Annotated in this window: 39 protein-coding genes, 2 tRNA genes and 3 rRNA genes (2 of these 44 only partly in view); 32 read left to right on the forward strand and 12 right to left on the reverse strand. The window is 60.0% G+C overall.

Annotation, left to right across the window (positions count from 1 at the left end):
• The 11 genes from QMK52_RS11805 to QMK52_RS11855 form a co-directional block, all read left to right on the forward strand.
• Positions 1–320, forward strand: a 16S ribosomal RNA gene (locus QMK52_RS11805); it begins 1,217 nt to the left of the window's first position.
• Positions 321–401: 81 nt separating this feature from the next.
• Positions 402–478: transfer RNA gene (locus tag QMK52_RS11810), tRNA-Ile, on the forward strand.
• A 30-nt stretch (positions 479–508) separates the two neighbouring features.
• Positions 509–584 (forward strand) — tRNA-Ala (locus QMK52_RS11815).
• 247 nt (positions 585–831) lie between these two features.
• Positions 832–3,723: ribosomal RNA gene (locus QMK52_RS11820) — 23S ribosomal RNA — on the forward strand.
• Positions 3,724–3,893: 170 nt separating this feature from the next.
• Positions 3,894–4,009: ribosomal RNA gene (gene rrf, locus QMK52_RS11825) — 5S ribosomal RNA — on the forward strand.
• The 16S, 23S and 5S rRNA genes sit together here with 2 tRNA genes alongside, the layout of an rRNA operon.
• A gap of 161 nt (positions 4,010–4,170) precedes the next feature.
• A complete protein-coding gene (gene recC / locus QMK52_RS11830; protein ID WP_320404118.1) occupies positions 4,171–7,623 on the forward strand; it encodes an exodeoxyribonuclease V subunit gamma in 3,453 nt (1,150 codons plus the stop codon).
• Positions 7,620–11,291: an exodeoxyribonuclease V subunit beta gene (recB, locus tag QMK52_RS11835; RefSeq protein WP_320404119.1), complete on the forward strand. Its 3,672-nt coding sequence runs from the start codon at positions 7,620–7,622 to the stop codon at positions 11,289–11,291. The genes recC and recB overlap by 4 nt, the downstream gene beginning before the upstream one ends.
• Entirely contained in the window at positions 11,288–13,366 is a 2,079-nt protein-coding gene (gene recD, locus QMK52_RS11840) for an exodeoxyribonuclease V subunit alpha (protein WP_320404120.1), read from the forward strand. The genes recB and recD overlap by 4 nt, the downstream gene beginning before the upstream one ends.
• A 132-nt stretch (positions 13,367–13,498) precedes the next feature.
• A complete protein-coding gene (locus tag QMK52_RS11845) occupies positions 13,499–14,065 on the forward strand; it encodes a YfiR family protein (protein WP_005791389.1) in 567 nt (188 codons plus the stop codon).
• On the forward strand, positions 14,062–15,324 hold the full coding sequence (locus QMK52_RS11850; protein ID WP_320404121.1) for a diguanylate cyclase domain-containing protein: 1,263 nt from the start codon (positions 14,062–14,064) through the stop codon (positions 15,322–15,324). Before QMK52_RS11845 ends, QMK52_RS11850 begins: the two co-directional genes overlap by 4 nt.
• A 5-nt stretch (positions 15,325–15,329) precedes the next feature.
• Complete coding sequence (locus QMK52_RS11855) at positions 15,330–15,821, forward strand: OmpA family protein (protein ID WP_005791386.1); 492 nt, start codon at positions 15,330–15,332, stop codon at positions 15,819–15,821.
• Positions 15,822–15,948: 127 nt separating this feature from the next.
• On the opposite strand, the gene QMK52_RS11860 is transcribed toward QMK52_RS11855, so the two are convergent.
• Positions 15,949–16,896, reverse strand: coding sequence for a LysR family transcriptional regulator (locus QMK52_RS11860; protein ID WP_005791385.1), 948 nt, complete (start codon positions 16,894–16,896; stop codon positions 15,949–15,951).
• Between the two features lie 133 nt (positions 16,897–17,029).
• Here QMK52_RS11860 and QMK52_RS11865 point away from each other — a divergent pair, with 133 nt between their 5' ends.
• From QMK52_RS11865 to QMK52_RS11895, 7 genes are all read left to right on the forward strand, one after another.
• Positions 17,030–18,547 carry a CoA-acylating methylmalonate-semialdehyde dehydrogenase gene (locus QMK52_RS11865; RefSeq protein WP_320404122.1) on the forward strand — a complete coding sequence of 506 codons (1,518 nt, stop codon included), beginning with the start codon at positions 17,030–17,032 and terminating at the stop codon, positions 18,545–18,547.
• 15 nt (positions 18,548–18,562) lie between these two features.
• Entirely contained in the window at positions 18,563–19,450 is an 888-nt protein-coding gene (mmsB, locus tag QMK52_RS11870; protein ID WP_005791381.1) for a 3-hydroxyisobutyrate dehydrogenase, read from the forward strand.
• 928 nt (positions 19,451–20,378) lie between these two features.
• The gene (locus QMK52_RS11875; RefSeq protein ID WP_199803503.1) at positions 20,379–24,929 is read left to right on the forward strand and encodes a BapA/Bap/LapF family large adhesin; all 4,551 of its coding nucleotides are present in this window, start codon (positions 20,379–20,381) and stop codon (positions 24,927–24,929) included.
• 187 nt (positions 24,930–25,116) lie between these two features.
• Positions 25,117–26,514: a TolC family outer membrane protein gene (locus QMK52_RS11880; protein WP_050549390.1), complete on the forward strand. Its 1,398-nt coding sequence runs from the start codon at positions 25,117–25,119 to the stop codon at positions 26,512–26,514.
• Positions 26,511–28,694 (forward strand): type I secretion system permease/ATPase, encoded by a 2,184-nt coding sequence (locus QMK52_RS11885; protein ID WP_320404123.1) that lies wholly within the window; start codon positions 26,511–26,513, stop codon positions 28,692–28,694. Before QMK52_RS11880 ends, QMK52_RS11885 begins: the two co-directional genes overlap by 4 nt.
• A 50-nt stretch (positions 28,695–28,744) precedes the next feature.
• Positions 28,745–29,911: an HlyD family efflux transporter periplasmic adaptor subunit gene (locus QMK52_RS11890; protein ID WP_032803970.1), complete on the forward strand. Its 1,167-nt coding sequence runs from the start codon at positions 28,745–28,747 to the stop codon at positions 29,909–29,911.
• Between the two features lie 9 nt (positions 29,912–29,920).
• Positions 29,921–30,817 carry an alpha/beta hydrolase family protein gene (locus QMK52_RS11895; RefSeq protein WP_320404124.1) on the forward strand — a complete coding sequence of 299 codons (897 nt, stop codon included), beginning with the start codon at positions 29,921–29,923 and terminating at the stop codon, positions 30,815–30,817.
• Here the strand turns inward: QMK52_RS11895 and QMK52_RS11900 are convergent.
• The 3 genes from QMK52_RS11900 to QMK52_RS11910 form a co-directional block, all read right to left on the reverse strand.
• On the reverse strand, positions 30,814–33,696 hold the full coding sequence (locus QMK52_RS11900; RefSeq protein WP_320404125.1) for a Mur ligase family protein: 2,883 nt from the start codon (positions 33,694–33,696) through the stop codon (positions 30,814–30,816). The genes QMK52_RS11895 and QMK52_RS11900 overlap by 4 nt on opposite strands.
• Before the next feature lie 400 nt (positions 33,697–34,096).
• Positions 34,097–34,297, reverse strand: coding sequence for a hypothetical protein (locus QMK52_RS11905; RefSeq protein WP_005791371.1), 201 nt, complete (start codon positions 34,295–34,297; stop codon positions 34,097–34,099).
• Between the two features lie 493 nt (positions 34,298–34,790).
• Complete coding sequence (locus QMK52_RS11910) at positions 34,791–35,135, reverse strand: cupin domain-containing protein (RefSeq protein WP_003194115.1); 345 nt, start codon at positions 35,133–35,135, stop codon at positions 34,791–34,793.
• 369 nt (positions 35,136–35,504) lie between these two features.
• On the opposite strand from QMK52_RS11910, the gene kynB reads away from it, so the two are divergent.
• A complete protein-coding gene (gene kynB, locus QMK52_RS11915; protein ID WP_005791369.1) occupies positions 35,505–36,155 on the forward strand; it encodes an arylformamidase in 651 nt (216 codons plus the stop codon).
• On the forward strand, positions 36,152–37,009 hold the full coding sequence (kynA, locus tag QMK52_RS11920) for a tryptophan 2,3-dioxygenase (protein ID WP_005791367.1): 858 nt from the start codon (positions 36,152–36,154) through the stop codon (positions 37,007–37,009). Before kynB ends, kynA begins: the two co-directional genes overlap by 4 nt.
• Before the next feature lie 79 nt (positions 37,010–37,088).
• Here the strand turns inward: kynA and QMK52_RS11925 are convergent, their stop codons facing one another.
• The 4 genes from QMK52_RS11925 to antA form a co-directional block, all read right to left on the reverse strand.
• Positions 37,089–38,489 (reverse strand): amino acid permease, encoded by a 1,401-nt coding sequence (locus tag QMK52_RS11925; RefSeq protein ID WP_005791366.1) that lies wholly within the window; start codon positions 38,487–38,489, stop codon positions 37,089–37,091.
• A gap of 71 nt (positions 38,490–38,560) precedes the next feature.
• Positions 38,561–39,568 carry an anthranilate 1,2-dioxygenase electron transfer component AntC gene (gene antC / locus QMK52_RS11930; RefSeq protein WP_005791364.1) on the reverse strand — a complete coding sequence of 336 codons (1,008 nt, stop codon included), beginning with the start codon at positions 39,566–39,568 and terminating at the stop codon, positions 38,561–38,563.
• 18 nt (positions 39,569–39,586) lie between these two features.
• The gene (antB, locus tag QMK52_RS11935) at positions 39,587–40,078 is read right to left on the reverse strand and encodes an anthranilate 1,2-dioxygenase small subunit (RefSeq protein ID WP_005791362.1); all 492 of its coding nucleotides are present in this window, start codon (positions 40,076–40,078) and stop codon (positions 39,587–39,589) included.
• A complete protein-coding gene (gene antA / locus QMK52_RS11940) occupies positions 40,078–41,469 on the reverse strand; it encodes an anthranilate 1,2-dioxygenase large subunit (RefSeq protein ID WP_005791361.1) in 1,392 nt (463 codons plus the stop codon). Before antA ends, antB begins: the two co-directional genes overlap by 1 nt.
• A gap of 313 nt (positions 41,470–41,782) precedes the next feature.
• On the opposite strand from antA, the gene QMK52_RS11945 reads away from it, so the two are divergent.
• On the forward strand, positions 41,783–42,775 hold the full coding sequence (locus QMK52_RS11945; protein WP_320404126.1) for an AraC family transcriptional regulator: 993 nt from the start codon (positions 41,783–41,785) through the stop codon (positions 42,773–42,775).
• Between the two features lie 71 nt (positions 42,776–42,846).
• Here the strand turns inward: QMK52_RS11945 and QMK52_RS11950 are convergent, their stop codons facing one another.
• Entirely contained in the window at positions 42,847–43,722 is an 876-nt protein-coding gene (locus QMK52_RS11950) for a LysR family transcriptional regulator (RefSeq protein ID WP_032879497.1), read from the reverse strand.
• 114 nt (positions 43,723–43,836) lie between these two features.
• On the opposite strand from QMK52_RS11950, the gene QMK52_RS11955 reads away from it, so the two are divergent.
• From QMK52_RS11955 to catA, 3 genes are read left to right on the forward strand one after another with little or no spacing between them, the layout of a single operon-like run.
• Positions 43,837–44,964 (forward strand): muconate cycloisomerase family protein, encoded by a 1,128-nt coding sequence (locus QMK52_RS11955; RefSeq protein ID WP_320404127.1) that lies wholly within the window; start codon positions 43,837–43,839, stop codon positions 44,962–44,964.
• 12 nt (positions 44,965–44,976) lie between these two features.
• On the forward strand, positions 44,977–45,267 hold the full coding sequence (gene catC / locus QMK52_RS11960; RefSeq protein ID WP_320404128.1) for a muconolactone Delta-isomerase: 291 nt from the start codon (positions 44,977–44,979) through the stop codon (positions 45,265–45,267).
• A 40-nt stretch (positions 45,268–45,307) separates the two neighbouring features.
• Positions 45,308–46,237, forward strand: a complete 930-nt coding sequence (gene catA / locus QMK52_RS11965; RefSeq protein WP_320404129.1) for a catechol 1,2-dioxygenase — start codon at positions 45,308–45,310, stop codon at positions 46,235–46,237.
• Positions 46,238–46,331: 94 nt separating this feature from the next.
• Here catA and QMK52_RS11970 read toward each other — a convergent pair whose 3' ends face one another.
• Positions 46,332–46,805: an Lrp/AsnC family transcriptional regulator gene (locus QMK52_RS11970; protein ID WP_005791350.1), complete on the reverse strand. Its 474-nt coding sequence runs from the start codon at positions 46,803–46,805 to the stop codon at positions 46,332–46,334.
• A gap of 144 nt (positions 46,806–46,949) precedes the next feature.
• On the opposite strand from QMK52_RS11970, the gene kynU reads away from it, so the two are divergent.
• Both kynU and QMK52_RS11980 read left to right on the forward strand, forming a co-directional pair.
• The gene (gene kynU / locus QMK52_RS11975; RefSeq protein ID WP_194439191.1) at positions 46,950–48,200 is read left to right on the forward strand and encodes a kynureninase; all 1,251 of its coding nucleotides are present in this window, start codon (positions 46,950–46,952) and stop codon (positions 48,198–48,200) included.
• A 132-nt stretch (positions 48,201–48,332) separates the two neighbouring features.
• Positions 48,333–49,739 carry an amino acid permease gene (locus QMK52_RS11980; protein WP_194439189.1) on the forward strand — a complete coding sequence of 469 codons (1,407 nt, stop codon included), beginning with the start codon at positions 48,333–48,335 and terminating at the stop codon, positions 49,737–49,739.
• Here the strand turns inward: QMK52_RS11980 and QMK52_RS11985 are convergent.
• A complete protein-coding gene (locus QMK52_RS11985) occupies positions 49,685–50,575 on the reverse strand; it encodes a LysR substrate-binding domain-containing protein (protein WP_320404130.1) in 891 nt (296 codons plus the stop codon). The genes QMK52_RS11980 and QMK52_RS11985 overlap by 55 nt on opposite strands.
• A gap of 189 nt (positions 50,576–50,764) precedes the next feature.
• Between QMK52_RS11985 and QMK52_RS11990 the strand changes: the two genes are divergently transcribed.
• The 4 genes from QMK52_RS11990 to QMK52_RS12005 all read left to right on the forward strand — a co-directional run bounded on the left by QMK52_RS11990 (position 50,765) and on the right by QMK52_RS12005 (position 55,104).
• The gene (locus QMK52_RS11990) at positions 50,765–51,529 is read left to right on the forward strand and encodes a sulfite exporter TauE/SafE family protein (protein ID WP_005791342.1); all 765 of its coding nucleotides are present in this window, start codon (positions 50,765–50,767) and stop codon (positions 51,527–51,529) included.
• 42 nt (positions 51,530–51,571) lie between these two features.
• Positions 51,572–52,468, forward strand: coding sequence for a LysR family transcriptional regulator (locus tag QMK52_RS11995; protein ID WP_005791340.1), 897 nt, complete (start codon positions 51,572–51,574; stop codon positions 52,466–52,468).
• A gap of 103 nt (positions 52,469–52,571) precedes the next feature.
• Complete coding sequence (locus QMK52_RS12000; protein ID WP_320404131.1) at positions 52,572–53,465, forward strand: NAD-dependent epimerase/dehydratase family protein; 894 nt, start codon at positions 52,572–52,574, stop codon at positions 53,463–53,465.
• Between the two features lie 193 nt (positions 53,466–53,658).
• Complete coding sequence (locus tag QMK52_RS12005; protein ID WP_320404132.1) at positions 53,659–55,104, forward strand: SulP family inorganic anion transporter; 1,446 nt, start codon at positions 53,659–53,661, stop codon at positions 55,102–55,104.
• Positions 55,105–55,161: 57 nt separating this feature from the next.
• On the opposite strand, the gene QMK52_RS12010 is transcribed toward QMK52_RS12005, so the two are convergent.
• Positions 55,162–55,542, reverse strand: coding sequence for a lysozyme inhibitor LprI family protein (locus QMK52_RS12010; protein WP_194439179.1), 381 nt, complete (start codon positions 55,540–55,542; stop codon positions 55,162–55,164).
• Positions 55,543–55,788: 246 nt separating this feature from the next.
• Here QMK52_RS12010 and QMK52_RS12015 point away from each other — a divergent pair, with 246 nt between their 5' ends.
• Together QMK52_RS12015 and QMK52_RS12020 are read left to right on the forward strand one after the other, a co-directional pair.
• Complete coding sequence (locus QMK52_RS12015; RefSeq protein WP_320404133.1) at positions 55,789–57,138, forward strand: gluconate:H+ symporter; 1,350 nt, start codon at positions 55,789–55,791, stop codon at positions 57,136–57,138.
• 25 nt (positions 57,139–57,163) lie between these two features.
• Positions 57,164–57,671 carry the 5' portion of a MurR/RpiR family transcriptional regulator gene (locus tag QMK52_RS12020; RefSeq protein WP_005791330.1) on the forward strand. It continues 353 nt past the right edge of the window, so 508 of the gene's 861 nt are visible here — the first part of the coding sequence; its start codon is at positions 57,164–57,166; its stop codon lies beyond the right edge, outside the window.

Here is a 57,671-nt window from a genome sequence, read left to right on the forward strand (position 1 = left end):
CTACACACGTGCTACAATGGTCGGTACAGAGGGTTGCCAAGCCGCGAGGTGGAGCTAATCCCACAAAACCGATCGTAGTCCGGATCGCAGTCTGCAACTCGACTGCGTGAAGTCGGAATCGCTAGTAATCGCGAATCAGAATGTCGCGGTGAATACGTTCCCGGGCCTTGTACACACCGCCCGTCACACCATGGGAGTGGGTTGCACCAGAAGTAGCTAGTCTAACCTTCGGGAGGACGGTTACCACGGTGTGATTCATGACTGGGGTGAAGTCGTAACAAGGTAGCCGTAGGGGAACCTGCGGCTGGATCACCTCCTTAATCGACGACATCAGCTGCTCCATAAGTTCCCACACGAATTGCTTGATTCATTGAAGAAGACGAAAGAAGCAGCCCGAAATTGGGTCTGTAGCTCAGTTGGTTAGAGCGCACCCCTGATAAGGGTGAGGTCGGCAGTTCGAATCTGCCCAGACCCACCAATTTTGTGTGGGAAACGCCTGTAGAAATACGGGGCCATAGCTCAGCTGGGAGAGCGCCTGCCTTGCACGCAGGAGGTCAACGGTTCGATCCCGTTTGGCTCCACCACTACTGCTTCTGTTTGTATAAAGCTTAGAAATGAGCATTCCATCGTTGTGATGGTGAATGTTGATTTCTAGTCTTTGACTAGTTCGTTCTTTAAAAATTTGGGTATGTGATAGAAAGATAGACTGAACGTTACTTTCACTGGTAACGGATCAGGCTAAGGTAAAATTTGTGAGTTCTCTTAACTGAGAAATTCGAATTTTCGGCGAATGTTGTCTTCACAGTATAACCAGATTGCTTGGGGTTATATGGTCAAGTGAAGAAGCGCATACGGTGGATGCCTTGGCAGTCAGAGGCGATGAAAGACGTGGTAGCCTGCGAAAAGCTTCGGGGAGTCGGCAAACAGACTTTGATCCGGAGATGTCTGAATGGGGGAACCCAGCCATCATAAGATGGTTATCTTGTACTGAATACATAGGTGCAAGAAGCGAACCAGGGGAACTGAAACATCTAAGTACCCTGAGGAAAAGAAATCAACCGAGATTCCCTTAGTAGTGGCGAGCGAACGGGGACTAGCCCTTAAGTGGCTTTGAGATTAGCGGAACGCTCTGGAAAGTGCGGCCATAGTGGGTGATAGCCCTGTACGCGAAAATCTCTTAGTCATGAAATCGAGTAGGACGGAGCACGAGAAACTTTGTCTGAATATGGGGGGACCATCCTCCAAGGCTAAATACTACTGACTGACCGATAGTGAACTAGTACCGTGAGGGAAAGGCGAAAAGAACCCCGGAGAGGGGAGTGAAATAGATCCTGAAACCGTATGCGTACAAGCAGTGGGAGCCCACTTTGTTGGGTGACTGCGTACCTTTTGTATAATGGGTCAGCGACTTATTTTCAGTGGCGAGCTTAACCGAATAGGGGAGGCGTAGCGAAAGCGAGTCTTAATAGGGCGTCTAGTCGCTGGGAATAGACCCGAAACCGGGCGATCTATCCATGGGCAGGTTGAAGGTTGGGTAACACTAACTGGAGGACCGAACCGACTACCGTTGAAAAGTTAGCGGATGACCTGTGGATCGGAGTGAAAGGCTAATCAAGCTCGGAGATAGCTGGTTCTCCTCGAAAGCTATTTAGGTAGCGCCTCATGTATCACTGTAGGGGGTAGAGCACTGTTTCGGCTAGGGGGTCATCCCGACTTACCAAACCGATGCAAACTCCGAATACCTACAAGTGCCGAGCATGGGAGACACACGGCGGGTGCTAACGTCCGTCGTGAAAAGGGAAACAACCCAGACCGTCAGCTAAGGTCCCAAAGTTATGGTTAAGTGGGAAACGATGTGGGAAGGCTTAGACAGCTAGGAGGTTGGCTTAGAAGCAGCCACCCTTTAAAGAAAGCGTAATAGCTCACTAGTCGAGTCGGCCTGCGCGGAAGATGTAACGGGGCTCAAACCATACACCGAAGCTACGGGTATCACGTAAGTGATGCGGTAGAGGAGCGTTCTGTAAGCCTGTGAAGGTGAGTTGAGAAGCTTGCTGGAGGTATCAGAAGTGCGAATGCTGACATGAGTAACGACAATGGGTGTGAAAAACACCCACGCCGAAAGACCAAGGTTTCCTGCGCAACGTTAATCGACGCAGGGTTAGTCGGTCCCTAAGGCGAGGCTGAAAAGCGTAGTCGATGGAAAACAGGTTAATATTCCTGTACTTCTGGTTATTGCGATGGAGGGACGGAGAAGGCTAGGCCAGCTTGGCGTTGGTTGTCCAAGTTTAAGGTGGTAGGCTGAGATCTTAGGTAAATCCGGGATCTTAAGGCCGAGAGCTGATGACGAGTTAACTTTTAGTTAACGAAGTGGTTGATGCCATGCTTCCAAGAAAAGCTTCTAAGCTTCAGGTAACCAGGAACCGTACCCCAAACCGACACAGGTGGTTGGGTAGAGAATACCAAGGCGCTTGAGAGAACTCGGGTGAAGGAACTAGGCAAAATGGCACCGTAACTTCGGGAGAAGGTGCGCCGGTGAGGGTGAAGGACTTGCTCCGTAAGCTCATGCCGGTCGAAGATACCAGGCCGCTGCGACTGTTTATTAAAAACACAGCACTCTGCAAACACGAAAGTGGACGTATAGGGTGTGACGCCTGCCCGGTGCCGGAAGGTTAATTGATGGGGTTAGCTAACGCGAAGCTCTTGATCGAAGCCCCGGTAAACGGCGGCCGTAACTATAACGGTCCTAAGGTAGCGAAATTCCTTGTCGGGTAAGTTCCGACCTGCACGAATGGCGTAACGATGGCGGCGCTGTCTCCACCCGAGACTCAGTGAAATTGAAATCGCTGTGAAGATGCAGTGTATCCGCGGCTAGACGGAAAGACCCCGTGAACCTTTACTATAGCTTTGCACTGGACTTTGAATTTGCTTGTGTAGGATAGGTGGGAGGCTTTGAAGCGTGGACGCCAGTCTGCGTGGAGCCAACCTTGAAATACCACCCTGGCAACTTTGAGGTTCTAACTCAGGTCCGTTATCCGGATCGAGGACAGTGTATGGTGGGTAGTTTGACTGGGGCGGTCTCCTCCTAAAGAGTAACGGAGGAGTACGAAGGTGCGCTCAGACCGGTCGGAAATCGGTCGTAGAGTATAAAGGCAAAAGCGCGCTTGACTGCGAGACAGACACGTCGAGCAGGTACGAAAGTAGGTCTTAGTGATCCGGTGGTTCTGTATGGAAGGGCCATCGCTCAACGGATAAAAGGTACTCCGGGGATAACAGGCTGATACCGCCCAAGAGTTCATATCGACGGCGGTGTTTGGCACCTCGATGTCGGCTCATCACATCCTGGGGCTGAAGCCGGTCCCAAGGGTATGGCTGTTCGCCATTTAAAGTGGTACGCGAGCTGGGTTTAGAACGTCGTGAGACAGTTCGGTCCCTATCTGCCGTGGACGTTTGAGATTTGAGAGGGGCTGCTCCTAGTACGAGAGGACCGGAGTGGACGAACCTCTGGTGTTCCGGTTGTCACGCCAGTGGCATTGCCGGGTAGCTATGTTCGGAATAGATAACCGCTGAAAGCATCTAAGCGGGAAACTAGCCTCAAGATGAGATCTCACTGGAACCTTGAGTTCCCTGAAGGGCCGTCGAAGACTACGACGTTGATAGGTTGGGTGTGTAAGCGCTGTGAGGCGTTGAGCTAACCAATACTAATTGCCCGTGAGGCTTGACCATATAACACCCAAGCAATTTGCATGCTCTGAGCTGAAAAGCGAAAGAGACCAGATTGCGGTGTGTGAAGACGAAGATGAACCGAAAGTTCGACACTCACAAAACACCGAAAGCTGTCACATACCCAATTTGCTGAAGCGAGGCCAACTGGTCACGACTCAGTACCCGAATTTCTTGACGACCATAGAGCATTGGAACCACCTGATCCCATCCCGAACTCAGCAGTGAAACGATGCATCGCCGATGGTAGTGTGGGGTTTCCCCATGTGAGAGTAGGTCATCGTCAAGATTAAATTCCGAAACCCCTGTTTGCTAACGCAAACAGGGGTTTTGTTTTGGGCGGTCGAAAAGCGTCCACCCTGTGTGCGCACGCCTGTCAGGCTGTGTCCGCCCCATGCACCACAGTGCTAAAGTCCACCCCTCGATTTTGCTTTTCCCAAGGAAGCCGTTATGCCGGACGCGACGTCCCTCAGCCCTGGATTCATGGTGGTTCACGGCAACCGCCTGGACGAACTGCGCAGCCTGGTGGTCAGCTGGATGCGCCGTTATCCACTGGCGCCTTTGGAAAATGAAATCGCGTTGGTACAAAGCAACGGCATCGCCCAATGGCTCAAGCTGGCCTTGGCTGAAGATCCGCAAGAAGATGATATGGGCGGCTGCGGCATTGCCGCAGCAATCGACGTGCAACTGCCTGGCAGCTTTATGTGGCAGCTCTACCGCATGGTCCTGGGCCGTGATGAAATTCCACCCAAGTCCCTGCTCGATAAAGCCCCGCTGACCTGGCGTCTTATGCGCCTGTTACCCGAACTGATTGGCCAGCCGCATTTTGAGCCCCTACAGCGCTTCCTGACTCAAGACACCGACCTGCGCAAACGTTACCAACTTGCCGAGCGCCTGGCCGATTTGTTCGACCAATACCAGGTCTACCGCGCTGATTGGCTGGAAGACTGGGCCGCAGGTCGGCACCAACTGCGCAATGGTCGAGGCGAATCCAAGCCCCTCAACCCTGCCAACTGCTGGCAAGCCGAGTTATGGCGTGCACTGCTGCTGGATGTAGGAGAGGAGGGCATGGCTGAAAGCCGAGCTGGCGTTCACCAGCGCTTCATCGAGCGCATCAACAGTCTTGAGCAAGCGCCGCCCGGCTTGCCTTCCCGGGTGATTGTATTCGGCATTTCATCACTGCCGGCCCAAGCACTGGAAGCCCTCGCTGGCCTAGCCCGTTTCAGTCAGGTCCTGCTCTGTGTACATAACCCTTGCCGCCATCATTGGTCCGACATCGTCGCCGACAAGGATTTACTGCGTAATGAATACAAGCGCCAGGCGCGCAAAGCCGGTATGCCGGTCACTATCGATCCCCAAACCTTGCACCAGCACGCCCATCCGCTACTGGCAGCCTGGGGCAAGCAGGGCCGTGATTACATCAGTTTGTTGGACAGCTACGATGACCCCAACAGCTACCGCGCCGCATTTCGCGATGGGCGCATCGATCTGTTCAGTGACAGCGAACCCACCACGCTGCTCAACCAGCTCCAGGACGATATCTTCGAACTGCGCCCGCTGAATGAAACCCGCGAACTGTGGCCCGCTGTTGATCTGGAGCATGATACGTCCATCCGGTTCCACATCGCCCACAGCGCCCAGCGCGAAGTGGAAATCCTCCACGACCAATTGCTCCAACGCTTCAGCGCCGATCCAACGTTGCGCCCTCGGGACATCATCGTCATGGTTCCCGACGTCGACAGCTACGCGCCGCACATCCGCGCGGTCTTCGGCCAGCTTGAGCGAAATGACCCACGCTTCATCCCCTTTACCCTGACAGACCAAGGCCAACGCGGCCGCGACCCTCTACTGATTGCCGTCGAACATCTGCTCAAGCTTCCCGACAGTCGTTTCCCCGTCAGTGAAATCCTCGACCTGCTCGACGTTCCCGCCCTGCGTGAGCGTTTTGCTATCAAAGAGCGCGACCTGCCCACCCTGCATCGCTGGATCGAAGGTGCCGGTATCCGCTGGGGGCTGAACGCCGAACAACGTGTCGGTTTGGGTCTACCCACAGATCTGGAACAAAACAGCTGGCGATTCGGCCTGCGCCGTATGTTGCTGGGCTATGCAGTCGGCACTGGCATGGCCTGTGAAGGTATTGAGCCCTACGACGAAATTGGCGGCCTCGATGCGGCATTGATCGGCCCGCTGGTCGCCCTGCTCGATGCCTTGAATGATGCCCATCAGGCGTTATCACAACCGGCTGCTCCCAGGGTGTGGGGCGAGCGATTGCAACGCTTGATGCAGCTGTTCTTCCTGCCCAGCAGCGAGCACGATGACTACCTCTTGGGCCAGCTTGAGCAACTGAGAGAGACCTGGCTGGAAACCTGCGAATCCGTTGGCTTGCAGGACGAGTTACCGCTTACGGTCGTCCGTGAGGCATGGCTGGCCGGATTGGATCAGGGTCGCTTGTCCCAGCGCTTTCTCGCCGGAGCTGTCAATTTTTGTACCCTGATGCCCATGCGTGCGATCCCGTTCAAGCTGGTCTGCCTGCTCGGCATGAACGACGGCGACTACCCACGAGCACAACCGCCGCTGGACTTCGACCTGATGGGCAGCGACTACCGTCCCGGTGACCGTTCGCGCCGCGAAGACGACCGCTACTTACTGCTCGAAGCGCTGCTCTCGGCCCGCGACCAGCTCTATATCAGTTGGGTTGGCCGCAGCATCCGCGATAACAGCGATCGCCCTGCCTCGGTATTGATCGGCCAGTTGCGCGACCACCTCGCCAGCGGCTGGCAGCACGCCGGCAGCGATAAGCCGCTGATCGACGCAATGACCCAGGAACACCCGCTCCAACCCTTCAGCGCCCGCTACTTCCATGAAGGCGATCCACTGTTCAGCTACGCCCGCGAATGGCAATTGCTGCATGAAGCGCGGGATGTCATGCCCCCAGCGAATGTATTGCTGCAGCATCAACAGGAAGAACCCCTGAGCCTCGGTCAGTTGCAGGACTTCTTGCGCAACCCAGTCAAACATTTCTTCAGCCAGCGTCTGAAAGTATTCTTCGAAGCGGCAGAAGTGCCTCTGGCTGACGAAGAACCCTTCGTCCTCGACGCACTGCAGCGCTATAGCCTCAGCGACAGTCTGCTAAATGCTGCACTGACCCACCCCGATCACCTCGACCAGGCCCTCAACGCCCAAGCCCTGCGTTTGCAGGGCAGTGGCCTGTTGCCGATGGTCGGTTTCGGTGAGTGCCTGCGTAAGGAGTTGATCGAGCCGTTGCCGGATCTGGTGCAGCGCTATCAACAGCTTCTGGCGCTGTGGCCGACCCCACATACCGGCGCTGAACCTATCACTTTTGAGTATCGAGGCATTCAGTTGGAAGGTTGGATCAGCGGCTTGCATCGCCGCAGCGATGGCGGCCTGTTAAGCGTTACCACCATCCCCAACAGCATTGGCTCGATCAAGACACGCAAGTGGCATCGCTTGATCCGCCCTTGGGTCAACCATGTGGTGGCCTGCGCCTGTGGCCTGCCATTGAGTACCGGCCTGGTAGCAAGTGACGACACCTTGCTGCTCGAGCCGTTGGATAAACCTACTGCCCAGGAAATCCTCGGCAACCTGCTGCTGGCTTGGCACACCGGTATGAGCACACCGCTGCCCGTTGCAGTAAAAACCGCTTTCGCCTGGCTCGGCCAAACTGACCCCGCCAAGGCCCAAGCCGCGGCCAGCAAAGCTTACGAAGGCGATGGCATCACCACTGACGGCGAACGCCGCGAAACGCCTGCTCTCACGCGGCAATTTCCCGACTACGCGGCGTTGGTCGCCAGTGAGGAATTCGAAGGCTGGTGCGAAACCCTGTATCGCCCGCTCATCAACGCACCATGGCGATCGCTTTCCAGCGCGGAGGCCAGCGCATGATCGGCAAACCCTTGGCCCTGGCATTCCCGCTTAAAGGCAGCCAGTTGATTGAAGCCAGTGCCGGCACTGGCAAGACCTTCACCATCTCCGCGTTATACCTGCGTCTGGTGCTCGGCCATGGTGGTGATGAGTCCGGCTTCGGCCGCGAACTGCTGCCGCCGCAAATTCTTGTCGTCACGTTCACCGATGCGGCGACCAAGGAGTTGCGTGAACGCATCCGCATCCGCCTGGCCGAAGCTGCGCGCTTCTTTCGCGACGAAATCGAACAGCCCGATGCGTTGATCGCCGACCTGCGCGAGCAATACGCCCCGCAGCAATGGCCGGCCTGCGCCAACCGCCTGGACATCGCCGCGCAATGGATGGATGAAGCGGCGGTCTCGACTATCCACAGCTGGTGCCAGCGTATGTTGCGTGAACATGCGTTCGACAGTGGCAGCCTGTTCACCCAGACCCTGGAAACTGACCATAGCGACCTGCTGGGCGAAGTGCTGCGCGATTACTGGCGATTGTTCTGCTACCCGATGCACGACGATGCGCTCAACTGGGTGCGCAACAATTGGGGCGGCCCCGCGGCGCTGATGCCAAGGGTGCGTGCGCTGTTCGGCAGCGAGCGGCCCACCGACGAAAGTCGCGAGCCGGCCGAACTGATCAACGCTTGTTTGCAAGAGCGTCGCGCCGCGCTGACGACCCTCAAGGCACCCTGGCAACAATGGGCCGCCGAGCTGCGCGATATCTGCCTGCAAGCCGTCGCCGCCAAAACGGTCGATGGGCGCAAAATGCAAGCGCGCTACTTCGAACCCTGGTTCGAAAAGATCAGCGCCTGGGCCGCCGATGAAACCCTGGAGCAATTGGACATCGGTACCGGCTTCACGCGCCTGACGCCCGAGGGCATGGCCGAAGCCTGGAAGGGCGAACCGCCGCAGCACCCGGGGATCGAGGCGATGGCCGGCCTCAAAGCCAGCCTTGACGCCTTGCCAACGCCAGACGCAGCGGTATTGCAACATGCTGCCGGCTGGGTGGGTAAACGCTTCGAAGAAGAGAAGCGTCGCCGCGCTGAAATGGGCTTCGACGACATGCTGATCCGCCTCAACGCGGCCCTTCAGGCAGACGGTGGCGAGCGCCTGGCCAGTGTGATCCGTGAGCAATTCCCGGTGGCACTGATTGATGAATTTCAAGACACCGACCCGGTGCAATACAGCATCTTCGACAGCATCTACCGCATCGACGAAAACCACCTGGACAGTGGCCTGTTCTTGATCGGCGACCCCAAGCAGGCGATCTACGCCTTTCGCGGTGCCGACATCTACACCTACCTGCGCGCCCGGCAGTCCACCACCGGCCGCCATCACACCCTGGGCACCAACTTCCGTTCCAGCCATGCGATGGTCGAGGCGGTGAACCACGTGTTCCAGCGTGCGGAAACCGGCCGTGGTGCGTTCCTGTTCCGCGAGCCGAACGGCGAGAACCCGGTGCCGTTTCACCCGGTGCTGTCCCAGGGCCGCAGCGAGCACCTGCAGGTTGACGGCCAACCGTTGCCGGCCATGAACCTGTGGCACCTGCCTACCGACCAGCCGATTTCCACCGCGGTTTACCGTCAGCACTTGGCTGCGGCCTGCGCCACACAGATCGTCGCGTTGCTCAATGGTGGGCAGCAAGGCACAGCAGGTTTTGTAAAAGAGGGCAGTCTCAAGGGCGTATTGCCGTCAGACATCGCCATCCTCGTACGTGACGGCAAGGAAGCCCAGGCCGTGCGCGCTGAGTTGGCCAGCCGTGGCGTGCGCAGTGTGTACCTGTCGGATAAGGACTCGGTTTTCGCCGCCCAGGAAGCTCACGACCTGCTGGCCTGGCTCAAGGCCTGCGCCGAGCCGGATGTCGAGCGCCCGCTGCGCGCCGCCCTGGCCTGCGTCACCTTGAACCTGTCCCTGGCGGAGCTGGAGCGTCTGAACCAGGACGAATTGGCGTGGGAATCACGCGTGATGCAGTTCCGTGGCTACCGCGCAATCTGGCGCACCCAAGGCGTGCTGCCGATGCTGCGTCGCCTGCTCCACGACTTCAAGCTGCCGCAAACCCTTATCGCCCGCAGTGATGGCGAGCGCGTGCTGACCAACCTGTTGCACCTCAGTGAGTTGCTGCAACAAGCCGCGTCGGAACTCGATGGTGAACAGGCGTTGATCCGCCACCTGGCCGAACACCTGGCACTGTCGGGCCAGGCCGGTGAAGAACAGATCCTGCGTCTGGAAAGCGATGAGCAACTGGTCAAGGTGGTGACCATCCACAAATCCAAGGGCCTGGAATACGACCTGGTGTTCTTGCCCTTCATCTGCTCGGCCAAACCGGTGGATGGCAGTCGCTTGCCGCTGCATTACCACGATGAACACGGCAAGTCCCAGGTGAGCCTGCGGCCAACGGCCGAGCTGATCGCCCTAGCCGATGACGAGCGCCTGGCCGAAGACCTGCGTTTGTTCTACGTGGCCTTGACCCGCGCCAAACACGCGTGCTGGTTGGGTATTGCCGACCTCAAGCGCGGCAATAACAGCAGCTCGGTCTTGCACCTGTCGGCATTGGGGTATTTGCTGGGGGGCGGGACGTCGTTGGGCGAGTCCACCGGCCTGGCGCGCTGGTTGCTGGATTTACAGGAAGGTTGCCCGGCCATCCGTTATGGCCTTGTGCCGGATATCCACGACATCCTGTTTCACCCGCCGCGCAATGAAGCGATGTTGCTTGCTCCGTTGCTGCCCAAACGCAAGGCTGCGGAAAACTGGTGGATTGCCTCCTACAGCGCCTTGCGTATTGGCGACAGCATGAGCGCCGCGAACCTCGAAGCGCCAGAAAGCCCGCAGGCCCAGAAGCTGTTCGATGACGAACGCCTCGACCCCGATGCACCACGGGAAGTGGTGGCGTCCGGCGGTGATATTCACCGTTTCCCACGCGGGCCTAATCCAGGCACCTTCCTCCATGGCTTGTTGGAGTGGGCCGGTGAGGAGGGTTTCAATGTGACACCCGAGGCCATCGAAAAAGCCGTGGGCGCACGCTGTAACCGCCGCAATTGGGAAGGCTGGATCGTCACTCTCAGCGGCTGGCTGGGGCATCTGTTGCAAACGCCGTTGCCGCTGTACAACGACCACGTGACCCTCAGCGGTCTTGATCAGTACCAGATTGAAATGGAGTTCTGGTTCGCCAGTCACACAGTCGATGTGCTCGCCCTCGACAAGCTGGTGTGTAGGCACACCCACGGCGGCGTTTCCCGTGTGGCCGCGGAGCCGGTGCTGCTCAACGGCATGTTCAAGGGCTTTATCGACCTGACGTTCGAACACGAGGGTCGCTACTACGTGGCGGACTACAAGTCCAACTGGCTCGGCCCCGACGATTCGGCCTACACCCAGCAAGCCATGGAGCAGTCGATCCTTGAGCATCGGTACGACCTGCAATATGTACTTTACCTGCTGGCCCTGCATCGCCAGCTCAAGGCACGCCTCCCCGATTATGACTACGACCAGCATGTCGGCGGCGCCTTGTACCTGTTCCTGCGTGGCACCCAGTCGGTGAGCCAGGGGGCGTATTTCACCCGGCCGCCCCGTGAGCTGATCGAAAGCCTGGACCTGTTGTTCCAGGGCAAGCCAATTGCGCCCAAGGTCGAGCCCGTCTGGGAACAAGGAGTGTTGCTATGAGCCTGTCGCCGTTACCGCTGGAGGAGCTGGCACCGCTGAGTCGCGCCGCTGACCTGGTGCAGTTGCTTGAGCGTTGGGTCGAGCGTGGCTGGTTGCGGGCCCTGGACAAAGCCTTCGTCGGCTTCCTGCACGAGCTTGATGCCCAGGCCGATCCCTTGGTGCTGCTGGCGGCCGCGTTGACCAGCCATCAACTGGGCCATGGCCACGTCTGCCTGGACCTGTTCGAAACCCTCAAGGCGCCGGACTTCGCCCTGTCTTTGCCGCCCGAAGGCGACCTGCACACCGGCGCCATGCTGCTGCCGTCGCAGTTGCTGCACGGCCTGGACGGTGCCCATTGGTGTCATGCCCTGGCGGGCAGCCCACTGGTCGCGCTGGCGGTCGATGGCAGCGACGCGGCCCAGAGCCGGCCATTGGTGTTGTCCGGCAAACGCCTGTACCTGCGCCGCTACTGGACCTACGAACGACGTATCGACCGTGCCCTGCGCCTGCGCCTTGCGAGCGTGGAGCCCGCAGCTGCCGATTTGCCACAACGCCTCAACCGCCTGTTCGACCAACCGGCGCCGGATGGGGTGATTGATTGGCAAAAACTTGCCTGTGCGCTGGCCACCCGCGGCGCATTCAGTATCGTCACCGGCGGCCCGGGCACCGGCAAGACCACCACCGTAGTGCGCCTGCTTGCGTTGCTGCAGGCGCCCGCCGTGGAGTCCGGCAGCCCGTTGCGCATTCGCCTGGCCGCGCCCACCGGTAAAGCCGCCGCGCGCCTGACCGAATCCATCAGCCAGCAAGTGCTGTCGCTGACAGTGCCCGACAGCGTGCGGGAAAAAATCCCGACGCAGGTCACCACTGTTCACCGCCTGCTGGGCAGTCGTCCCGGTACTCGCCACTTCCGGCATCACCTCGGTAATCCATTGCCGTTGGACGTGCTGGTGGTGGATGAAGCCTCGATGATCGATCTGGAAATGATGGCCAACCTGCTCGACGCCTTGCCACCCCATGCGCGTCTGGTATTGCTGGGCGACAAGGACCAGTTGGCGTCGGTGGAAGCGGGTGCGGTACTCGGTGATTTGTGCCGCGATGCCGAAGACGGCTGGTACAGCCCGCACACTCGGCAATGGCTGCAAGCCGTCAGCGGCGAAGACCTCAGTGCCAGCGGCCTGCAAGAAGACCTCGACGGCAGCCATCCCCTGGCCCAGCAGGTGGTGATGCTGCGCTATTCACGTCGTTTCGGCGAAGGCAGCGGCATTGGCCAGCTGGCGCGCTGGGTCAACCAGCAAAATGCCGAACAGGCACGTCAGCTGTTGGCCGCAGGTCGTCATGACGACCTGTTTTGCGTCAGCCTCAAGGGCGAGCATGACTATGCCCTTGAGCGCCTGGTGCTGGACGGCCAGGGCGACGGCGCCCAAGGCTATCGCTACTACCTGAATCTGTTGCAATCGGCACGTCCACCCTTGGATACACCACGTGATGACCCGGCCTGGACGCATTGGGCGCAACAGTTGCTGCAAGCCTTCGATGCGTTCCAACTGCTCTGCGCCGTGCGCAAAGGCCCTTGGGGCGTTGAAGGGTTGAATCAGCGCATCACCGCGGCCCTGCGCAAAGTACGCCTGATCGAAGGCGACGAGCAGTGGTACGAAGGCCGTCCGGTACTGATGACCCGTAACGACTACGGCCTGGGCCTGATGAACGGCGACATCGGTATCGCGCTGAAATTGCCCGAAACCGAGGGCGGCTCCCACGTGCTGCGGGTGGCCTTCCCACGTAACGATGGTCAGGGCGGCGTACGTTTTGTGCTGCCCAGCCGCTTGAATGATGTTGAAACCGTGTATGCGATGACCGTGCACAAATCCCAGGGCTCGGAGTTCACCCATACGGCGCTGATCCTTCCGGACGCTTTGAACCCGGTGCTAACCAAAGAGTTGATCTATACCGGTATTACCCGCGCCAAGCGCTGGTTCAGCTTGATCGAGCCCCGCAGTGGGGTGTTTGAGGAGGCGGTACGGCGCAAGGTCAAGCGTTTGAGCGGGCTGATGCTGGAGTTGGACGCCATGCCTGAAAAACTGACTGATAGGTCATGAAATATTTCTGATTCAGATGTCTGATTTTTCTGAAAAAATAGTAGGCCCCATGCTTGGCGTGCGGCGTGGGGTTTCCCGCCGCTGTGCTATCGTTGCGGCATCACCCTGGAAAATACCTGAGAGAAGTGCTGCATGAACGTGGCTGTCTCGCCCACAGAGCGCAGTTTGAGCTGGAGACGGATGTTGCTGGTGGCGGTTCTGTGCCTGCTCGCACCGCGCGTCTGGGCGCAGACGCCGAGCCTTGCCGAGCAGCGCGCCCAGGCGGTCACCCAGGTCGTTCTGGGCATTCTCAGCTATGCGCGATGGCCGGTGGAGCCTGCGCAATTACGGCTGTGCATCGTCGGGCCGACTCAGTACACCGATGACCTGGTCAAAGGCACCACCCAGGCCACCGGTCGTCCAGTGCTGGTACGGCGCCTGCTGGTCGATCATCCGGATATCGTCAATGCCTGCGATGCCGTCTACATCGGCAAAATCACCCCCGACGAACGCAACCGCCTGTTTACCTCATTGATTGGCCACCCTGTACTCAGCATTAGCGAAGGGGGCGACCAATGCACGGTGGGCAGCCTGTTCTGCCTGCGCGTCAGCGATGAGCAGGTGTCGTTCGAGGTCAACCTGGATTCCGTCGCCCGCAGCGGCGTGCGTATCCATCCCAGTGTGTTGCAGTTGTCTCGCCGTCGAGCGCCTGGCTCATGAGCCGCGATAAAGTGCGGCCGACCCTGCGCTCGGTGATTGCCCGCGGGCATATGATTCTGGCGCTGGTGGCGGTCACCCTGGCCAGTGTGTCCCTGACCCTGCTCGGCGTACTTGCCCTGCGGGTTTACGCCGAGCACAACCTGCACCTGATCGCCCGTTCCATTAACTACACCGTGGAAGCGGCCGTGGTGTTCAACGACAGCGCGGCGGCCACCGAAGCCCTGAGCCTGATCGCCTCCACCGAAGAAGTGGCCCAGGCAGAGGTATTCGATATCAACGGCAAGCTGCTGGCGCGCTGGGTTCGCCCGGAAACCGGCATGTTGTCACGGGTCGAGTTGCAAATAGCGCACGCGCTGCTCGAACAGCCCATCAGCCAGCCGATTCTGCGCCAAGGGCAAACCGTCGGCAGCATCCATCTGGTCGGCCACGGTGGCAGCCTGTTGCGCTTCTTGCTCAGCGGCCTGATCGGGATTCTGATCTGCACCGCCCTCAGCGCCTGGGTGGCATTGCACTTGTCGCGGCGTCTGTTAAATGGCATCACTGTGCCACTGCAACGCTTGGCCGCCGTCGCTCACGCCGCGCGCAGCGAGCGAGATTTTGACCGCCGCGTACCCTCGGCGCAGATCGCCGAACTCGACAGCCTGGGCAGCGACTTCAATGCCCTGCTCGGCGAGATGGAGGCTTGGCAGAGCCACCTGCAAAGCGAAAACGAAACCCTGGCCCACCAGGCCAGCCACGACAGCCTCACTGGCCTGCCCAACCGCGCGTTCTTCGAAGGCCGGCTGATCCGCGCCTTGCGTAGCGCCGCCAAGGTCAACGAGCGGGTGGCGGTGCTGTTTCTCGACAGCGACCGCTTCAAAGACATCAACGACAGCTTCGGTCACGCTGCTGGCGATGCCGTGCTGGTGGCTGTTGCCGATCGCGTGCGTGCGCAACTGCGCGAGGATGACCTGGTGGCACGCCTGGGCGGCGATGAATTTGCGGTATTGCTGGCGCCGCTGCACAAGGCCGAAGACGCCCACCGCATCGCCGATAAAATCATCGCCAGCATGGACGTACCGATTCCGCTGCCAGGCGGTATCCAGGTGTTGACCTCCCTCAGTATCGGCATTGCCATTTATCCCGATCATGGCGCCACTCCCGGCACCTTGCTCAACGCCGCCGATGCGGCGATGTACCAGGCCAAACGCCTGTCTTCAGGCGGCCAGCAAACGGCGGAGTCGGAGCATCCCGTCGTCAACGTTCAACACAGGAGTTGATTCCCTTGTTCGCTAACACACGCGTTTTATTTATTTCCTTACTCGTTGCCTTTCTGGCCCTCAGCGGCTGCCAGACGCCCCCGCCCAAGGGGCTCACCCCGGCGCAAGTCGCCGTACTCAAGCAGCAAGGCTTCGAGCTGACCGACGAGGGCTGGGCCTTCGGCCTGTCCGGCAAGGTCCTGTTTGGCAGCGACGTCGAAACCCTCAATAAACCCAGCACCGACATCGTCGAACGCATCGGCCAGGCCCTGGTAGGCGCAGGCATCGAGCGCGTACGTGTCGACGGCCACACCGACGCCTCCGGCAAAGAACCCTACAACGTGGCGCTGTCCCTGCGCCGTGCAAAAAGCGTGGGCAAGGTGCTGACCCGCGTGGGTATGAAAGAAGAAAACATCCAACTGCGCGGTCTGGGCAGCAGCGAGCCGGTGGCGCCGAATACGACCCCGGCAGGCCGCACCGAGAATCGCCGGGTGTCGATTGTTGTGATCGCAGACTAAGCGGGTTCACCTTCCCCCAGCTGAAATGCATTCAATATGTGGGAGCTGGCTTGCCTGCGATGGCGGTTGATCGGTAGATATAGCTTTTGCTGATACACCGCTATCGCAGGCAAGCCAGCTCCCACATTCAGTCTGCAAACCGCATTTCCCGCGTCTGCCCCATCAACAACCCCTGATTCTGCTCCGTCACCTCCCGGATGTAATCCCACAACAACGTAATTCGCTTCAACTTCCTCAAATCCTCCCGGCAATACATCCAGAACTGCCGCGTAATCGCAATCTGCTCTCCCAGCACCGGCAACAAGCGCGGATCCTGCGCCGCCAGAAAGCACGGCAATATCGCCATCGACCGGCCCTGCTGCGCCGCCACGTACTGCGCGATCACGCTGGTACTGCGCAGGCTGGCGCTGGCGCCGGGCACGACGTTGGCCAGGTACAGCAGCTCCGAGCTGAAGGCCAGGTCATCCACGTAGCTGATAAACGGATGCTCGGCCAAATCCGCAGGTTTGCGGATTGGCGGGTGTTGGTCGAGGTAGTCCTGGGTGGCGTACAACTGCAATTTGTAGTCGCACAGTTTGCAGCACACATACGGCCCGTGTTCCGGGCGCTCCAGGGCGATGACGATGTCGGCTTCGCGCTTGGACAGGCTGATGAAGTGGGGCAGGGGCAGGATGTCTACCGAGATCGCGGGATAAGTGTCGACGAAATGGCTCAACTGCGGGGTGACGAAGAAGCTGCCGAACCCTTCGGTGCAGCCCATGCGCACATGGCCGGACAGCGCCACGCCGGAGCCGGATACCTGTTCGCAGGCCATGTGCAGCGTGCTTTCGATGGATTCGGCATAACCCAGCAACCGCTGGCCCTCGGTGGTGAGCACGAAGCCGCTGGTCCGGGATTTCTCGAACAGCAACGTACCGAGCGACACTTCCAGTGAACTGATGCGCCGCGACACGGTGGTGTAGTCCACCGCCAGGCGCTTGGCGGCCACGCTGGCCTTGCGGGTGCGCGCCACTTCGAGGAAAAACTTCAGGTCATCCCAGTTCAGGGCGCCCAGGGAGGTGATGTTTTTTTGCATATTGGACCGGCTTTTATGTGCGTTCTTATTAGAAGTTTGCACATCTATACTCCAAAAACAGTCCGAACGCCTCATTCTTCAAGGCGATTCAACGCCTTGGTTCTCTGCATAACTACAAGATTCTGGAGACCACATGAACGCATCTGCCGATATTTCCGTGCAACAGGTCAAGTTGCTGATCAACGGCGAGTGGGTCGAATCCAAGACCACCCAGTGCCAAGACATCGTCAACCCGGCCACCCAACAAGTGCTGGCCAAAGTCCCGTTCGCCACTGCCGATGAAGTCAACGCTGCCATCGACGCCGCCCATCGCGCCTTCCAGACCTGGAAGCTGACGCCGATCGGTGCGCGGATGCGCATCATGCTCAAGCTGCAAGCCCTGATCCGTGAACATTCCAAGCGTATCGCCGTGGTCCTCAGCGCCGAGCAGGGCAAGACCATTGCCGATGCCGAGGGCGATATTTTCCGTGGCCTGGAAGTGGTCGAACACGCCTGTTCCATCGGCACCCTGCAAATGGGCGAATTCGCCGAAAACGTGGCCGGTGGCGTGGACACCTACACCCTGCGCCAACCTATCGGTGTGTGCGCCGGCATCACTCCGTTCAACTTCCCGGCGATGATTCCGCTGTGGATGTTCCCGATGGCGATTGCCTGCGGTAACACCTTCGTCCTCAAGCCTTCCGAGCAAGACCCGTTGTCGACCATGCTGCTGGTAGAACTGGCGCTGGAAGCCGGCGTACCGGCCGGTGTGCTCAACGTGGTGCACGGCGGTAAGGATGTGGTGGATGCACTCTGTACTCATAAAGATATCAAGGCCGTGTCCTTCGTCGGTTCCACCGCCGTCGGCACCCATGTCTACGACCTGGCCGGCAAACACGGCAAGCGCGTTCAGTCGATGATGGGCGCCAAGAACCACGCTGTGGTGCTGCCGGATGCCAACCGTGAACACACCCTCAATGCCTTGGTCGGCGCCGGTTTCGGCGCGGCGGGCCAGCGTTGCATGGCCACCTCGGTGGTGGTGCTGGTGGGCGCATCCAGGCAGTGGCTGCCGGATCTCAAGGCCCTGGCACAAAAGCTCAAGGTCAATGCTGGCAGCGAAGCCGGCACGGATGTCGGCCCGGTGATCTCCAGGCGCGCCAAGGCACGCATCCTTGAACTGATCGAAAGCGGCGTGAAAGAAGGCGCCAAGCTGGAGCTGGATGGCCGCGATATCAAGGTGCCGGGCTTCGAACAAGGTAACTTTGTCGGCCCGACTCTGTTCTCGGGCGTGACCACCGACATGCGCATCTACACCGAGGAAATCTTCGGCCCGGTGCTGGTAGTGCTGGAAGTCGACACCCTCGACCAAGCCATCGCCCTGGTTAACGCCAACCCGTTCGGCAATGGCACGGGCCTGTTCACCCAAAGTGGTGCGGCGGCGCGTAAATTCCAGAGCGAAATCGATGTGGGCCAGGTCGGCATCAACATCCCGATTCCGGTGCCAGTGCCGTTCTTCAGCTTCACCGGCTCGCGCGGTTCCAAGCTCGGCGACCTGGGCCCGTACGGCAAGCAAGTGGTGCAGTTCTACACCCAGACCAAAACCGTCACCAGCCGCTGGTTCGATGACGACACGGTCAACGATGGCGTCAACACCACCATCAACCTGCGCTAAACCAGGGAGACGACCATGAAGATTGCATTTATCGGCCTGGGCAACATGGGCGCGCCCATGGCCCGCAACCTGATCAAGGCTGGGCACGCGCTTAACCTGTTCGACCTGAACCAGGCGGTACTCAAGGAACTCGCCGAACTGGGCGGCACCATCAGCAGCTCACCGCGTGATGCGGCTCAGGGCGCCGAACTGGTGATTACCATGCTGCCGGCCGCTGCTCACGTGCGCAGCGTATGGCTCAATGACGACGGTGTGCTCGCGGGCATCGGCAAAGGCGTCCCAGCGGTGGATTGCAGCACCATCGATCCGCAAACCATCCGTGATGTAGCGGCAGCGGCAGCGAAACAAGGCGTGGCCGTGGCCGATGCACCGGTCTCCGGTGGCACCGGCGGTGCCCAGGCCGGGACGCTGACCTTTATGGTCGGCGCCAACCCGGAATTATTCGCTACCCTGCAACCGGTGCTGGCGCAGATGGGCCGCAACATCGTGCACTGCGGCGATGTCGGCACCGGGCAAATCGCCAAGATCTGTAACAACCTGCTGCTGGGTATCAGCATGGTCGGCGTCAGTGAGGCCATGGCCCTGGGCGATGCGCTCGGCATTGATACGCAAGTGCTGGCCGGCATCATCAACAGCTCCACCGGGCGCTGCTGGAGTTCCGATACCTATAATCCCTGGCCGGGCGTGATCGAAACCGCGCCATCATCGCGTGGCTATACCGGTGGCTTTGGTGCCGACCTGATGCTCAAGGATTTGGGCCTGGCCACAGAAGCCGCACGCCAGGCGCATCAGCCGGTGATCCTCGGTGCAGTGGCCCAGCAGTTGTACCAGTCGATGAGCCAGCGCGGGGAGGGGGGTAAAGACTTCTCTGCCATCATCAATAGCTATCGCAAACCTCAATAAAGGCAAGTTCCGAGAGCCCCCTTTTGGTGGGTTCTCGGAGGTTGGCTTGTCTATGCGTTCGCAGCATTTCAGGCGCCTTGTGCACCTGCCCCCTCGATATATCCCCTAATACCTGTCCCCATCGTGATTAACAACTTTTGCTGCCTCGCATTACGCGAGCTTCGCAGCTATATGCGTTTTTATTACTAATCAACTAACTGGTTCGCATGAGCCTGTTTGAGGTGTGTACCGCCTTGAAATAAATTATTACAACTTGGAAAAGTTTGATGGTTTTTCTCGGTTTTTGATCATTGATTCATCATGTAGAGCGCATATGTGGAGTGATTAATTATCATGGTGTGATGATGAAAAAATAATTGATGGGCGTCATATATGTGATGGGCATGATCGTTAATTAGGCGTGCTTAATACCTGTTTAGTTTTCCCTTTGATGTCGGCTATTGCCTCGCTAGTATCTGGCTGGCGGGCGTTTTCAGTTGGGTATGCCTCCACAGTTTTCACTGCAGTGTTTTACTCTTTCCAGGTTGTGCAGGTGCCTTAGAAATGGCTAGCGAAAGGAAGCGGACAGCGAGTGTTGCCGAGCGATCAGCTGCTTTGGCCCACACCGGTCAGGGACTCGACAAGGCCAGTCTCATGGCTCTCCATCTCTCCCGATTGCTTGATTTATGGGCTTGCGGGCGTACCCACTCATTGCCGGTGGCGGCGCCTTCCAGGCTTACCTGCCTGTCACATCAATTGCCGTCTGTGAGTCGCGAGTCCGAGCCCATCAACGCGCGACTGCGTGAAGAAACGGGCGTTGGGTGATCGCCACTTAGTCCGAACAGTTCACCAATACCGCAAAAACAAATTTAGCGCTCGACGGTAATCACTGTCGTGGGCATTCGCTCGCGCTGAGCTTTGTGTGTCCATAAATTGAAACGGGTGAGAGATGAAAAATATAACAATTGTCGACAAGGCGACGGGGACGGCGACGGAACATGCCTTGGGAACTACCAGCCTCAAAGGCACCAGCATTGTAAAGTTGCCCTTCGGGCCGGAAAGCGTTCAGTCGTTTCAACAGTCCGGGCAGAATCTGGTAGTCACGCTGAAGTCAGGTGAGACCGTCACGGTTCAGAACTTTTTTGTGGTGGGCGCCGACGGTGCGAAAAACCAACTGGTGCTGGAAGGTGCAGACGGCACTTTGTTGCTCGGCAACTATTCCACGCCTTATTCGGGCTTCACCTTCACTGAGATTTCGACCCTCGACGACCTGGGTGTGGCCGCCATCGCCGCAGACAGTTCTGTTCCGAACTGGGTGCTGTGGGGGCTGGGGCTCCTCGCCGTGGGCGGCGCCGCCGCAGCAATGAGTGGCGGCGGCGGAGGCGGTGGTAACGATTCGCCACCCGCCGCTCCAGGAGCCGCAAGCGGTCTGGCCGTCAACAGTGCGGGCACGCTCCTCACCGGTAAAGGCCAGGGCGGTACGACGGTAACGGTCAAAGATGCCGCGGGTAATGTGCTCGGCACCAGCACTGTTGGCACAGACGGTAATTTCCAGGTCAGCCTGGGCACACCGCAAACCAATGGTGAAACGCTGCAAGTCACCCTCAAGGATGCCTTGGGCCAAGTCTCGCCGCCTGCAACTGTTGTCGCCGGTGACACCACGGCACCTGCCGCCGCTTCAGAGTTGGAGGTCAGCCCTGACGGTTTGACCGTCAGCGGCAAGGGCGAACCCAATTCCACTGTCACCATCAGCGACGCCGAAGGGAATGTGATTGGTACCGGCAAAGTGGGGGCCGACGGCAGCTTCCAGATCGACCTGAACACGCCGCAGACCAATGGTGAAACACTGCAGGTCACCCTTACAGATCCAGCGGGCCAAGTCTCGCCGCCTGCAACCGTTGTCGCCGGCGACACCACGGCACCTGCCGCCGCTTCAGCGTTGGAGGTCAGCGCTGACGGCTCGACCGTTAGCGGTAAAGGCGAACCCAATGCCACGGTGACCATAAAGGATGCCGATGGCAATGTAATCGGCACCGGCACGGTGGGGGATGACGGCAGCTTCCAGGTCACCTTGAACACGCCGCAGACTAACGGCGAAACGCTGAGCGTCATTCTCAAAGACGCTGCCGGCAATGAATCCCCTGCCAGCCCTGTGGTGGCGGGTGATACCACCGCACCTTCCGCACCGACCGACCTGGCGTTGAGCACCGACGGCGCAACGCTCAGCGGTAAAGGCGAACCCAATGCCACGGTGACCATAAAGGATACCGATGGCAATGTAATTGGCACCGGGACAGTGGGGGATGACGGGACCTTCCAGGTTACCTTGAACACGCCTCAGGTTAACGGTGAAACGCTTGCCGTCACCTTGACGGACCTTGCAGGGAATGAGTCTGTCCCGACTAACGTGGTCGCCGTTGATATTGATGACACCGACGCGGACGCGGACGCCGATGCCGATGCTGACGCCGATGCCGATGCCGATGCTGATGCCGATGCTGATGCTGATGCTGATGCTGATGCCGATGCCGATGCCGATGCCGATGCCGATGCCGACGCTGATGCTGATGCCGATGCGGACGCCGATGCCGACGCCGACGCCGATGCCGATGCCGATGCTGACGCCGATGCCGATGCCGATGCCGATGCTGATGCCGATGCCGATGCCGATGCCGATGCCGATGCCGACGCTGACGCTGACGCTGACGCTGATGCCGACGCCGATGCTGACGCTGACGCTGATGCTGACGCTGATGCTGACGCTGATGCCGACGCCGACGCCGACGCCGATGCCGATGCGGATGCGGATGCGGATGCTGACGCCGATGCCGATGCCGATGCTGATGCCGACGCTGATGCGGATGCGGATGCGGATGCGGACGCCGATGCCGACGCTGATGCGGACGCCGACGCGGACGCCGACGCCGACGCCGACGCTGATGCCGACGCTGATGCCGATGCGGATGCGGATGCGGATGCGGATGCGGATGCGGATGCGGATGCCGATGCGGATGCCGACGCCGATGCGGACGCCGACGCCGATGCTGACGCCGACGCCGACGCCGACGCCGACGCCGACGCTGATGCCGATGCCGACGCTGATGCGGACGCCGATGCTGATGCGGATGCTGACGCCGATGCCGATGCCGATGCCGATGCTGACGCTGACGCTGACGCTGACGCTGATGCCGACGCCGATGCGGACGCCGATGCCGATGCCGATGCCGATGCGGATGCGGATGCGGATGCCGATGCCGATGCCGATGCGGATGCCGATGCGGATGCCGACGCGGACGCCGACGCTGATGCCGATGCCGATGCCGATGCCGACGCGGACGCCGACGCCGATGCTGATGCTGATGCTGATGCTGATGCTGATGCTGATGCTGATGCTGATGCTGATGCGGATGCGGATGCGGATGCTGATGCCGATGCCGATGCCGACGCCGACCTAGAAGCCTTCGACGACCTCGCCACAAGCGAAGTGACCATCAAACCCGTTACATCCAACACCAACCTGGCTGATATGCGTGTCTTCACCCTGCTGGGTGTTGGCGGGATCATCCTGGGCGATCACACCAAGGCGCAGGAGTTCACGGTTGCCGAAGGTTCCAGCGGCACGCTGAATCTGCAGTTTGCCCAGGCGGATCTGGTTTCGCTGCTGGGAGGCGGTTTCACCGCGGTCCTGGAGGTGAGCGACGGCGCGGGTGGCTGGTTGCCGGTTCAGCAGGGCAGTAACGGTTCGGGCTTGCTGGATCTGTTGGGCCTGTTCGGTCAAAGCACCACTGCCGAGATCGAAGGGCTGCAGGCCGGGCAATACCGCTTCACCCTCCAGCTGGACCCAAACCTGGTCAGCATCGGTGCGGGGGCGACGGCGGTATTGAGCGTCACCAACAACAGCCTGACTGATTTCACTGGCGAAGCCGGTCCCGAAGTCTCCGGCAACGTCATCACCGACCCGGGTGTGGGAGGCACTCCGGATGTGCCGGGCAACGGCGGGCCCGTCAAGGTGCAGGTCGAGGTCGGCGGTGAATTCGTCGATGCGGACGCCACTACCGGCACGGTGCTGCAAGGCCAATATGGTCAACTGACTATTTTTGCCAATGGTGACTACAAGTACACCCCGAACGGCGATGTCGCCAACATCGGCAAAGTGGATGCGTTCGAATACCACTTGGTCAATGGTGCGGGTGGTTCTGCCGCCGCCACCTTGTATGTGCGCATCGACAGCCCAAGTGTCGACGTGACCTGGAACGCAACAGACCCATCGGCTCCAGGCACGGTCAGCCCGGTAGCGAACGATGACCTGGGCTCGGCGCAGATAGCGATCGTCAACCTGGTGACAGAGAGCGACGCGCCGGCCTTGACCTACAACCTGCCGGCGATCGGCACGGGCTCGGGTACGGGCCAAGTCATAGTCGTCGCGGCCGACTCTACGGCTGTGTTGAAGGTCGATGTCAGCGCTTCCGGCTTGACCCTATTGCCGTCCACCACCGTCAATCTGCAAAAACTGATTGCAGGCCAATGGGAAACGCAACAGACCACCACCCAGTCGTCGCATACGTTCACCGGGCTGGACGCTGGTTCGTATCGGGTCACCGCATCCACAGGCTCGGTGCTGTCATTGTCGACCATCACGGTGGCTCAGACCTTGACCACCACCTTCACCACGCAATTTGTGGCCGGTGAAATGACCAACGCCACCGGCGACTTGTTGGCTGGCAGCCTGGCCGGGCCGGATGTGCTCGGCTCGCCATTGACGGTGTTGAGCGTGCTGGTAGCCGGGGCTTATGTGGTGCCTGGGCAGACGGGGGCGCAAGTCGTCGGTGACCACGGCACGTTGACCGTCTTTGCCGATGGCAAATACGTCTACACGCCGAATGCCGGCCTGACGCTGGATGAGATTGGCCAGGTGGATAAATTCACCTACAAACTCACCACGCCGACGGGTCAGGAAGAGACCGCAGACGTGTACATCCGCATCGACTCGCCAGACCGTGACCTGGTCTGGGACGACGCCAACCCGGGTGCGCCTGCCACAGAGGGTGTCGGCTTTGCCGCAGCCCTGGGGGCGGTGGATCAGACCACGGATGACGCCGCCAGCGTTGATGCTCAGCACCACGATGCGGTGGTGGTTGATGACACCGACTTCACCCACGTCGATGCGGGTGCGGGTGCAAACGGGTTGCTGTGGGAAGGGGGGGATGCTGCCATCAACCTCACCGACCTGATCGGCAAAGTCAGCGATGTACAGAGTATCGACCTGAACGATATCAGCGCCGTTGACCTGACGTTGAGCCTGGAAGACCTGGTGTCCATCACCGGGCCTGAGTCGGATCGCTTGATGATTCAGGGCGACGATCAGGACAGTGTGCACCTGACTGGCGACTGGACTGGCGGTGTGACGCAAGTAGAGAACGGTCTGGAGTACGTGATCTACACCAGTGCGGAAGATCAGGCCCATCAGCTTTGGGTACAAAGCGGCATCAACGTGGTGTAACGCCACTTCCCGATAACCGGGCCGCAATGCCCGGTTTTCCTTACCAACAAGCTTGCAGCGATGGGCCGTGACTGATGCCAGTCACGGTTCGTTGTTGTCCCCCTCCGGTTTGACAACAGTCAGGTGACTTGCAGTGAGGCATAAGAGTTTGGCCAACCAACTGTCTGCCACGGTTCTGGCAGTCGCAATGATCGCGCCAGGGATTGAGCCGGTCATGGCCACGTCGCTTTTCGACGATGAAGAACCCGTCAACATCATCAGCCCCAGCAACCTGGGCACGAATTTACCGGGAGGGCCAGCGGGTGTCAGCGCACCGGTGGCACCCCAGCGCAACATACCGAGCAACCTCGACCTCATGCGCGCCATTCAGTTGGCCGTAGAGTGGCACCCGGCGATTGCCGAGGCGATCGGCCAGCTGTACCAACAAAACGAGAACGTGAACATCGCCCGGTCCGGGTATTACCCGCAAGTCAGCGGTGGCTTCAATTCGGGCTATGACAGCGGCTTGAGTGGCAATGGCCAAAGCCGAGCGTTTTCGTTGTCGGCGTCGCAGATGCTTTATGACTTCGGCAAGGTTTCCAGCTCAGTGGACAGCGCACTGGCGCGGGTCAGCGGCAGCCAGGCGGCGATCCTGTTGTCGATTGACCAAGTGGCCCGCGACACCTCGTTTGCAATGATCGAACTGCAACGCTCGCAACGTTTGGTGACTGTGGCCCGCGAGCAGATCGAGGGAATTTCGGCGATTGCCGAACTGGCCAAAAAACGCAGCGACATGGGCGCCAGCACCCGTTCCGATTTGATCCAGGCCCGTTCGCGGGTCGAGGCGTCAATGGCCACCCAAATGCAGTTCACCGCGCAATTCAACCGCTGGCGCAGCGCCTTGAGCAGTTTGCTGGGGGCCCAGTCGCCGGTGAACGTGGCCAGCGGCTTTCCTGCCAGCCTGGAACAGTCCTGCGTGGGCGTGGTGCCCGATGCCGCCGTCACCCCCACGTTGCTGATCGCCCAGGCCCAGCGGGTCGATGCCTTGGCACTGATTGCACAGGCGCGTGCCGAAGCCTTGCCCACGGTGTCGCTGGACCCGTCCATCACGCACTACCTGGATAACAACGATGAAAGCAACCTGCCCGGCGGCCGCGATCGCACCCGCTATGGCGTGTTTCTCAACGTGAAGATGCCGCTGTACCAGGGCGGCGCAATCACCGCGCGCAAAACCGCCGCGCAGCAGGCGCTGCGCTCGGCCGAGGCGGCCAACGACGCCGCGCGGCTTGCCGTTCGCCAGGGCTTGCTCGAAGCCCGCGACCAGATATCAAGCTTGTCGCAACGTCTGTCGACCCTGGATTTTCGTGAGCGCAGCATCTCCGAAACCCGTGACCTTTATCGCCAGCAATACCTTGAACTGGGCACGCGGCCGTTGCTCGACTTGCTCAATGCCGAGCAGGAAATCCACCAGGCGCGCATGGATCGGGAAAACACGGCGGCAGACCTGCGTCGCCTGAATATCGATTGCCTCTACAACACGGGCGGGCTTCGCACGGCGTTCCATTTGGACAACAGCACCCTGCAGGGTGTGGAGATTCGGCCATGAATGAAGCCGTGAAACTGGATGACGACTTGAGTGCAGCGCCCCCACACCACACACCGCCGCCGACCTTTGATTACGAGGTATGGCTGGAGGCAATTCTTGGGGTGGCCCGCCATTACCGCCTGGAGTGTTCAGCGCAAAGCGTGCGCCTGGCAGCCCAATGGACCGACAGCGCGTCAGTGGAAGACGTGGTGCGGCGTATGGCGCGTCAGGCCGGGTTGAATTGCGTGATCGGCGACTTTAGCGCCGCAACCCTGATGCAACGCCAGTTGCCGCTGGTGGTGCAGTTTGCAGATGGGCAGGTCGGTGTGCTGGAGCTCATCGGTGAGGATGACAGCATCGGCATCGCCTACAGCGGTGATGGCGGTTTGCAAAGCCGTCTGGGCCGCCGCGAATTGCTTGAGCAGGCACGCAAGACGGTGATTCTGCGGCCAATGCGCGCGGTGCGCGACACTCGCGTCGATGATTACATCAAGCCGTACCAAAAGAACTGGTTCAGTGCCATCGTGCTGCGCGACCTGCGGCCGTATGGCTACGTGATGCTGGCGTCCCTGGTCACCAGCGTACTTGGCCTCGCCGGCGTGCTCTTTTCGATGCAGGTGTACGACCGCGTTATTCCCGCCGAATCCATGCCCACCCTGTATGTGCTGTTCGGCGGCGTGATGTTGGCGCTGGTCTTTGATTTCATCATGCGCATCACCCGCGTGCGCATCACTGACATGCTCGGCAAACGCGCCGACCTGCGCGTCTCGGACCTGGTGTTCGGGCACGCCATCCGCCTGCGCAACAGCGCCCGACCCAAGTCCACCGGTTCGTTCATTTCCCAACTCAAGGAATTGGAACAATTGCGTGAACTGATCACCTCAAGCACGGCGACCGCGCTGGCAGACCTGCCGTTTTTCCTGCTGTTTCTGGTGATCTATTGGTTGATCGCCGGTCCGTTGGTCGCTGTGCCCCTGGTGGCCGTGCTGTTTCTGGTGGTGCCGGGCCTGCTGGCGCAGAAAAAACTCGCGGCGCTGGCCACTGAGTCGATGCGCGAAGGCGCGTTGCGCAGCGCGATGCTGGTTGAAACCGTACAAGGCCTCGACGACATCAAGGCCCTGCAAGCCGAGCAGCGTTTTTCGCAGCAATGGAACCATTACAACGCCACGTGTGGCGATGCCAGCCTGCGCCTGCGCCTGCTCACCAATAAGTTGGTGGCATGGAGCAACAACGTCCAGGGCTCGGTGTTTGCCGTGGTCGTCGTATTCGGGGCGCCCATGGTCATGGCCAGCGATATGACCACCGGCAGCCTGGTGGCCGCCTCGATCCTGGCCTCGCGCATGATGGCGCCGATGTCGCAGATCACTCAGGTACTCACGCGCTGGCAGCAGGCCAAGGTGGCATTGCAGAGTTTGAACCGCATCATGGAATTGCCGGTGGACCACGCTGAAGGCAGCAAGCGCGTGCATTTACCGGTGGTGCGCGGTCACTACGTGCTCAAACAGGCGGCCTTCCAGTATTGCGATGAAGCGCCGGTGCCGGCGTTGTTGGTGGCGGATCTGCAGATCCAGCCGGGCGAGCGCATCGCCATTCTCGGCCGTAACGGCGCGGGCAAATCGACCTTGCTGCAGGCCCTGGCCGGGATGCTCGACCTCAAGAGCGGCAACATCAGCCTCGACGGGGTTGCCCTGGGCCATCTCGACCCGGCGGACGTGCGCCGGGATGTGGGGTTGATGACGCAAAACTCGCGTCTGTTCCACGGCACCCTGCGTGACAACCTGATCATGGGGGCGCCGCATGCATCGGATGAGGAAATCCTCCAGGCCCTGGCGGTAACCGGCGCCGCCGACTTCATCGGCAAATTCGCCGACGGCATGGACCACCTGATCCTCGAAGGCGGGCTCGGCCTCTCTGGCGGCCAGCGCCAATCGTTGCTGTTGTCACGCTTGATCATTCGCCAACCGCATATTGTCTTGCTCGACGAGCCCACCGCGTCCCTGGATGAAGCCACCGAGCGCCAATTGATTCAGAACCTGGATCGCTGGGCGGCCCATCGCACGCTGATCATCGCCACCCACCGCATGAGTGTATTGAGCCTGGTCAACCGCATCATTGTGGTCGACAACGGCCAGGTCATCGTCGATGACAGCAAGGACAACGCCATTGCACGGCTATCCAGACCCAAGGGGAAAAACCAGTGAAAACCCATGCGCTGAAAACAATCCCCCTGCTTGCCAGTGAAGACGAACACATCGGCCGCCCCCACGCGGGCGTGGATGACAGTACGGTGCTGCGCGCTACACGGGTGGTGGCGTGGGTGGCCGTCATGCTTGTCGCGTTTGGCGCCTGGGCCTACGTGTTTGAAGTGGACGAGGTGTCCACCGGCAGCGGCAAGGTCATTCCCACCTCCCGCGAGCAGATCATTCAGTCCCTGGAAGGCGGGATCGTCACGGAGCTGAATGTGGGGGAGGGCGATATCGTCAAACAGGGGCAGGTCCTGGCCAGGCTTGATCCGACCAAGACCGAATCCAACTTCGATGAAAGCGCTTCCAAGTACCGTGCGTCCCTGGCCAGCGTGGCGCGGTTGCAGGCGGAAGTGAACGGCAAGCCGTTGGCATTCCCAGCGGAGCTGTCACGTTACCCGGCGCTGATCAGCGCTGAGACCGATCTGTTCAACACCCGACGCAAAGGCCTTGAGGAATCCCTGGCCGGTGTGCGCTCTTCCCTGGGGCTTGTGCGCAGTGAGCTGGAGATTACCGAGAACCTGGCCAAGGTCGGGGCTGCCAGCAATGTCGAGGTGCTGCGCCTCAAGCGCCAGAAGGCCGAGCTGGAATTGAAACTCAGCCAGGCGCGCTCCGATTACCTGGTGCGCGCCGGTGAGGACCTGGCCAAGGTCAACGCGGATGTGCAGACGCTGTCGTCGGTGATGCGCGGGCGTTCGGATTCGGTAACCCGCCTGACCTTGCGCTCGCCGGTGCGCGGTATCGTCAAGGATATCGAGGTCACGACCATCGGCGGCGTCATCCCTCCCAATGGGCGGCTGATGCAGATTGTGCCGCTGGATGAACAGTTGCTGATCGAGGCGCGAGTCTCGCCCAGGGACATTGCCTTCATCCATCCCGACCAGATGGCCAAGGTCAAGATCACGGCCTATGACTATGCCATTTACGGCGGCATGGACGGCAAGGTAGTGACCATTTCGCCGGACACCATTCAGGACGAAGTCAAACCGGAAGTTTTTTACTATCGGGTGTTTATCCGTACCGATGCCGACACCTTGAAAAACAAGGCCGGCAAGACGTTCTCGATTGTGCCCGGTATGATCGCCTCGGTAGACATCAAGACCGGTCAGAAAACCGTGCTCGACTACCTGATCAAACCGATGAATCGGGCACGCGAAGCGTTGCGAGAACGCTAGGGAGGCAGAATGGGTAGAACGTTCGGCATCGGTGTGCTGTTGGGCCTGACGATGGCCTGTACGTCCTGGGTGCAGGCGTTCGATGAGGCGACGACCCCGCTGCGCTGGAATGCGCCCGCCGACCGCGCCACCTGCACTGAGCCGGGTTCGGCGCTGTGGGTCGAGATTGCCCGAGGCGATGCGTGCATTCGTTACTTCGCTGGCGGCGCCCTGGAGCGTGCGCCCGTGGTGATTGTGATGTTCCACGGTGATCGCACGAGCGAGATGCATCGTGCGCCGCAGGCGATTGCCGGCAACACCCTGGCCGCCAAAGTCAGCCAGGCCACGATGCTGACCAAGCGCGCGGGTGTGCCCCTGGTGATCGTAGCGCGCCCCGGCACCTACGGTTCCAGCGGCAACCACGGGCAACGGCGTCAGGCGCAGGAGTTCATTGCGCTCAATGGGGCGCTGGATCAGTTGCGCGAGCGCTATGGCATTGGGCAGTTTGTGTTGCTCGGGCACAGTGGCGGCGCTACGGTCGCTGCTGCACTGTTGACGCTGGGCCGTACCGACGTGAAATGCGCGGTGATGACCTCCGGTGCTTTCTCGCTGGTGCAGCGGGCGCAGATGATCCGCCAGAGCAAGGGCCTGCCTTCAAGGCCTGGGCGTGACACCAATGGGTTGCTGCACCCTTATGACCCGGCCCGGCACATCGATGGTATCGCCGTCGCACCCGCACGGCAGTTGTATGTGATTGGCAGCCCGGACGATCAAGTCGCACCGTTCGCCCTGCAGGAAGCTTTCTTCCAAGCCCTGAAGCGGGCCGGGCACCAGGCGCATTTGATCAAGGCCCAAGGCGTGCCCACGGCCTTTCACCAGTTGCGCCATGACATCGGGCTGAAGACGGCGTCGCAGTGCGCGGGCTAGACCGGCACCGCCTGTTCGCGTGAGGTCAACCAATCACACAGCTGCGACAGCCCCGTCCCGCCCGAGCTCTTGACCATGACCCAATCGCCAGGCTGAAACCACGGTTGCGAGGCGCTCGCCAGTGCCTGGTTCAGCGCCTTGGCATTCTCGAACCATTGCACTGGCAGCTCGTCACGCAACGACAGGTACAGCGCGTGCATCAACGGGCCGCACAGCACCACATGCCGTGGTGCCACCGCCCGCAAAGGCTCGGCCATCTCCAGGTGATAACGTTGGGCGTCGGCCCCGAGTTCGAGCATATCCCCCAGCACCAGCACACGGTGCTGCGGTGGGGCAGGCAGATCGGTCATTGAGCGCAGCGCGGCACTCATCGAGCCTGGGTTGGCGTTGTAGGCATCGTTGATCAGTTGGAAATGGCCGCCTGTGCAGGTAATTGACAGGGTATTGCCGCGGCCTTCGACGGGCATGAAAGTGCCCAGGGTTTCCAGCGCCTGCTCGACCGCAAGCCCGCGTGCAGACAGGGCCGCCAGTACTCCCAGCGCGTTGATTACCATATGCCTGCCGCGCGCCTTCAGACTGAAGTTCAACGGTTGCCCGGCAAGGAGTGCGTTGACGTTCACTTTATGGTCCTCACTGTTCCAATCCAGCAAACGCAGGTCCGCTTCGGGGTGTTCGCCGAAGCTGATCACTTGTAAGCGGGCCCCCTCGGCGGCTTCGGCGAACAGCTCGTAGTAAGGCATGTCGCGACAGAGTACCGCGTGACCACCCGGGGCCATGGAAGCGAAGATCGCGCTTTTTTTGCGCGCCAGGTTTTCCAGGGTTCCGTGATACTCCAAGTGCGCCGGTGCGATGCCGGTGACGACGGCGATCTGCGGGCGAACCAGCGCCGAGTTGATCGGCATACGCCCAACGGCCATTTCCAGCACCCAGAATTCTGCCGGTTCAGTCATGCTCGCCAGGTTCCAGGCAATGCCGTGGGGCAGGTTGGCGTTGGCTTCGGTCTGGCCCACGTTGCCCCAGGGTTTCAACGCCTGGGCAAGCATCGCCACCACAGTGGTCTTGCCGAAACTGCCGGTCACGCCAAACACTGTTCCACTGAAGTGCTGCCGGGCGTGGCGGCCCATCTGCAACATGGCCTCGCTGGTGTCGGCAACCTGCAATACCGGCAGCCCACTGCCCAGGTAGGGGGTGGGGTCTACACACAGGAAGGCTGACGGTCGACGTTCGGGTTTGGCCTGGGCCCAGCGTTGCGCCGATTGCGCTTCATTGGGGCCGACCCGGCTGGGATGGCGACTGAGGATCCGCTGCGGCTTGAAGAACTGCATGGAGGGCGTCAGCCCCGTTGCGCGCCAGCCGGGCGGCGGTGGGGTTGCCCACGTGCCCTGGGTGACTTGCGCCAGGGTATCTGCGTTCCAGGCTTGATCCACGCCGGTTTCGGCCTGGACCCAACTGACCTGAGGGGCACCATCAAGCAGATAACGGTGGTAAGCGATCAGCCCGGAAAGATAGTGTTCTACATCGTCGATCCGTACCCGGAACGCGTGATGACGAATAAAGAAGGCCCCGGCGATGCGCGCCGGGTTGGCAAAATACATCGCCAGTTCCGGCCAGAAATAGCCATTGAGCAGATAGCGGGCGCGATGATGCAGCGCGCGGTAGAACGCGTGCAGATCAATCTCTTCAAGCAGGTGGCGCAGTGATGGTTGCCGGGCGATGCGTGTCAGCATCTGCTGCGCTGCCATCATCAACTCCAGCAACGTCGGAAAGGTGGTGATGCGTTGCTGGACGAACCCCAGATAGCCGGCGACGTTGTTCAGGCCAAAGCGAAAATATTTTTCGTCAGGTCGGTAGCGGGTCAGTTCGTTCACGCAGTAGCTGAGCCAATGGTCATGCTCGCGCCAGTGCTCTTTCTCGATGAAATAATCGAAGGCTTTTTCCACCACGGCCAGCCAGCGCTCGTTGTGGGTCAGCCCATAGAGGCGGATCAACCCGAAAGCGGCCTCGCCATCGTAGTAGATAATCCTGAAGGGCTCTTTGACACTCAGGTCATGGGCATGCAAAACGTGCACAAACGCCCCGCTGACAGGATCCTGCATCCAGGCCATGCCGTTGGCGAGGGCTTCAAGAAGCGGTAGGTAACGGCGAGTGCCGGTGACTTCGCTGTACTTGACCAGTGCCAGCAGGCACACCGCATTGCCGCCCAGCTTGATCTCGTTATCGGTGTCGATGAGAAACGCCGCCACGCTGCCATTGGGCAGCAACGAGGGTCTGATCAGTACCTCGGCGAGGTGATTCAGCGAGCGCTCGATCGCTGCCTTGAGCTGTTCATCGCCGGTCAGTGCCCAGGCCTCGATCATCGAGTATGTGGTGCTTGCGTGGCGCAGCGTGTTGTAGTTTTTGATGGTTCGGTCAAAGCAGGGGAAGTAGCCGTAGATAAATTGCCCGCTGTCTTGCACCTGTGTGCTCAGGTAGCTGGATGCGCTGCTTATACACGCCCGAACATCATCAGGTGCGAGCACTCCCAGGGCACGCCAGCCGGTTTGCGGCCCGCTGCTGTTAAGGGGGTGGGCGATGCCATCTTCGGCGCAGAACACACCGATGGTGTTGAAGGTGAACACGCGGGTTTCGGGGGCAAGCGCTGCCACGATGGCTGCGGCCTGTGAGCCGCTGAACCGCCGCTTGGCATAGGTGACGAAGTTATTGGTGTTGAAGGTCGCGTGGGCAATGTCGCTGCCGCCGTACAGGATGGCATTGGCATTCAATTCCTGTTCGGTGATTGCCAGCTGCATATCGGCATCGAATGCAAGGCCGTGCCTGAAGTAGTTGCGCTTGTGGCGCTTGAGGTGCTCACTGAACTGTTCCCAGGTTATTGGCGCCACGTTGAACGCACGTTCGACGCGGATCCATGAACGATCGGTTTTATCAGACCCTTGGCGTGGAGCGTGGGAGCAGAGACGTTCGAGTTCAAGCTCACCCAATCGCCAGGCAGTTTCGAAGTTGTCAGCGGTAATATGAAAAACCACCGCACGGTAGGTACTATCACTTATTGAAAAAAATAAAGTGCAGGTGTGCGGGGCGTCTGCTGAGACAGCCAGCTCGTTAGCGTGTTTGCTCAAAAGAGTGTGGCAAGCGAGCAGTTGCTGTTTCACAGGCAAAACTCTCCATGCATCATAACTTGGCGACGGCTATTATTAATTGACGCTGGGTACGTCAAGAAATGCAAACTTTCTCGCGGCAGAAGTTATTGTCCGTACGTAGGCTGATGTTCGAATTTATATATCAGGAATACATCGAAGAGTCTTCCTTTGCAGGCTCTCTGACAGGTGAAGCCACGAGGTTTTCGTGCTGTTGGAGGTGATCGCGAATCAGTTTGCGAATGACCTGAGAGATAGTAAGGTCAACGTCGTTGGACAAGGATTCCAGCCGTTGTTTGGTCGGCGCGTCGATGAGGATGGTCAGGCGCGTAGTTTTATCAGGCATTTTTCTAGTCCTTTTACATACAAAAGCGCGGTCTCAACTGCCGCGGGCAGCAAGTGATACGAGAAGTATTGAAGCCTTGAACCGTGCAGTCAGTACAGCGGGATTCTAATTCAACTCTCCTGGTGTTTTCTACAGAGGGTGATTGAAAGTTGAGATAATGTGAGCTCCTGCACCTTTTACCAATATCCCTATTATCATGCGATTGTAATCCAATGAGCCTGAATACTAACAAGGCTCCAATGAAATTATACGAAGTAGTGGGGGCTGTCAAAATTAATACTGTCTATAACTAAAGTAGTGTATAGGCGCGCTGATAAATGTGGTCAGGCGATTCTTGCGCATTATGCCGGGTTTTTTTTCAGCGTTTCGCCGAAAAATACAGATCGAAAAAAAAGCTGTTGTTTGCTTTTGATTTTTGTGGTTGGGACGTAGGGGCGAGGTCGAGGGGGTTAAAGCAAAAAGGGCCAGGATGACCCTTTTTCAGGTGGCGGGATCAAGCAAAAACGAAGTACTTGCGCACGGTCTCCACTACTTCCCAGGTACCTTTCATGCCTGGCTCCACCACGAAGATATCCCCAGCGCGCAGATGGATCGGCGCCATGCCTTCAGGCGTGATCACGCAGTAGCCTTCCTGGAAATGGCAGTATTCCCACTTCACGTACTCCACGTACCACTTACCCGGCGTGCAGATCCAGGTGCCCATGATCTTGCTGCCGTCTTCGCTGGTATAGGCGTTGAGGTTGACGGTGTGCGGGTCGCCTTCAAGCTTTTCCCATTTGCAGGCATCCAGGACCGGCAGTGGGTGGGTGTCGCGCAGTACGGTGATGGGCTTGGACATGATGACTCCGAGGCAGGGAAGGGAAAGCTCAACCCTAAGGCCTTGGGCGCTGCGCCAGTGGTCTGAACTCGACATCGGGATGTCCAGAAGCGCAGGCCATGTGATGAGCTGGAAATCACCCCCATCCCTGTGGGAGCCGGGCTTGCCCGCGATAGCGGAGTGTCAGGCAATGAAGAGGCTGGCTGCGCCATCGTCATCGCGGGCAAGCCCGGCTCCCACAAGGGGCATGTCTAAACGAAAGATTTGTGCAGTAACTGACCATTTCCTCGCAGTAAGTGCGAAATATTTCCCATCTCACGCCAGAATTCGCAAGAAAATTCAGAGCTGGCCCTCGTATCATTCACCCCAGTACCCAGTGAGAGCCTTGCAATGAACCCAATAAAAACGTGGTGGGATATCAGCCCGCCCTTGAGCACGGCGACCCCGACCTGGCCGGGCGATACGCCGTTCCAGGAAGAGCGCGTGTGGCAGTTCGGCCCGGAGTGTCCGGTAAATGTGGGGCGCGTAACCCTGTCGCCGCACACCGGTGCCCATGTGGATGCACCGCTGCATTACAGCGCCGATGGCGCGCCGATTGGCGAGGTTTCGCTGGATGTATATATGGGGCCGTGCCGGGTATTGCATTGCCTGGGCAGCGGCGCGTTGGTGCAGCCGCATCAGTTGCAAGGGCGTGTGGATAACCTGCCGGAGCGCGTGTTGTTGCGTACTTATCCACAAGCGCCACTGACTGAATGGGATTCGAATTTCACTGCCATCGCCCCGCAAACCATTGAGCTGCTCGCCGGCCTGGGTGTGCGCCTGATCGGTATCGATACGCCGTCCCTGGACCCGCAACAATCCAAGACCATGGATTCCCACAACGCCGTGGCGCGCCATGGCATGGCGATCCTCGAAGGCATCGTGCTCGATGAAGTGCCGGAGGGCGACTATGAACTGATCGCGCTGCCGCTACGTTTTGCCCATCTCGATGCCAGCCCGGTCCGCGCCATTCTCCGCCCGCTCAAGGAGCCCACGCGATGAGCCAATGTCCTTTCTCAGCTGATTACCAACCGCCGGAAGAATGGCATAACGCCGAACTGAATTTTTCCGAGTCCATGAGCTATGGCGATTACCTGGACCTGGGCAAAGTCCTCAGCGCCCAGCACCCGCTTTCTCCAGACCACAACGAAATGCTCTTCATCATCCAGCACCAGACCTCGGAGCTGTGGATGAAGCTGATGCTTCACGAACTCAAGGCTGCCCGCGAACATGTGCGCCTGGGTGAGCTGCCACCAGCGTTCAAGATGCTGGCGCGGGTGTCGCGGATCTTCGATCAACTGGTGCACGCCTGGGCCGTGCTGGCGACCATGACGCCGTCGGAGTACAAGGCGATTCGCCCGTTCCTGGGGCAGTCGTCGGGGTTTCAGTCGTTCCAGTACCGCGAGATCGAATTTATCCTGGGCAACAAAAGCCCGGCGCTGCTGCGGCCCCATGCTCATCGCCCGGATTTGCTGCAGCAATTGCAGGTGGCGATTGCCACGCCGTCGCTGTATGACGAAGCGGTCAACCTGATGGTCAAGGCCGGACTGGCGATTGACCCTCAGCGCGCCGAGCGCGACCCGACGGCGGCCACAGTGCATGACGACTCCGTGGAGGCGGCGTGGCGCGAGGTGTATCGCGACCCGAATCGGTATTGGGACTTGTATCAATTGGCCGAGAAGTTTATCGACCTGGAAGATTCGTTCCGCCAATGGCGCTTCCGACATGTCACCACAGTGGAGCGCATCATCGGCTTTCAGCCGGGTACCGGCGGCACCGAAGGCGTGGGGTATTTGCGCAAGATGCTCGACACGGTGCTGTTCCCTGAACTCTGGCGAGTACGTTCCACGCTCTAAACAAAAAAGCCCCGCATCTGCGGGGCTTTTCATTTGGAATGCAGCTAAAAATGTGGGAGCAAGCCCCCTCCCACAGAGTTTACTGGGTGACTGCAACTTTCCCGTTTCTGATCCGAAACCGATAGGCGATGTAGATAATTCCCACCCACACCGGCATCGCATACACCGACTCGCGAATCCCCGGAATCGCCAGCATCACGCCAATGATCATCACCATGAACGCCAGGCACAGGTAGTTGCTGAACGGGAACCAGAAGGTCTTGAACGACGGCGTCACGCCTTGCTCGCCCATGGCCTTGCGGAACTTGATGTGGGTCAGGCTGATCAGCGCCCAGTTGATCATCAACGAAGCAACCACCAGCGCGAACAGCAACTCCAACGCACTGTGCGGCGCGACGTAGTTGACCACCACGCACAGCATCGTCACCAACGCCGAAATCGCCAGGGCCCGCAGCGGAACGCCTTGTTTGTTCAGCTTCATCAGCGCCTTGGGCGCGTCACCCTGCTCGGCCAGGCCGAACAACATGCGGCTGTTGCAGTACACGCCGCTGTTGTACACCGACAACGCCGCGGTCAGCACCACGAAGTTGAGGATGTGGGCGGCGGTGTCGTTGCCGATCAGCGAGAAGATCTGCACAAACGGGCTGCCGCTGTAGGCATCGCCCGACGCGCCGAGGGTTTGCAGCAATTGATCCCACGGGTACAGCGACAACAGCACGGTCAGCGCGCCGACGTAGAAAATCAGGATGCGGTACACCACCTGATTGATCGCTTTGGGGATCACCTTGCGCGGTTCGCTGGCTTCGGCGGCGGTGATGCCGACCAGTTCCAGGCCGCCGAACGAGAACATGATGAAGGCCATGGACATCAGCAGCCCCATGCCGCCGTTGGGGAAGAAACCGCCGTGGCTCCACAGGTTGCTGACCGACGCTTGCGGGCCGCCAGTGCCGCTGAACAGCAGGTAGCAGCCGAGCACGATCATGCCGACAATCGCCACCACCTTGATGATCGCAAACCAGAACTCGGCTTCACCGAAGAACTTCACGTTCAGGGTGTTGATCAGGTTCACCGCAACAAAGAACACCAGCGCGCTGACCCAGGTTGGAATCTCCGGCCACCAGAACTGGATGTACTTGCCTACCGCCGTCAACTCGGCCATGCCCACCAGCACGTAGAGCACCCAGTAGTTCCAACCCGCCAGAAAACCCGCGTAGCCGCCCCAGTATTTGTGCGCGAAGTGGCTGAAGGAGCCGGCCACCGGCTCTTCGACGATCATCTCGCCGAGCTGGCGCATGATCAGGAACGCGATAAAGCCGGCCACTGCATAGCCCAGGATCATCGACGGCCCCGCCGACTTGAGTACCCCGGCCGAGCCGAGGAACAAGCCTGTACCAATCGCGCCTCCCAAGGCGATCAGCTGAATGTGCCGGTTCTTCAGGCCACGCTTGAGGCCCACCGGGTTAACCATGTCATCCGCCATTAACATTCCCTTCTACTTGTTTTTCTCAAGGGTGATTGCACGCCGCATCGGCCCCTCAGAACTGCTGAGGGTCAGATATTACTCTGCGTAAACTTTTCGTAATACAGCTGAACGCCATCAAGTGCCTGATCCACCAGCCATTGTTGAATGGATTCGACCATTGGAGGGGGGCCGCACACGTACATATCCGCCGATCTGTCCCGCAATTCGGCCAGGTCAAAATGTTCGGTGAGGTAGCCGCGCTTGCCGGGCCATTCGGATGAAGCATCGCTGAGTACTTCGGTGTAGCGAAATCCCGGGATTTTCCTCGCGTAGTCCTGGATACGCGCCGCTTCGCATAAATCCTCGGCACTGCGCACGCCGTAGTAGAGGTGCACCGGTTGCGAGCAACCGTTGGCCGCCAGTTCATCGAGCATACCCAGCAACGCCGACAACCCGGTACCGCCCGCCACTAGCACCAGCGGCCGGGTGACATGCCGGAGGTAGAACGCCCCCAATGGCGCCTCCAGCAGCATCGCGTCGCCCGCCTGGCAGCGTTCGCGCAGGTAGTTGCTCATCACCCCATCCGGCAGCAGGCGCACCAGGAACTGCAGTTGGTTACCCGGCCGATTGGCGAAGGAGTAGGAGCGCCAACTGTCGGTGCCGGGCACCGCGACACGAGCGTACTGGCCGGGCAGGAAATCCAGTGGCTGGTCCAGTTGCACCTGCAAGATCGCCGTACTGGTGGAGACCTGCTGCACGTCGCTCACCGTACCGCGTACCTGCACTGGCCCGGATGCATTGCACAGGCTTGAATCGAAGTCGAAGTAGAAGGTGGCGTCGGACTGCACCCGAGTCTGGCAACTGAGCATCTTGCGTTGCTGCAGGTCGAGGCTCGAGAGCGCTTCTTCGTCGACATAGTCCTGGGTGTACTCGCCGGATTCGCAACGCCCCTGGCAGGTTCCGCACACGCCTTCGCGGCAATCGAGCGGGATCTTGATACCGTTGCGCAGGGCTGCATCCAACAGGATTTCATTGGCGCCCACCGGGAAGAACAGGGTTTTGCCATCGGCAAAGCTGAAGGCCACTTTGTGATTCATTGGAAAAACTCCCGGTGCCTATAGGTGATAGAAATCCAGCACCGAGTTGATGGTGTCGTTGAGCAGCAAGGCGTGCTTGCGCATGATCAGCCAGCTGTCGCCCGCAGGCTTCAGGTGGTACGTGGCATGCCCGTAGAACTGCTCGGATGTGGCCAGGCGATAGAACAACGTGTGCCAGTTCAAGCGCACCTCCAAGGTGCCGTCAGCCTGCTCCGAAATGCGCAGGTTATTGATCAGGTGCAGAGTGCGCGGCATTGGCGTGGCCGAGGCAGCCTTGCCTGTGCGCAGGCGGAACACGCGGTCTTCCAGGCCTGAACGGTTGGCGTAGTAGATCAACGACATCTCACGTTTTGGGTCTTTGGTGTAGACGTGTTCCGAGTCCCATTGCGGCAAATGGAATTCGCTCTGGGGGTCGAACAACTGCACGTAGGCGTCCCAGTCCTGGGCGTCGCACAGTTCGGATTTACGGTAAAAAAACTGCTCGACCCGGTACTGCAATTGCGCATTCATCACTTCACCTCCCGCAGGCTCAGGGCCTGCTGGTCCAAACCCTTGAGCAGAAACTGTTGCCAATTGCGGTGCTGGTTGACGTACAAGCCTTCGTGGGTGAATTCAGTGCCGGTCATGGCCGGTTGAATGCCGATGGCTTCACTGTTGGGCGTGGGTCCGGTCTCCCAGCGGTGGCTGCCCCGTGATATATCGCTCCAGCGTTCCAGGCGGCCCTGGAAACCGCGCTGGGCTTCGCGAAACTCCACCAGGTCGTCCGGCGTGCCCATGCCCGAGACGTTGAAGAAATCTTCGAACTGGCGAATGCGGTTTTCGCGATCCGCGTCGGATTCACCCTTGACCCCCAGGCATTGGCTGATGATCTCGGTCTTGTTCCAGGCCACTGGGCGGATGATGCGCAGCTGCGAACTGATCTGGTCGAGAAAGAACAGGCTGGGGTAGATGTTCAGGTTGCGCAGGCGGTGCATCATCCATTCGGCCTTTTGCTGGCCATGTTCGGCCACCAGGCGCGGCATGATGGTGGCGTAGCCGGAACGTACGCTGGGGTTGGGCATGTCGCTGAACAACACACTGTGGCCGTTATTGAAGGCGAACCAGCCGTCATCGGTATTCGCGTCGCCGGCGCCGAGCTTGCTGTAGTCCAGCGTTGTACTCGCGCCTGCGCCGTTCTCGGTATTGACCTGCTGGCGGTGCTGCACCGTGGCCACGTAGTTGTAGTGCACGGTGCTGACGTGATAACCGTCCAGCCCGTTTTCGTTTTGCAGCTTCCAGTTGCCGTCGTAGGTGTAGGCCGACTTGCCCGGCAGCACTTCCAGCTCTCCCGTGGCCGATTGCGCCACCATCATGTCGAAGAACACTTTGGCGTCGCCAAGGAAATCTTCCAGGCTGTTGGTGCCGTTTACGTCAAGGCTGATAAACACAAAGCCTTTGTAGCTTTCGATGCGCGCCTTTTTCAGGCCGCGGGTGGCTTTGTCGAAACCTTCCGGGTATTCCCCCGGCGCCTTGACCTTGACCAGCCGGCCATCGCTCTTGTAGCACCAGGCGTGGAACGGGCAGGTGAAGGTGGACTGGTTGCCCTTGCCCACGCGAGTGAGGGTGGTGCCGCGATGCTGGCAGGCATTGATCAGCGCGTTGAGCCGGCCTTCGCCGTCGCGGGTGATGATCATCGGCTGGCGCCCGGCACGCATCGTCACGAAGTCGTGGTTATTGGCCAGTTCGCTTTCGTGACAGGCATAGATCCAGTTTTTCTCGAAGATCAGTTCCATCTCCAGGTCGAACAACTCGGGTTCGGTGAACATGTCGCGGGCGATGCGGAACACTTCATCTGCCGGGCGAAAGTCCAGGCAGCTTTCGATAAAGGTTTTCCACTGCTCGACGGTTCTTGCACCACTCATGGGAGGCACCTTTTGATAATGGCTAAAACGGGTGAGCCATTAAGGCGCTGCAAGAGGGCGGTGGGCTATCCGCTTAATGGGGGAAGATGGGCCGCAAAGTTGGGCAGCAAATACCCAACACGGTGCGGCGCGGTGACGCAATGGGCTACTGTCATTGCAGGTGACGGTCGCAGAAAATCTGAATTTATCCACATAGTCGACGGTTGCTATCCACGTGGTTGCAACGGTGCCGACGTGGCTTGGAACTTGCTGTCGATGTTCAACGACGCGCCGCCAGAGCGCGCAAACGCCTAACCGCCGTGGGTGCAGCCCGATGAGTAGCCAGACACGCGATATTCACATTCAACGCTTTGACCTCGAAGGCGCCCGCAGCTGGATGTCCGGTATCTGCGGGCCCCATCGCCTGGCGACGGCTAACCCCGAGCGCCTGCGATTTCACCACAGCGCCAACGTGTTCAAGTCCCGCGCCACCACCCTGGGCGTGATTGAGTACGGCACCGACGTGACCATCGACATCGAAGACGCCGAGCATTTCAGCAGCTACAGCCTGAGCCTGCCGTTGGTGGGCGAACAGGAACTGAGCAAGAACGGTGAACGCCTCAGGTCCAACCGCGACCAGGGCGTGATCATTTCACCCAACGAGCACCAGGTGCTGGCGATTTCCGGTGACTGTCGCAAGTTGCAGGTGGTGATCACCCGTGCGGCGATGAGCGAGTCGCTGGAAGGTTTGCTGCAACGGCCCATTGATGCGCCGCTGCGCTTTGAATCGGTGATGGATGCCGTGGACGGCGCCCCGGCTTCGTGGTGGCGCATGGCGCGATACTTCATCGCCGAACTGGAATGCAGCAGCGAGTTGTACGAGCAGGCCGCATTTACCCGGGACCTGGAAAGCTCGCTGATCAAAGGGCTGATCCTGGCCCAGCCGAATAACTATTCTGAAGAATTGCGCGAGGTGTTGGGGGTAAAACTGCCGCACTACCTGATTCGTGCGCGCCAGTACATCCACGACAACGCCCGTGAAGCGCTGCACCTGGAAGACCTGGAGGCGGCGGCTGGGGTGTCGCGGTTCAAGCTGTTCGATGCGTTTCGCAAGTACTTCGCCTTGTCGCCCATGGCGTATCTGAAGAAGCATCGGTTGGGGGCGGTGCGTCAGGAGATTCTTGAACAGGGCTCGATCCGAACCATCTCTGAAATTGCGTTGGGTTGGGGGTTTACCCACTTGGGCAGGTTTTCGGCGGAGTACCGCAAGCTGTTCGATGAGTCGCCCAGCCAGACATTGCAACGCAAGCGCCTGCGCATTACTTGAACCTGATGAAGATCAAAATGTGGGAGGGAGCAAGCCCCCTCCCACATTGGATTTTCAGTGCATATGGAATCTCAGATCAACTCCTCCACCAGTTGCAGGCAATGAGTCAGCCCCGGCGACTGGTCATTCACCCGTCGGCTCAGAATGATCGGCGAGGTCGCAGTCGCCTCCACCACCGGCGTATAGCCAATATCCGCCCGATGCAGCACCTGCACCGACGCCGGTACCAGCGTCACACCCATACCGGCGCCTACCAGGCCGATGGCGGTCTGCAACTCGTTGGTCCACTGCGCCACCTTCAGGCTCAAACCGTGGGCGTCGAACAGCGCGATCACATGGTCGGCATAACTGGGGCGCGGGTTGCCTGGGTAGAGCACAAAGGGCTCGGTGGCCAACTGGGCGAGGGTGGCAGGGGCACCCAGCAAGGGGTGGCCGCTGGGCAGCACGGCCACCAGGCGATCCTCCACCAATACGCGCTGGACGATGGCCGGGTCGTCGATGCGAATGCGCCCGAAACCCACATCGATGCGCCCGGCCTTGAGCGCTTCGACCTGTTGCAGCGTAGTCATCTCCGACAAGCCCAACTCCAGCTCCAGGGCCTCGTGATTGCGCAGCCTGCGAATCAGTTCGGGCAGCACGCCGTACAAGGTCGAGGGTGCAAAGCCGATGCCCAGCCACGTCTTCTCGCCAAGGCCGATACGCCGCGTGTTGTCGCAAACCGTGCCCAGCTGTTCGAGCAGCACATTGGCGTGTTCATAGAAAAACCGCCCGGCTTCGGTCAGGCGCAACGGTCGGCTCCGCTCCAGCAGCAGCACCCCCAGTTCATCCTCCAGCTGCTGGATTTGCCGGCTCAAGGGCGGCTGGGCGATGTGCAGGCGTTCGGCAGCCCGGGTGAAATTGAGGGTCTCGCCCAGCACCTGGAAATAGCGCAAGTGACGCAGTTCCATATCGACTCCTTTCATACCTTGAGGGTATCGCACAAGACCAATTCTATATTGGAAGCCCGAAAAAATGCGGAACAGAATCGACGCAAATCTATAAAGAACCCAACGGGTATTGCCATGCCGATTTGCACCATCGAGTCGATCGACACCCTCATCGTCGATCTCCCCACCATTCGCCCGCACAAGCTGGCGATGCACACTATGCAAAACCAGACCCTGGTGATTATCCGTCTGCGGTGCACCGACGGCATTGAAGGCATCGGCGAAGCTACCACCATCGGTGGCCTCAGCTATGGCAATGAAAGCCCCGACAGCATCAAGGTCAACATCGACCGCCATTTCGCGCCGCTGTTGATCGGCCAGGATGCGAACAATATCAACGCCGCCATGTTGCGCCTGGAGCGCAGTATTCGCGGCAACACCTTTGCCAAGTCCGGCATCGAAAGCGCCTTGCTCGACGCCCTCGGCAAACGCCTGGGCCTGCCGGTCAGCGAACTGCTGGGCGGGCGCGTGCGTGACGCGTTGCCGGTGGCCTGGACCCTGGCCAGCGGCAATACCGAACAGGACATCAGCGAGGCCGAGAAAATGCTCGACCTGCGCCGTCACCGCATCTTCAAATTGAAGATCGGCGCCGGTGAAGCCAGCCGCGACCTGGCCCATGTGATCGCGATCAAAAAAGCCCTTGGCGAGCGCGCCAGTGTGCGTGTCGACGTCAACCAGGCCTGGGATGAGGCCGTGGCGCTGCGGGCGTGCAAGGTGCTCGGCGACAACGGTATCGACCTTATCGAGCAACCCATCTCACGCAACAACCGTGGCGGTATGGCCCGGCTCAACCTGTCGAGCCCGGTGCCGATCATGGCCGATGAGTCCATCGAGTGTGTCGAAGATGCGTTCAACCTGGCGCGTGAAGGCGCGGCCTCGGTGTTTGCCCTCAAGATTGCCAAGAACGGAGGGCCCCGCGCCGTGCTGCGTACGGCGGCAATCGGCGAGGCGGCAGGCATCGGCCTGTACGGCGGCACCATGCTTGAAGGTGGTATCGGCACCCTGGCGTCGGCCCATGCCTTCCTCACGCTGAACACACTGGCGTGGGGCACCGAGCTGTTCGGCCCGTTGTTGCTCACCGAAGACATCCTTGCCGAGCCACCGGTGTACCGCGATTTCCAGCTGCATGTTTCCACCGCTCCGGGCCTGGGCCTGGCGCTCGATGAAGAGCGCCTGGCGTTCTTTCGCCGTGACAAATACTAAGAGGCGCCTGCCATGTTGTTCCACGTAAAAATGACTGTGAACCTGCCCCTCGACATGCCCTCCGAGCGTGCCGACAGCCTCAAGGCCGAAGAGAAAGCCCTGGCGCAACACCTGCAACAAGAGGGCAAGTGGCGCCACCTGTGGCGCATCGCCGGGCACTACGCCAACTACAGCGTGTTCGATGTCGACAGCGTGCAGGACCTGCATGACCTGCTGATGCAACTGCCATTGTTTCCTTACATGGCTATCGAAGTGAATGCGCTGTGCCGGCACCCGTCGTCCATCCATGCGGACGACCGCTAAGCCGGTTTCAACCTGATAATTACAAGATAAGGAGTGCACCATGTCCATCCGCCTGTCCCAGACTGCCCACGCCCAACGCTTTCTCGAAGAAGCCAGCGGCAACCTCAATGACGCCGGCAACCCGCGCGCCAAGGCGCTGATCTACCGGATCCTGCGCGACACTGTGAACATCATCGAAGACCTGGAAGTGACCCCCGAGGAGTTCTGGAAGGCGGTCAACTACCTCAATGATCTGGGTAAAAACCAGGAAGCCGGCCTGCTCGCCGCTGGCCTGGGCCTGGAGCATTACCTGGACCTGTTGATGGACGCCGCCGATGAGCAGGCGGGCAAGTCCGGCGGTACACCGCGCACCATCGAAGGCCCGCTGTACGTGGCCGGCGCGCCGCTGTCCAAATACGAGGCACGGCTGGATGATGGCAAGGATGACGCGGTGCCGTTGTTCATGCGCGGGCAAGTACGCGATACCGAGGGCAAGCCATTGGCGGGGGCGATTGTCGATGTGTGGCAGGCCAATACGGGCGGTACTTATTCGTGGTTCGACCCGAATCAGTCTGAATTCAACCTGCGCCGACGTATCGAGACGGATGCCCAGGGCCACTACCGTTTTCGCAGCATCGTACCCTCGGGCTACGGCTGCCCGCCGACCGGGCCGACGCAGCAGTTGCTCGACCAATTGGGGCGCCACGGGCAACGGCCGGCGCATATCCACTTTTTCATCTCGGCGCCCGGGCATCGGCACCTGACCACCCAGATCAACCTCTCGGATGACCCGTACCTGCATGATGACTTTGCCTATGCCACCCGCGATGAACTGATTGCCGAGATCCGCTTCAGCGACGATCCGCAACTGGCGCGCGAATTTGGCGTGGAAGGGCGGTTTGCGCAGATTGATTTTGACTTTGAGTTGCAGGTGGCTGATGCGCCGGTAGAGCAGAAACGCATGCAGCGCGTACGTGCCCTCGAAGACTGATCTGTGGGAGCTGGCTTGCCTGCGATAGCGGTGGTGAATGTTCCACCGCTATCGCAGGCAAGCCAGCTCCCACATTGGTTTTGGGGTGTTTGTGTTATTTGCGCACGACCAAGTCCAACACCTCATCCCGGTCCTTGATCTTCTGCAGCACTATCTCCGAACGGATATCCATCACCCCCGCCGTGCGGTTCAGGTGGTTCACGATAAAGTCCGAAAAGTGCTTGAGGTTGCGTGCCTGCACCCGCAGCACATAGTTGCTGGCACCGGTGATCACATAGGCGCTCGCCACCTCCGGCCAGCCTTGCACCTTCTTGATAAAGGTCTCATGCCAGTCCTCGATATCCTGGCGCAGCGACAGGTGCACGATGGCTTCGAGTTCGATCCCCAACTGTTCGGCATTCAATACCGCGCGATAGCCGCTGATGATTCCTTCGCTCTCCAACAAGCGCAAACGGCGCAGGCAGGCAGAGGGTGACAGCGCGACTTTTTCCGCCAGTTCCTGGTTGCTGATACGGCCATCCTGTTGCAGAAAATGCAGGAGGCGCAGGTCGGTGGCGTCGAGAATCATGCTTGGAAGATATCCGCGTGTTTTGAGTTTAAATTCGAATTTCCTACAGCTTAAATAGCCGTTTACCCACCACTTTGCACGAAAATTCTCTAAAAGTTCGTTCATTATTTGGTCCATCCTCACTTATAAAAACCAGGACGACCCATGACCACTCGAAGCCATTGCCAAGCCCTCGACACCCAGGACCCTTTGGCTCCCCTGCGTGCCCAATTCGCCCTGCCCGAGGGCGTGATCTACCTCGACGGCAACTCCCTCGGCGCGCGCCCGGTGGCAGCGCTGGAGCGGGCGCAGCAGGTGATCGCCCAAGAGTGGGGCAATGGCTTGATCCGCAGCTGGAACAGCGCGGGCTGGGCAGATTTGTCCCAGCGCCTGGGTAATCGCCTCGCACCGTTGATCGGTGCGCGTGAGGACGAAGTGGTGGTCACCGATACCACCTCGATCAACCTGTTCAAGGTGCTGAGCGCGGCGTTGAGTGTGCAGCGTCAACGCTCTCCGGCGCGCAAGGTGATCGTCAGCGAAGCGAATAACTTTCCCACCGATTTGTATATCGCCGAGGGCCTGGCCGAACTGCTGCAACAAGGCTATTCCCTGCGCCTGGTCAACAGCCCGGCCGAACTGCCCAAGGCCATCGACGCAGACGTGGCGGTGGTGATGCTCACCCACGTCAACTACAAGACTGGCTACATGTACGACATGGCGGCGCTGACTGCGCTGAGCCACGAGTGTGGCGCGCTGAGCCTCTGGGACCTGGCGCACTCAGCGGGCGCGGTGCCTGTGGACCTGCACCAGGCCGGCGCTGATTATGCCATTGGCTGCACCTACAAATACCTCAATGGCGGCCCGGGCTCTCAGGCATTTGTGTGGGTCAATCCGGCGTTGGTGGATGTGGTGCGTCAGCCGTTGTCGGGCTGGTTCGGGCATACCCGCCAATTCGCCATGGAGTCGAGCTACGCCCCCAGCGCCGGCATCGCGCGCTACCTGTGCGGTACCCAACCGATCACTTCGTTGGCCATGGTGGAATGCGGCCTGGACATTTTCGCCCAGACCGACATGGCCAGCCTGCGCAGCAAATCCCTGGCATTGACCGACCTGTTTATCGCGTTGGTCGAAAGCCGCTGCGCCGCCCATGGCCTGGAACTGATCACGCCGCGTGAGCACGCCCGGCGCGGCAGCCATGTGAGCTTCGAACACCCCGAAGGTTACGCGGTGATCCAGGCCCTGATCGCCCGAGGCGTGATCGGCGATTACCGTGAGCCGCGGATCATGCGCTTTGGTTTCACGCCGCTGTACACAAGCTTTACCGAGGTGTGGGACGCCGTGGAAATCCTTGGTGAGATCCTCGACAACGCCACGTGGAACCAAGCGCAATTCAAAGTTCGCAACAGCGTTACTTAAGAGCAACACAGGTCAAATGTGGGAGCTGGCTTGCCTGCGATAGCGTCGGTGCATTCACTACCGTTATCGCAGGCAAGCCAGCTCCCACAGGTTCAGCGTCAGCCACCATCACAATAATAAAGGGGCACTCCAGTGACCACGCCAGACAACGGCTTTGCAGAAATCACCCACCGCGAACTGGGCCTCAGGCGCCAGCTCACTTCCGGCCAGATGAGCATGATCGCTATCGGTGGCGCCATCGGCACGGGGCTGTTCATGGGCAGCGCCTACGCCATTGGCTATGCCGGGCCCAGCGTGCTGGTGAGCTATGCCATCGGCGCCTTGATCACCTTGCTGCTGATGGGCTGCCTGGCGGAGATGACGGTGGCCCATTCCACCTCTGGCTCCTTTGGCGCCTATGCCGAGTTCTACATCAGCCCGCTGGCCGGGTTCCTGGTGCGGTATGCCTATTGGGCGGCGATTGTGCTGGCGGTGGGGGCCGAGGTTACGGCGGTGGCGATGTACATGAAGTACTGGTTCGTCAATGTGCCGGAATGGGTATGGATCGTATCGTTTTCCAGTGTATTGATTGTGCTCAATGCGATCAGCGTGAAGACTTTCGGCAACTTCGAATACTGGTTCTCGACCATCAAGATCAGCGCCATTGTCGGCTTCATCATCCTGGCGGTGTATGTGGTGTTCGGTTCTGGCAACCCGCAGTACGGCGTGCAGAACTACACGGCCCACGAGGGCTTTTTTCCCCATGGCTTGAGTGGCATGTGGATCGCGGTGATCGTGTCGATCTTCAGTTACCTCAGCGTCGAGATGATCGCCGTGGCCGCCGGTGAAGCCGCCGACCCGGAGCAGGCGGTGAAGAAAGCCTTTCGCGCAACCATCGTGCGGCTGGTGGTGTTCTACCTGCTGACCCTGGCGCTGATGCTCGCCATCGTGCCGTGGAACCAGGCCGGTCAGGCTCAGAGCCCGTTCGTCACGGTGATGCAGACCATCGGCATTCCGGGCGCCACCGGGGTGATGAATTTCGTGATTCTGATCGCAGCGCTGTCGGCGATGAACAGCCAGCTCTACATCACCACACGCATGATGTTCAGCCTGTCGCGTGCAGGTTTTGCACCCAAGTCCATGGGCGCCTTGAGCAAGAACGGCATCCCGCTGAACGCCTTGTTGCTTTCCAGCTCGGGCATTGCCCTGGCGACCCTGCTGAATGTGGTGTACCCGGAAAGCTCATTCACCCTGATGATGGCGATCTCGATGTTTGGCGCGATCTTCACCTGGTTCATGATCTTCCTCACGCACCTGTTCTTTCGTCGCTATCGCAAGCGCCATGGCGGGGCGAAGTTGTCGTTCCAGTTGCGCCTGTTTCCCTACAGTACGCTGCTGGGGTTGGTGCTGATGGGGGCGGTAATGATCACCACCTATTTCACCGAAGCGTTCAAGATGACCTTGGTCTTCGGCGTGCCGTTCCTGTTGATTCTGTCGGCGGTGTATTACGGGTTCTTCCGCAAGGGCAGGGCCAAGGCGTCGAACAAAGCCCTGGCGTAACCCGGCAATTGCTCGAACGAGCGTGCGCATAACAGCAACGTGCGGCAGGCCCACTCCTCTTGCAGGGGGTGGGCCTTGAAACGGCGTTCTGACGGCCAGCGCTCCAGGGCTGCCTGAGGCACGATACCCAGGCCCGCGCCGCCGGCGACCATGCGAATCAACCCATCAAAACCGTCGGCGCGAATGCGTGTCTGCAAGCGAAAGCCTGTGTGTAGTGCCTGTTCTTCCAGATAAACCGCCAGCGCGCTATTGGCCGCCAGGCCCACGTAGTCGTATTGCAAGCTGTCGATAAAACTCGGGCGGGTCAACGGGTGGTCCAGGGGCGTGATCAGCACCAGCGGGTCATCGCGAAACGCCAGGGTCTGCAAGCCGTGGGTGTCCACGGCATCGGAAATAATCCCCAGATCGGCGGTGCCCTGGCGCAAGGCTTGGGTGATGCGCAGGCTGGGCAATTCTTGCAAGTCGATATCGAGGTTGGGGTGCTCGCGCAAAAAGTGTGCGAGCAATTCAGGCAGGTACTCGCTAAGGGCGGTGGTATTGCACAGCAAGCGTACCTGGCCTTTGACGCCATTGGCGTATTCGGCCAGGTCCTGTTGCAGGTGTTCGGCCTGTTGCAACAGCAGGCGAGCGTGCCGAGCCAGGGCTTTGCCTGCCGGCGTTGGGGTGACGCCACGGCGGCCACGCTCAAGAAACGCGATGCCCAGTGAAGACTCCATTGCCCGGATGCGTGCGCTGGCGGCCGCCAGGGATAAATGACTACGGGCTGCACCGGCAGTGATATTGCCGCTGTCGAGGATGTGCAGATAGAGGCGCAGGTCGATCAGGTCAAAGTGCATGGCTGCAGGTTTCCGGTGATTGGGCGGGCGTCATCGCAGGCAAGCCAGCTCCCACATTTTGAACTGTGAATACATTCAAGTGTGGGAGCTGGCTTGCCTGCGATGACGGCATCAGCCTCACAAAAAACAAGAGGCTGCCTCAGTATATGGCGAATTTTCAGCCTCTCTCCAGCCCTGCACAATCGGTGCATGAATACCTTCCTAGCGTTCTACCAAAACCTCGGTCCAACCCTGACGGCGTTGGTCATCACCACTTTCCTGCTGGCCGGTACGGTCAAAGGCATCATCGGCCTTGGCCTGCCCACTGTAGCCATGGGCATGCTCGGCCTGGCTATGTTACCGGCGCAGGCTGCGGCGTTGCTGATCATTCCTTCGACGGTGACCAACCTTTGGCAACTGACTTTTGGGGGGCACTTGAGTGCCTTGCTCAAACGCCTGTGGCCGATGCTGCTGCTGATTTTCTGCGGCACCGGGCTAGGCTCCGTGTGGCTGGGCATGGACGGTGGGCCGTGGGTGGTCCGCGCGTTGGGTGCGGCGTTGCTGGTATATGCGTTGAGCGGCTTGTTCCTGCCGACCTTCAAGGTCGCGCCCCGGACCGAGCGCTGGCTGGGGCCCTTGTGTGGGCTGATCACCGGCATCATCACCTCGGCCACCGGTGTTTTCGTGATCCCTGCGGTGCCGTATCTGCAAGCGCTGGGCTTGAGCCGTGATCAGTTGGTACAGGCGCTGGGGCTGTCGTTCACGGTGTCGACACTGGCGCTGGCCGCCGGGCTGGCCTGGCGCGGAGCGTTGGGCAGTGGTGAAATCGGTGCGTCAATGTTGGCGCTGGTGCCTGCATTGCTGGGGATGTGGCTGGGCCAAGTGGTTCGCCGACGCCTCAGTGCGCTGTGGTTCAAACGCGGGTTTTTCACCGGCATGGCGTTGTTGGGAGGCCATTTGTTGCTGGCTGGTTAATAATGACTGTGCCTGTGCCCGCCGATAAATGAAGGACCGCCCGTGAAAGCCCGTTCCGATGAGCTACAGATCTTCGTCAGCGTGATTGAATGCGGCTCGATTTCTGCCGCCGCCGAAAAGGTCGGGCAAACGCCGTCTGCGGTCAGCCGCACGCTGTCGCGCCTGGAAGCCAAGCTCGACACCACGCTGATCAACCGCACCACGCGACGCATGGACCTGACTGAAGAGGGCAAGTACTTCTTCGAGCAGGCCAAGGTGATCCTGGCGCAGATGGACGAGCTGGAAGAGCGCCTGTCGTCGCGCCAGAAAAAACCGGCCGGCCGCCTGCGTATCAATGCCGCAGTACCGTTCATGCTGCACGGGATCGTGCCGTACATCGCCGAGTTTCGCCGCTTGTACCCGGATATCCAGTTGGAACTCAACAGCGACGACTTGATCATCGACCTGCTCGAACAAAGCACCGACATCGCCATTCGTATCGGCACCCTGGCCGACTCGACCCTTCATGCGCGCTCCCTGGGCAGCACGCCGCTGCATATCCTGGCCAGCCCCGACTACCTCAAGCAGTACGGCACGCCGACGACCGTTGCCGAGTTGGCCGATCACACCTTGCTGGGCTTCACTCACACCGAGACCCTCAACCACTGGCCGCTGCGTCATGGCGAAGGTGACCGCTGGCTGATCCAGCCCAGTGTCAGCGCGTCCAGTGGCGAAACTGTGCGCCAGTTGGCGCTGCAGGGGCAGGGTATTTGTTGCCTGTCGAATTTCATGACGGTCGACGATATCGATGCCGGCCGCCTGGTGCCCATGCTGGAGGCGTCCAACAGCGGTTATCGCCAGCCGATCCACGCGGTGTTCTATCGCAACTCGCAATTGGCGCTGCGCATTCAGTGCTTCCTGGAGTTCATTCAGGCCAAGCTGGCGCGGTATGCGCGCTGATTCGTGACTTGCACGCAAGAGTGAATTGGGCCGTACGGGCTTATTCGACAGCAGTGGGGGCTGGATACTGGGCGCATCACTTACCCAGTCAGGAGCAACCTCCATGAATGTATTCGTTACAGGTGCAGCAGGGTTTATCGGCGGTTCCATCGCCACCGGCCTGGTCAACGCTGGCCATGGCGTCACCGGCCTGGTGCGCAGCGCCGAACAAGCCGCCGAAATGACCGCCCTGGGCATTACGCCGGTGATCGGCACCCTTGACGACGCAGCCGTATTGACCGAGCAGGCACAGAAGGCCGATGCGGTGATCAACGCTGCCAGCAGCGACCATCGCGCCGCCGTGGAAACCTTGCTGGCCGCCTTGAAAGGCTCGAACAAGCCGTTCCTGCATACCAGCGGGTCGAGCATTGTCGGTGATGCGTCGGGCGGCAAGGCCAGTGAAGTCATCTACTTCGAAGACAACCTGCCTGAGCCGACCGTCGACAAAGCCGCGCGGGTGGCGATCGACAACCTGATCCTCGCGGCTGCCAGTGACGGTGTGAATTCGGCGGTGATCTGCAACACCCTGATCTACGGCCAAAGCCTGGGCGTAAAGCGTGACAGCGTGCAATTGCCACGCTTGCTCAAGCAGGCACGCAAGAGCGGTGTAGTGCGCCATGTGGGCAGCGGGCAGAACATCTGGTCCAACGTGCACATTGAGGATGTGGTCGCCCTGTATCTGCTGGCACTGACCAAAAACGTCCCGGGTACTTTCTACTTTGTGGAAAGCAGCGAAGCGGCGTTTATCGACATGACCACGGCGATTGCCCAGGCGCTGAACCTGGGCGAACCGCAGGATTGGCCGTTGGCCGAGGCTGAAGCCGAGTGGGGCTATGAAATGGCCAACTATGGGTTGGGCTCCAACAGCCGCGTACGCGGCAAGCACGCCCGCGAACTGTTGGGCTGGGTGCCCAAGCGTACGTCGGTGGTGGAGTGGATTCGCAACGAGATGGTCTGATTCGCTTGAGACCTGGGTGTAGCTATCGGGAGCAAGCCCCCTCCCACATTTGACCGAATTCCAACTTTGGAATGCATTCAAGTGTGGGAGGGGGCTTGCTCCCGATTGGGGCCACTCAGTTCTGGAGGCTAGCCCCACTCGACGCAATTCCGTACCATTCCCCGCCTTATCCCTCGCAATTCCCCGGTACTCCATGAACCTCACCCGTCTGCGCGCCGACGCCCTGGCCGGCCTCACCACGTCTTTTGCGCTGCTGCCCGAATGCATCGCCTTTGCCCTGGTGGCCCACCTCAACCCGCTGATGGGGCTCTACGGCGCCTTTATCATCTGCACTCTCACCGCCTTGTTCGGTGGCCGCCCGGGCATGGTCTCGGGCGCTGCCGGCTCGATGGCGGTGGTGATTGTTGCGCTGGTGGTGCAACACGGTGTGGAGTATTTGCTGGCGACAGTACTGTTGGGCGGGTTGATCATGGTCGCCTTCGGCCTGCTGCGCCTGGGCAAGCTGGTGCGCATGGTGCCGCACTCGGTGATGCTCGGTTTCGTCAACGGCCTGGCGATCATCATTGCGCTGGCGCAACTGGAACATTTCAAGAGCGGCGAACGCTGGCTAAGCGGCACGCCCTTATATGTGATGGCGGGCCTGGTTGTGGTGACCATGGCGATTGTCTACCTGCTGCCACGCCTGACCCGCGCTGTGCCGCCCGCGTTGGTGGCGATCCTTGGCGTTGGTCTGGCGGTGTACCTGCTTGGTCTGCCGACCCGTACGCTGGGCGATATGGCGCACATCGCCGGTGGCTTGCCGACCTTCGCCCTGCCGCAAATCCCCTGGACCTTCGACACTCTCGGCATCATCGCGCCCTACGCGTTCCTGATGGCGATGGTCGGCCTGCTGGAAACCCTGCTGACCCTCAACCTCACCGACGAAATTACCGAAACCCGAGGCTACCCCGACCGCGAAAGCGTGGCGCTGGGCGCAGCGAATATGGTCTCGGGCCTGTTTGGCGGCATGGGCGGTTGCGCGATGATCGGGCAAACCGTGATCAACCTTAGCTCCGGTGGGCGCGGGCGTTTCTCAGGGGTGTTTGCCGGCGTGATGATCCTACTGTTCATTCTGTTTCTGTCACCGCTGATTGAGCGTATTCCGCTGGCAGCGCTGGTGGGCGTGATGTTTGTAGTGTCGCAGCAGACCTTCGCCTGGGCCTCGTTGCGGGTGATCAACAAGGTGCCGCTCAATGATGTGCTGGTAATCATGGCGGTGACGATCATCACCGTGTTCACGGATCTGGCCACCGCGGTGCTGTGCGGTATCGTCATCGCCGCGTTGAATTTTGCCTGGCAGCAGGCGCGAGAGCTGTATGCCGATGAACATCTGGAGGCCGATGGCAGCAAGCTTTACCGCGTGCATGGCACCTTGTTCTTCGCCTCGACCACGCCGTTCTTGAACCAATTCGACCCGGCCAATGACCCGGCCCAGGTGACGCTGGATTGCCGCCACCTGAGTGTTGTCGACTATTCGGCGATCGCTGCGCTGATGACCTTGCGCGAGCGCTATGCCAAGGCCGGTAAGCATCTGCGGGTGCTGCATTTATCCGAGCGCTGCAAGAAGCTGCTCAAGCGCGCCAGGGTTCACCATGACTGAGTGAGCCCCTGTGGCGAGGGAGCAAGCTCCCTCGCCACAATAGACCGGCTCCAGCAGTCAGGGGCCTACCAGGTCTTCAAGCTCCTGGGCGCGGGTCTGGGTCATGTCCAGCATGCAGCCGGAGCCGTTGACCTGATCAATGGTGCCGCCGGTGGCGCTGCCGGCGAAGGCGCAGTTGGCATCGCGGTATTTGATCCACAGGCGCTGCACGTCTTGCAGTTGCTGCTTGTGCGCGCCGTCCTGGGCGGCGAGGGCGGTCTTGTAGGCGCGGTTCAAGCGCTCGTCCTGAACCTTCGCTTGTTTGGCGTTGCAATTGACCATGTCTGCCGTGGTATTGGCGCTGTCCATGCATTTTTTCAACGCGGCATTGTCGGCGGCATACGCTGTGCCGCCCAAGCAGAGAAGCAGGGCGCTGGCGGCGAGTGTGGTGCGAATCATGGGCGGTTTCCTGAGCATGAGTGGATGCGCATTCTATGACTCAAGGGCGGCGCTTGAGTTTCCGGCATTCCTGATCTTCATGTAAGAACATCCCCCGTATTTTCATGGGCTGGCGCTGGACATATCTCCATGCGACAGCGCTTGTCCGTGGGCGAAAATTACTTTCATGAAAATTGAAAATACTCCTCGGTAATGATTTATGAGTTTCACAACCAATTCGACGTGACCCTTTCCGAGGAGTACCGCATGGCCGCATTACCGGGCTTCGGGCTATTGGCATACGCTGCCATTGCCATCATTGCATTGATCGTGCTGATTGCACGTTACCGACTCAACCCGTTTATCGTCATTACGCTGGTGTCCATCGGCCTCGCGCTGATGGCCGGAATGCCGGCGGACACGATCATGGGGTCGTATGAGGCGGGCGTCGGTAAAACCCTGGGGCATATCGCCCTGGTGGTGGCGCTGGGCACCATGCTCGGCAAGATGATGGCCGAGTCGGGTGGCGCCGAGCAGGTGGCGCGTACGCTGATCAACTGCTTCGGTGAACGTAATGCCCACTGGGCGATGGTGTGCATTGCGTTCCTGGTGGGGCTGCCGCTGTTTTTCGAGGTCGGCTTTGTGCTGCTGGTGCCGATTGCCTTTACCGTGGCGCGGCGCGTGGGCGTGTCGATCCTGATGGTCGGCCTGCCGATGGTCGCCGGCTTGTCGGTGGTGCACGCGCTGGTGCCACCGCATCCGGCGGCGATGATGGCGGTGCTGGCCTACAACGCCTCGGTCGGGCAGACGGTGCTGTATGCGATTTTGATCGGTATCCCCACGGCGATCATCGCCGGCCCCGTCTACGCCAAGTTCATCGTGCCGCATATTCACCTGCCGGCCGAGAACCCGCTGGAACGCCAGTTTATCGAGCGCGAACCGCGTACTCGCCTGCCCAGTTTTGCACTGACCATGGGCACCATCCTGTTGCCGGTGGTACTGATGATGATCGGCGGCTGGGCCAATGTGATTTCCACCCCGGGCAGTGGTTTCAATCAGTTCCTGCTGTTTATCGGTAACTCGGTGATTGCCCTGCTGGTCGCGACCTTGGTGAGTTTCTGGACCCTGGGCCTGGCCCAGGGCTTCAACCGGGAGTCGATTCTCAAGTTCACCAACGAATGCCTGGCGCCGACCGCCAGTATCACCTTGCTGGTGGGCGCGGGCGGTGGTTTGAATCGCATTCTGGTGGACGCCGGTGTGACCAATGAAATCCTCGGCCTGGCCCACGCGTTCCACTTGTCGCCGCTAGTGATGGGCTGGCTGTTCGCTGCGTTGATGCGCATCGCCACGGGCTCGGCCACCGTTGCCATGACCACTGCGTCCGGGGTGGTCGCGCCCGTCGCTTTGGGCCTGGGTTATCCACACCCCGAATTGCTGGTGCTGGCGACCGGCGCGGGTTCGGTGATTTTTTCTCACGTTAACGACGGCGGCTTCTGGCTGATCAAGGAATACTTCAATATGACGGTGATCCAGACCTTCAAGACCTGGACCGTACTGGAGACCCTGATTTCGCTGGTCGCCTTCGGTCTGACCTACGGCCTGTCACTGGTTTTATGAGCCTGACCCTCTAACCGGAGCCTCCATGGACATCCTCTACCAGATCCGCGCCCGCCAGGACTCGTTCAGCGCCGGCGAAGGGCGTATCGCCAAGTTGATGCTTGAGGATGTGGGCTTTGCCGCCTCGGCCAGCCTGGAGGCGTTGTCTCAGCGGGCCGAGGTCAGCACCGCGACCTTGTCGCGTTTTGCCCGCAGCGTCGGCTGCCGTGACTTACGCGATTTGCGCCTGCAACTGGCCCAGGCCAGTGGCGTGGGCAGTCGCTTCCTGGACCCGGCGGGGCTGCCGGAACAGTCGGCCTTTCATCGGCAAATCCTGGGCGATATCGAAGCGACGTTGCGCCAGCATTTGTCCGGTTTCAACCAGCACAGCTTTGCCGATGCGGTCACTTTGCTGGGCAAGGCGCGGATGATTCACGCGTTCGGCATGGGCGGCCCCTCCAGCCTGTGCAGCGATGAACTGCAAGTGCGCCTGGTGCGTCTGGGCTACCCGATTGCCGCCTGCCATGACCCGGTGATGATGCGTGTCACGGCCG

Source organism: Pseudomonas sp. P9_2 (assembly GCF_034008255.1).
GTDB classification, from domain to species: Bacteria; Pseudomonadota; Gammaproteobacteria; order Pseudomonadales; family Pseudomonadaceae; genus Aquipseudomonas; species Aquipseudomonas synxantha_A.

What these genes read in the sequence shown, in the direction of transcription:
- recC (WP_320404118.1), top strand. Translation starts at nt 4,171, where the DNA reads ATGCCGGACGCGACGTCCCTCAGCCCTGGATTCATGGTGGTTCACGGC.
- recB (WP_320404119.1), top strand. Translation starts at nt 7,620, where the DNA reads ATGATCGGCAAACCCTTGGCCCTGGCATTCCCGCTTAAAGGCAGCCAG.
- recD (WP_320404120.1), top strand. Translation starts at nt 11,288, where the DNA reads ATGAGCCTGTCGCCGTTACCGCTGGAGGAGCTGGCACCGCTGAGTCGC.
- QMK52_RS11845 (WP_005791389.1), top strand. Translation starts at nt 13,499, where the DNA reads ATGAACGTGGCTGTCTCGCCCACAGAGCGCAGTTTGAGCTGGAGACGG.
- QMK52_RS11850 (WP_320404121.1), top strand. Translation starts at nt 14,062, where the DNA reads ATGAGCCGCGATAAAGTGCGGCCGACCCTGCGCTCGGTGATTGCCCGC.
- QMK52_RS11860 (WP_005791385.1), bottom strand. Translation starts at nt 16,896, where the DNA reads ATGCAAAAAAACATCACCTCCCTGGGCGCCCTGAACTGGGATGACCTG.
- QMK52_RS11865 (WP_320404122.1), top strand. Translation starts at nt 17,030, where the DNA reads ATGAACGCATCTGCCGATATTTCCGTGCAACAGGTCAAGTTGCTGATC.
- mmsB (WP_005791381.1), top strand. Translation starts at nt 18,563, where the DNA reads ATGAAGATTGCATTTATCGGCCTGGGCAACATGGGCGCGCCCATGGCC.
- QMK52_RS11875 (WP_199803503.1), top strand. Translation starts at nt 20,379, where the DNA reads ATGAAAAATATAACAATTGTCGACAAGGCGACGGGGACGGCGACGGAA.
- QMK52_RS11880 (WP_050549390.1), top strand. Translation starts at nt 25,117, where the DNA reads ATGATCGCGCCAGGGATTGAGCCGGTCATGGCCACGTCGCTTTTCGAC.
- QMK52_RS11885 (WP_320404123.1), top strand. Translation starts at nt 26,511, where the DNA reads ATGAATGAAGCCGTGAAACTGGATGACGACTTGAGTGCAGCGCCCCCA.
- QMK52_RS11895 (WP_320404124.1), top strand. Translation starts at nt 29,921, where the DNA reads ATGGGTAGAACGTTCGGCATCGGTGTGCTGTTGGGCCTGACGATGGCC.
- QMK52_RS11905 (WP_005791371.1), bottom strand. Translation starts at nt 34,297, where the DNA reads ATGCCTGATAAAACTACGCGCCTGACCATCCTCATCGACGCGCCGACC.
- QMK52_RS11910 (WP_003194115.1), bottom strand. Translation starts at nt 35,135, where the DNA reads ATGTCCAAGCCCATCACCGTACTGCGCGACACCCACCCACTGCCGGTC.
- kynB (WP_005791369.1), top strand. Translation starts at nt 35,505, where the DNA reads ATGAACCCAATAAAAACGTGGTGGGATATCAGCCCGCCCTTGAGCACG.
- kynA (WP_005791367.1), top strand. Translation starts at nt 36,152, where the DNA reads ATGAGCCAATGTCCTTTCTCAGCTGATTACCAACCGCCGGAAGAATGG.
- QMK52_RS11925 (WP_005791366.1), bottom strand. Translation starts at nt 38,489, where the DNA reads ATGGCGGATGACATGGTTAACCCGGTGGGCCTCAAGCGTGGCCTGAAG.
- antC (WP_005791364.1), bottom strand. Translation starts at nt 39,568, where the DNA reads ATGAATCACAAAGTGGCCTTCAGCTTTGCCGATGGCAAAACCCTGTTC.
- antB (WP_005791362.1), bottom strand. Translation starts at nt 40,078, where the DNA reads ATGAATGCGCAATTGCAGTACCGGGTCGAGCAGTTTTTTTACCGTAAA.
- antA (WP_005791361.1), bottom strand. Translation starts at nt 41,469, where the DNA reads ATGAGTGGTGCAAGAACCGTCGAGCAGTGGAAAACCTTTATCGAAAGC.
- QMK52_RS11945 (WP_320404126.1), top strand. Translation starts at nt 41,783, where the DNA reads ATGAGTAGCCAGACACGCGATATTCACATTCAACGCTTTGACCTCGAA.
- QMK52_RS11950 (WP_032879497.1), bottom strand. Translation starts at nt 43,722, where the DNA reads ATGGAACTGCGTCACTTGCGCTATTTCCAGGTGCTGGGCGAGACCCTC.
- QMK52_RS11955 (WP_320404127.1), top strand. Translation starts at nt 43,837, where the DNA reads ATGCCGATTTGCACCATCGAGTCGATCGACACCCTCATCGTCGATCTC.
- catC (WP_320404128.1), top strand. Translation starts at nt 44,977, where the DNA reads ATGTTGTTCCACGTAAAAATGACTGTGAACCTGCCCCTCGACATGCCC.
- catA (WP_320404129.1), top strand. Translation starts at nt 45,308, where the DNA reads ATGTCCATCCGCCTGTCCCAGACTGCCCACGCCCAACGCTTTCTCGAA.
- QMK52_RS11970 (WP_005791350.1), bottom strand. Translation starts at nt 46,805, where the DNA reads ATGATTCTCGACGCCACCGACCTGCGCCTCCTGCATTTTCTGCAACAG.
- kynU (WP_194439191.1), top strand. Translation starts at nt 46,950, where the DNA reads ATGACCACTCGAAGCCATTGCCAAGCCCTCGACACCCAGGACCCTTTG.
- QMK52_RS11985 (WP_320404130.1), bottom strand. Translation starts at nt 50,575, where the DNA reads ATGCACTTTGACCTGATCGACCTGCGCCTCTATCTGCACATCCTCGAC.
- QMK52_RS11990 (WP_005791342.1), top strand. Translation starts at nt 50,765, where the DNA reads ATGAATACCTTCCTAGCGTTCTACCAAAACCTCGGTCCAACCCTGACG.
- QMK52_RS12000 (WP_320404131.1), top strand. Translation starts at nt 52,572, where the DNA reads ATGAATGTATTCGTTACAGGTGCAGCAGGGTTTATCGGCGGTTCCATC.
- QMK52_RS12005 (WP_320404132.1), top strand. Translation starts at nt 53,659, where the DNA reads ATGAACCTCACCCGTCTGCGCGCCGACGCCCTGGCCGGCCTCACCACG.
- QMK52_RS12010 (WP_194439179.1), bottom strand. Translation starts at nt 55,542, where the DNA reads ATGATTCGCACCACACTCGCCGCCAGCGCCCTGCTTCTCTGCTTGGGC.
- QMK52_RS12015 (WP_320404133.1), top strand. Translation starts at nt 55,789, where the DNA reads ATGGCCGCATTACCGGGCTTCGGGCTATTGGCATACGCTGCCATTGCC.